The 57671-nt window shown below is 69.2% G+C and carries 52 protein-coding genes and 2 tRNA genes (2 of these 54 running past the window's edge); 23 read left to right on the top strand and 31 right to left on the bottom strand.

The window, feature by feature from the left end; translation table 11 throughout:
* On the top strand, positions 1 to 24 hold the end of the coding sequence (crgA, locus tag ACFVGW_RS13775; RefSeq protein WP_137988265.1) for a cell division protein CrgA. It extends 231 nt beyond the left edge of the window; 24 of the gene's 255 nt are visible here — the last part of the coding sequence; its start codon lies off the left edge, out of view; it ends in the stop codon at positions 22 to 24.
* A 306-nt stretch (positions 25 to 330) separates the two neighbouring features.
* Here the strand turns inward: crgA and ACFVGW_RS13770 are convergent, their stop codons facing one another.
* Positions 331 to 1197, bottom strand: a complete 867-nt coding sequence (locus ACFVGW_RS13770) for a rhomboid family intramembrane serine protease (protein ID WP_385852093.1) — start codon at positions 1195 to 1197, stop codon at positions 331 to 333.
* Between the two features lie 112 nt (positions 1198 to 1309).
* Positions 1310 to 1837 (bottom strand): peptidylprolyl isomerase, encoded by a 528-nt coding sequence (locus ACFVGW_RS13765; protein WP_383294553.1) that lies wholly within the window; start codon positions 1835 to 1837, stop codon positions 1310 to 1312.
* Positions 1838 to 2005: 168 nt separating this feature from the next.
* On the opposite strand from ACFVGW_RS13765, the gene ACFVGW_RS13760 reads away from it, so the two are divergent.
* On the top strand, positions 2006 to 2758 hold the full coding sequence (locus ACFVGW_RS13760; RefSeq protein ID WP_385852092.1) for a DUF5324 family protein: 753 nt from the start codon (positions 2006 to 2008) through the stop codon (positions 2756 to 2758).
* A gap of 56 nt (positions 2759 to 2814) precedes the next feature.
* Here ACFVGW_RS13760 and ACFVGW_RS13755 read toward each other — a convergent pair whose 3' ends face one another.
* The 3 genes from ACFVGW_RS13755 to ACFVGW_RS13745 form a co-directional block, all read right to left on the bottom strand.
* Positions 2815 to 3186, bottom strand: coding sequence for a DUF6344 domain-containing protein (locus ACFVGW_RS13755; protein WP_385852091.1), 372 nt, complete (start codon positions 3184 to 3186; stop codon positions 2815 to 2817).
* A gap of 159 nt (positions 3187 to 3345) precedes the next feature.
* A complete protein-coding gene (locus ACFVGW_RS13750; RefSeq protein ID WP_385852090.1) occupies positions 3346 to 4605 on the bottom strand; it encodes an MFS transporter in 1260 nt (419 codons plus the stop codon).
* Between the two features lie 120 nt (positions 4606 to 4725).
* A tRNA-Ala gene (locus ACFVGW_RS13745) sits at positions 4726 to 4798 on the bottom strand.
* 129 nt (positions 4799 to 4927) lie between these two features.
* Here ACFVGW_RS13745 and ACFVGW_RS13740 point away from each other — a divergent pair.
* Together ACFVGW_RS13740 and ACFVGW_RS13735 are read left to right on the top strand one after the other, a co-directional pair.
* A complete protein-coding gene (locus ACFVGW_RS13740; protein ID WP_352187237.1) occupies positions 4928 to 5476 on the top strand; it encodes a DNA-binding protein in 549 nt (182 codons plus the stop codon).
* A gap of 55 nt (positions 5477 to 5531) precedes the next feature.
* Positions 5532 to 6836, top strand: coding sequence for a protein kinase (locus ACFVGW_RS13735; RefSeq protein WP_385852089.1), 1305 nt, complete (start codon positions 5532 to 5534; stop codon positions 6834 to 6836).
* Between the two features lie 66 nt (positions 6837 to 6902).
* Here the strand turns inward: ACFVGW_RS13735 and ACFVGW_RS13730 are convergent, their stop codons facing one another.
* The 11 genes from ACFVGW_RS13730 to dnaA all read right to left on the bottom strand — a co-directional run bounded on the left by ACFVGW_RS13730 (position 6903) and on the right by dnaA (position 21404).
* Entirely contained in the window at positions 6903 to 8306 is a 1404-nt protein-coding gene (locus ACFVGW_RS13730; RefSeq protein WP_385852088.1) for a hypothetical protein, read from the bottom strand.
* Positions 8307 to 8668: 362 nt separating this feature from the next.
* Positions 8669 to 8803, bottom strand: coding sequence for a DLW-39 family protein (locus ACFVGW_RS13725; protein ID WP_003958712.1), 135 nt, complete (start codon positions 8801 to 8803; stop codon positions 8669 to 8671).
* 144 nt (positions 8804 to 8947) lie between these two features.
* Positions 8948 to 9021, bottom strand: a tRNA-Ile gene (locus tag ACFVGW_RS13720).
* 97 nt (positions 9022 to 9118) lie between these two features.
* Positions 9119 to 9784 carry a DUF3566 domain-containing protein gene (locus tag ACFVGW_RS13715; protein WP_385852087.1) on the bottom strand — a complete coding sequence of 222 codons (666 nt, stop codon included), beginning with the start codon at positions 9782 to 9784 and terminating at the stop codon, positions 9119 to 9121.
* Between the two features lie 3 nt (positions 9785 to 9787).
* A complete protein-coding gene (gyrA, locus tag ACFVGW_RS13710; protein WP_385852086.1) occupies positions 9788 to 12394 on the bottom strand; it encodes a DNA gyrase subunit A in 2607 nt (868 codons plus the stop codon).
* Between the two features lie 41 nt (positions 12395 to 12435).
* Entirely contained in the window at positions 12436 to 14484 is a 2049-nt protein-coding gene (gyrB, locus tag ACFVGW_RS13705) for a DNA topoisomerase (ATP-hydrolyzing) subunit B (protein ID WP_383224312.1), read from the bottom strand.
* 411 nt (positions 14485 to 14895) lie between these two features.
* A complete protein-coding gene (locus ACFVGW_RS13700; RefSeq protein WP_385852085.1) occupies positions 14896 to 15456 on the bottom strand; it encodes a DUF721 domain-containing protein in 561 nt (186 codons plus the stop codon).
* Between the two features lie 4 nt (positions 15457 to 15460).
* A complete protein-coding gene (gene recF, locus ACFVGW_RS13695; RefSeq protein WP_383224315.1) occupies positions 15461 to 16582 on the bottom strand; it encodes a DNA replication/repair protein RecF in 1122 nt (373 codons plus the stop codon).
* Between the two features lie 56 nt (positions 16583 to 16638).
* Positions 16639 to 17517 carry a phosphogluconate dehydrogenase (NAD(+)-dependent, decarboxylating) gene (gene gnd, locus ACFVGW_RS13690; protein WP_352187229.1) on the bottom strand — a complete coding sequence of 293 codons (879 nt, stop codon included), beginning with the start codon at positions 17515 to 17517 and terminating at the stop codon, positions 16639 to 16641.
* A 109-nt stretch (positions 17518 to 17626) separates the two neighbouring features.
* On the bottom strand, positions 17627 to 18757 hold the full coding sequence (gene dnaN, locus ACFVGW_RS13685; RefSeq protein WP_383166701.1) for a DNA polymerase III subunit beta: 1131 nt from the start codon (positions 18755 to 18757) through the stop codon (positions 17627 to 17629).
* A gap of 829 nt (positions 18758 to 19586) precedes the next feature.
* Entirely contained in the window at positions 19587 to 21404 is a 1818-nt protein-coding gene (gene dnaA, locus ACFVGW_RS13680; RefSeq protein WP_385852084.1) for a chromosomal replication initiator protein DnaA, read from the bottom strand.
* 384 nt (positions 21405 to 21788) lie between these two features.
* On the opposite strand from dnaA, the gene rpmH reads away from it, so the two are divergent.
* The 9 genes from rpmH to ACFVGW_RS13635 all read left to right on the top strand — a co-directional run bounded on the left by rpmH (position 21789) and on the right by ACFVGW_RS13635 (position 28554).
* On the top strand, positions 21789 to 21926 hold the full coding sequence (gene rpmH / locus ACFVGW_RS13675; protein ID WP_005482975.1) for a 50S ribosomal protein L34: 138 nt from the start codon (positions 21789 to 21791) through the stop codon (positions 21924 to 21926).
* A gap of 21 nt (positions 21927 to 21947) precedes the next feature.
* Positions 21948 to 22319 carry a ribonuclease P protein component gene (gene rnpA / locus ACFVGW_RS13670; protein ID WP_352187226.1) on the top strand — a complete coding sequence of 124 codons (372 nt, stop codon included), beginning with the start codon at positions 21948 to 21950 and terminating at the stop codon, positions 22317 to 22319.
* Positions 22316 to 22642, top strand: a complete 327-nt coding sequence (yidD, locus tag ACFVGW_RS13665) for a membrane protein insertion efficiency factor YidD (protein ID WP_352187225.1) — start codon at positions 22316 to 22318, stop codon at positions 22640 to 22642. Before rnpA ends, yidD begins: the two co-directional genes overlap by 4 nt.
* 3 nt (positions 22643 to 22645) lie before the next feature.
* Positions 22646 to 23947 carry a membrane protein insertase YidC gene (gene yidC / locus ACFVGW_RS13660; RefSeq protein WP_385852083.1) on the top strand — a complete coding sequence of 434 codons (1302 nt, stop codon included), beginning with the start codon at positions 22646 to 22648 and terminating at the stop codon, positions 23945 to 23947.
* A 13-nt stretch (positions 23948 to 23960) separates the two neighbouring features.
* Entirely contained in the window at positions 23961 to 24473 is a 513-nt protein-coding gene (locus ACFVGW_RS13655; protein ID WP_383166691.1) for a protein jag, read from the top strand.
* 115 nt (positions 24474 to 24588) lie between these two features.
* Positions 24589 to 25305 (top strand): 16S rRNA (guanine(527)-N(7))-methyltransferase RsmG, encoded by a 717-nt coding sequence (gene rsmG / locus ACFVGW_RS13650; protein WP_385852082.1) that lies wholly within the window; start codon positions 24589 to 24591, stop codon positions 25303 to 25305.
* Between the two features lie 289 nt (positions 25306 to 25594).
* Complete coding sequence (locus tag ACFVGW_RS13645; protein ID WP_385852081.1) at positions 25595 to 26671, top strand: ParA family protein; 1077 nt, start codon at positions 25595 to 25597, stop codon at positions 26669 to 26671.
* Positions 26668 to 27774, top strand: coding sequence for a ParB/RepB/Spo0J family partition protein (locus ACFVGW_RS13640; protein WP_385852080.1), 1107 nt, complete (start codon positions 26668 to 26670; stop codon positions 27772 to 27774). The genes ACFVGW_RS13645 and ACFVGW_RS13640 overlap by 4 nt, the downstream gene beginning before the upstream one ends.
* Positions 27775 to 27936: 162 nt before the next feature.
* The gene (locus tag ACFVGW_RS13635) at positions 27937 to 28554 is read left to right on the top strand and encodes a GNAT family N-acetyltransferase (protein ID WP_352187219.1); all 618 of its coding nucleotides are present in this window, start codon (positions 27937 to 27939) and stop codon (positions 28552 to 28554) included.
* Positions 28555 to 28655: 101 nt separating this feature from the next.
* Here ACFVGW_RS13635 and trxA read toward each other — a convergent pair whose 3' ends face one another.
* The 7 genes from trxA to ACFVGW_RS13600 all read right to left on the bottom strand — a co-directional run bounded on the left by trxA (position 28656) and on the right by ACFVGW_RS13600 (position 38190).
* Positions 28656 to 28991, bottom strand: a complete 336-nt coding sequence (gene trxA / locus ACFVGW_RS13630) for a thioredoxin (RefSeq protein ID WP_352187218.1) — start codon at positions 28989 to 28991, stop codon at positions 28656 to 28658.
* 47 nt (positions 28992 to 29038) lie between these two features.
* The gene (gene trxB, locus ACFVGW_RS13625; protein WP_352187217.1) at positions 29039 to 30013 is read right to left on the bottom strand and encodes a thioredoxin-disulfide reductase; all 975 of its coding nucleotides are present in this window, start codon (positions 30011 to 30013) and stop codon (positions 29039 to 29041) included.
* Positions 30014 to 30140: 127 nt separating this feature from the next.
* Positions 30141 to 31067, bottom strand: coding sequence for a hypothetical protein (locus ACFVGW_RS13620; protein WP_385852079.1), 927 nt, complete (start codon positions 31065 to 31067; stop codon positions 30141 to 30143).
* Complete coding sequence (sigM, locus tag ACFVGW_RS13615) at positions 31064 to 31768, bottom strand: RNA polymerase sigma factor SigM (RefSeq protein ID WP_383294574.1); 705 nt, start codon at positions 31766 to 31768, stop codon at positions 31064 to 31066. The genes ACFVGW_RS13620 and sigM overlap by 4 nt, the downstream gene beginning before the upstream one ends.
* Positions 31769 to 31793: 25 nt before the next feature.
* Complete coding sequence (locus tag ACFVGW_RS13610; RefSeq protein ID WP_385852078.1) at positions 31794 to 33503, bottom strand: protein kinase family protein; 1710 nt, start codon at positions 33501 to 33503, stop codon at positions 31794 to 31796.
* 118 nt (positions 33504 to 33621) lie between these two features.
* Positions 33622 to 35826 carry a murein biosynthesis integral membrane protein MurJ gene (gene murJ / locus ACFVGW_RS13605; RefSeq protein WP_385852077.1) on the bottom strand — a complete coding sequence of 735 codons (2205 nt, stop codon included), beginning with the start codon at positions 35824 to 35826 and terminating at the stop codon, positions 33622 to 33624.
* Between the two features lie 45 nt (positions 35827 to 35871).
* On the bottom strand, positions 35872 to 38190 hold the full coding sequence (locus ACFVGW_RS13600; protein WP_385852076.1) for a DUF6049 family protein: 2319 nt from the start codon (positions 38188 to 38190) through the stop codon (positions 35872 to 35874).
* Between the two features lie 183 nt (positions 38191 to 38373).
* Between ACFVGW_RS13600 and ACFVGW_RS13595 the strand changes: the two genes are divergently transcribed.
* Positions 38374 to 39816 (top strand): CCA tRNA nucleotidyltransferase, encoded by a 1443-nt coding sequence (locus ACFVGW_RS13595; RefSeq protein ID WP_385852075.1) that lies wholly within the window; start codon positions 38374 to 38376, stop codon positions 39814 to 39816.
* Between the two features lie 74 nt (positions 39817 to 39890).
* On the opposite strand, the gene ACFVGW_RS13590 is transcribed toward ACFVGW_RS13595, so the two are convergent.
* From ACFVGW_RS13590 to ACFVGW_RS13580, 3 genes are all read right to left on the bottom strand, one after another.
* Complete coding sequence (locus ACFVGW_RS13590; RefSeq protein WP_385852074.1) at positions 39891 to 41150, bottom strand: MFS transporter; 1260 nt, start codon at positions 41148 to 41150, stop codon at positions 39891 to 39893.
* 77 nt (positions 41151 to 41227) lie between these two features.
* Positions 41228 to 42310 (bottom strand): inositol-3-phosphate synthase, encoded by a 1083-nt coding sequence (locus tag ACFVGW_RS13585; RefSeq protein ID WP_352188551.1) that lies wholly within the window; start codon positions 42308 to 42310, stop codon positions 41228 to 41230.
* A gap of 48 nt (positions 42311 to 42358) precedes the next feature.
* Positions 42359 to 43048, bottom strand: a complete 690-nt coding sequence (locus ACFVGW_RS13580; protein WP_352188552.1) for a helix-turn-helix transcriptional regulator — start codon at positions 43046 to 43048, stop codon at positions 42359 to 42361.
* Positions 43049 to 43580: 532 nt separating this feature from the next.
* Here ACFVGW_RS13580 and ACFVGW_RS13575 point away from each other — a divergent pair.
* From ACFVGW_RS13575 to ACFVGW_RS13565, 3 genes are all read left to right on the top strand, one after another.
* A complete protein-coding gene (locus ACFVGW_RS13575; RefSeq protein ID WP_385852251.1) occupies positions 43581 to 43754 on the top strand; it encodes a hypothetical protein in 174 nt (57 codons plus the stop codon).
* Positions 43751 to 46129: a transglycosylase domain-containing protein gene (locus ACFVGW_RS13570; protein ID WP_385852242.1), complete on the top strand. Its 2379-nt coding sequence runs from the start codon at positions 43751 to 43753 to the stop codon at positions 46127 to 46129. Before ACFVGW_RS13575 ends, ACFVGW_RS13570 begins: the two co-directional genes overlap by 4 nt.
* A 126-nt stretch (positions 46130 to 46255) precedes the next feature.
* Positions 46256 to 47776 (top strand): glycosyltransferase family 87 protein, encoded by a 1521-nt coding sequence (locus ACFVGW_RS13565; RefSeq protein WP_385852073.1) that lies wholly within the window; start codon positions 46256 to 46258, stop codon positions 47774 to 47776.
* Between the two features lie 22 nt (positions 47777 to 47798).
* On the opposite strand, the gene ACFVGW_RS13560 is transcribed toward ACFVGW_RS13565, so the two are convergent.
* The 3 genes from ACFVGW_RS13560 to ACFVGW_RS13550 form a co-directional block, all read right to left on the bottom strand.
* A complete protein-coding gene (locus tag ACFVGW_RS13560) occupies positions 47799 to 48830 on the bottom strand; it encodes an alanine racemase (RefSeq protein WP_383227571.1) in 1032 nt (343 codons plus the stop codon).
* 97 nt (positions 48831 to 48927) lie between these two features.
* Entirely contained in the window at positions 48928 to 50046 is a 1119-nt protein-coding gene (locus tag ACFVGW_RS13555; RefSeq protein ID WP_352188555.1) for a peptidoglycan bridge formation glycyltransferase FemA/FemB family protein, read from the bottom strand.
* A 126-nt stretch (positions 50047 to 50172) separates the two neighbouring features.
* Positions 50173 to 50472, bottom strand: a complete 300-nt coding sequence (locus ACFVGW_RS13550) for a hypothetical protein (protein WP_385852072.1) — start codon at positions 50470 to 50472, stop codon at positions 50173 to 50175.
* A 284-nt stretch (positions 50473 to 50756) separates the two neighbouring features.
* Between ACFVGW_RS13550 and rpsF the strand changes: the two genes are divergently transcribed.
* The 4 genes from rpsF (at position 50757) to rplI (ending at position 52466) form a co-directional block, all read left to right on the top strand.
* A complete protein-coding gene (gene rpsF, locus ACFVGW_RS13545; protein ID WP_004950685.1) occupies positions 50757 to 51047 on the top strand; it encodes a 30S ribosomal protein S6 in 291 nt (96 codons plus the stop codon).
* A 74-nt stretch (positions 51048 to 51121) separates the two neighbouring features.
* The gene (locus ACFVGW_RS13540) at positions 51122 to 51706 is read left to right on the top strand and encodes a single-stranded DNA-binding protein (RefSeq protein WP_352188557.1); all 585 of its coding nucleotides are present in this window, start codon (positions 51122 to 51124) and stop codon (positions 51704 to 51706) included.
* A gap of 58 nt (positions 51707 to 51764) precedes the next feature.
* Positions 51765 to 52001, top strand: coding sequence for a 30S ribosomal protein S18 (rpsR, locus tag ACFVGW_RS13535; RefSeq protein WP_005315025.1), 237 nt, complete (start codon positions 51765 to 51767; stop codon positions 51999 to 52001).
* Positions 52002 to 52019: 18 nt separating this feature from the next.
* On the top strand, positions 52020 to 52466 hold the full coding sequence (rplI, locus tag ACFVGW_RS13530; protein WP_315894947.1) for a 50S ribosomal protein L9: 447 nt from the start codon (positions 52020 to 52022) through the stop codon (positions 52464 to 52466).
* 90 nt (positions 52467 to 52556) lie between these two features.
* Here the strand turns inward: rplI and ACFVGW_RS13525 are convergent, their stop codons facing one another.
* Positions 52557 to 53894, bottom strand: coding sequence for an MATE family efflux transporter (locus ACFVGW_RS13525; RefSeq protein ID WP_385852071.1), 1338 nt, complete (start codon positions 53892 to 53894; stop codon positions 52557 to 52559).
* 425 nt (positions 53895 to 54319) lie between these two features.
* Here ACFVGW_RS13525 and dnaB point away from each other — a divergent pair, with 425 nt between their 5' ends.
* The gene (dnaB, locus tag ACFVGW_RS13520) at positions 54320 to 55804 is read left to right on the top strand and encodes a replicative DNA helicase (protein ID WP_352188559.1); all 1485 of its coding nucleotides are present in this window, start codon (positions 54320 to 54322) and stop codon (positions 55802 to 55804) included.
* An 11-nt stretch (positions 55805 to 55815) separates the two neighbouring features.
* Here dnaB and ACFVGW_RS13515 read toward each other — a convergent pair whose 3' ends face one another.
* The gene (locus ACFVGW_RS13515; RefSeq protein ID WP_385852070.1) at positions 55816 to 56520 is read right to left on the bottom strand and encodes a DUF4232 domain-containing protein; all 705 of its coding nucleotides are present in this window, start codon (positions 56518 to 56520) and stop codon (positions 55816 to 55818) included.
* Positions 56521 to 56796: 276 nt separating this feature from the next.
* On the opposite strand from ACFVGW_RS13515, the gene ACFVGW_RS13510 reads away from it, so the two are divergent.
* Positions 56797 to 57671 carry the 5' portion of a serine hydrolase domain-containing protein gene (locus ACFVGW_RS13510; protein WP_385852069.1) on the top strand. The gene runs 508 nt beyond the window's last position, so only the first 875 of its 1383 coding nucleotides appear in the window; the start codon lies at positions 56797 to 56799; the stop codon falls past the right edge of the window.

Genomic DNA, 57671 nt, shown 5'->3' with positions numbered 1-57671 from the left:
GGCGTCTCCACACAGTGGAAGTAGCCGCCCTCGCGGTGGACGCGGCGGGCTCCCGGCGGGCCCGTCAAGCCTTGCCCTGAACTTATCCACAGCGTTGTGCACAGCACTGGATAACTTACGAAGATCTGTGGATAACCATCGCCCCGGTTGACGCCGGTGTGACTGCGGCACCCTGGCACAGATTCACCCGCGCCCCCTGCTCCTGCTGGAAAATCCCAGCTCAGGAGCGGGGGGCGCGGTCGTTCTCCACGACATGCACACAGCCCGCCACGCGCTGTGGATAACTCTGGGGAAAGCTTTGCGGAGAAGCTCGTCCACAGCCCTCTGCGCTCAGGTGAGCGATGCCGAGCGGGCGAGGATCATCCCCAGGTCGATCAGGAGCACCAGTCCACAGGCTCCGTACTGCACGAGGTTCCGCTGCGCGCGCGGCGCGTGCAGCAGGCCGTAGGCCACCAGGGCGCCGCCGACGAGGCCGCCGATGTGGGCCTCCCAGGAGATCCCGGGCCGGGTGAAGGTCAGCAGCAGCGACAGGGCGACGAAGAGGATCACCGGCCGCATGTCGTAGCGCCGGCGCCGGGTGAGCACGGCCCAGGCGCCGATCAGTCCGAAGACGACACCCGAGGCGCCGAGAGAGGGCTGGTTCGGTGCGGCCAGCAGATAGGCGAGTGCGGAACCGGAGAGTCCGGAGAGCAGGCAGAGCGTGGCGTAGCGGATCCTGCCGAGCTCGGGTTCGACGATGCCGCCGATGACCCACAGCCCCAGCATGTTGAAGAGGAAGTGCGGGATCTCCTGGTGGAGGAAGGCCGAGGTCAGCAGCCTGTACCACTCGCCGTCCGCGACACCCACGATCTCGCCGAGCGGGGGGCTGAAGGCGTACCCGATCAGCGACAGCTCGTCCACGAGCCGGTCGCCGGCGACCTGGACGGCGATGAAGAGGGCGAGGTTGATCGCGATGAGGATCTTGGTGACCAGACGGCCGTCCGATGCCACGCGGCCGCCGGCGAGCGTACGGGGCCGGTTGGCGTCGGGTGCGTGGCCCGTGCCGGAGCCGTTGCGCACGCAGTCCGGGCACTGGAAGCCGACGGACGCGGAGACCATGCACTGCGGGCAGATCGGCTTGTCGCACCGGGTGCAGCGGATGCCTGTCTCGACGTCCGGGTGGCGGTAACAGCGCGGCAGGCCGGACTGCGGCTCCATGGAGGTCCCTCCCGAGGAGATGGGGGCGGCGAGGCGGCGCCCCGCCTTTCCTGTACGGACGGGCGGGGCGGAAAGGTTCCCTGCGTGGGCGGGGTCCGCGGGCGACGACCGCTCAGCGGGTCTCGACGACGACCGACTCCAGGACCACGTCGTCGAGCGGCCGCTTGGTGTTCGGGTTGACCGGCGTGGCGGCGATCGCGTCGACGACCTTCTTGCTCGCCGCGCCGACGACCTCACCGAAGATCGTGTGCTTGCGGTTCAGCCACGTCGCGGCGCCGACCGTGATGAAGAACTGCGAGCCGTTCGTACCCGGCCCGGCGTTGGCCATGGCCAGCAGGTAGGGGCGGTCGAAGAAGAGCTCGGGGTGGAACTCGTCGGCGAACTCGTACCCCGGTCCGCCGGTGCCGTTCCCCAGCGGGTCGCCGCCCTGGATCATGAAGCCCTCGATGACCCGGTGGAAGACGGTGCCGTCGTACAGGCGGTCCGCGGCGACGTTGCCGGTGGCCGGATGCGTCCACTCCCGCTCGCCCTGGGCGAGTTCGGTGAAGTTCCTGACCGTCTTCGGGGCGTGGTTCGACAGCAGCCGAATCTCGATGTCGCCCTGGCTGGTCCTGAGAGTGGCGTAGAGCTGCTCGGCCACGGTCCGCCTTCCGTAAGTCTCCACTGACGCGCATCGCATCCTCGCACGGAAGCGTCGTGGCTATGCCCCGGATGCCAGCCCCGCATGCCGTACCGCGTTCCGGCAGGCATGATTTCGAAAAGGGTGGAAAGGCGAAATACCGACACCGCCACCGAGTAGGAGGATGCCGTGACCCGGATGGACAGCGTGCGCGCCGCGACCGATTCGGCCAAGGACAGCGTGCTGCACGCCGCGGAAGTGGTGGCGCCTTATGCCGACACGGCCAAGGAGCAGGCCGCTCAGTACGCCGGCACGGCCAAGGACCAGGCCGCGCGCTATGCGCACGAGGCACGCGTCCGGCTCGCGCCGAAGGTCTCACAGGCCGCTCAGCAGGCCCGCAAGCAAGCTCGTGTGCAGTACGACTGCCATGTCGCACCGCATGTACCGCCTCGGGTCGACGAGGCCGCGCATCGTGCCGCGGTCGTGACCCGCAAGGCCGCCCGTCAGGCGGCGGACTACACGGTTCCGCGTGTGGAACAAGCGGTCGCCGCCACCGGACCCGTTCTGGACGAGGCCGGTTCACGTTCGGTGGCCGCCTGGGCCGCGCTGCGCGGTCAGGTGACGCCGAGGGAGATCGAGAAGCTCGTGCGCAAGCACGAGCGTCGGGCCCGGGCCGGTCGTCTCGCCAAGGGACTCGTCGTCCTCGGCGTGGTGGCCACGGGTCTCTTCGTCGCATGGAGGTGGTGGGACAAGCAGGCCAACCCCGACTGGCTGGTCGAACCGCCCGCTCCTACCGAGGTCGATGAGTCCGTTCCGGAACCGTCGTCCCGTACGTCGCCGCTGTCGTCCGTCGACGGCAGTGGGGCTCTCGATCCCGAGGTGGAGGCCAAGGAGGCAGAAGCCGACATCGAGACGGATACGGATCGCGACGATCGTCGCTGACCGCGGGGTCCGTTCGGCGGGTGTGCGTGGGGAGCAGCGAACCGACTCCTCACGCCCTACGCCGCAGCGGCGAGCGCCCGGTCCGACAGCTCCGTCTGGTCCGCGAGAGCGGTCTCGGCCGGGGCGTCGGCGCGCAGGTGGCGTACCGAGGGCGAGGAGTTGTGGGCCTCTGCCCGGATGCGCTGCTTGATCGTGGGCGGCAGCGAGCGCTCGCGGACCGTGGGCCACTGATACGCCGACCTCTGTGCCGGTACGGCCGCGGTCGTGCGGACCCCGGTGGCGGAACCCGCGGTGCCGGGCTCCTCGGGCTGCTGGACGGCGGGAGCCTGCGCGGCGGCGGCGGTGGACGCCAGGCCGACGGAGGCGAGCAGGGCGAAGAGTACGGAGATGAAGGCGGTCCAGAACTGCTTGACCTTGGCGGTGGCCATGGCCCCTCACTTTCGTGACGCTACGTTCGTGATGTTCTCGGATGGTTCATTTCGGATTGCGCGCTTTTCGTACCTTCCTCATGATGGGGACGCGGATCCGGATTTCCCGGAGCTACGCCGCCACCGCGCAGTTCTTCCGATGAACACCACTCGTCCGGCTCAGTGGGCCGCGACGAGTTCCGTGGCGCCGTGGGTGACGGCTGCCCGGGCACGGGCGCGCTCGGCCCAGCGGACGGCGGGCCCGGTGACCACCCCGGTCAGCAGGAAGATCCCGCCGAGCAGCAGCCAGCCGGGCACGCCCCAGGTGACGAGGAGCGCGGTGACCAGCAGCGGGCCGAGGGTCCGGGCGACGGGGACGCCGGTCCCGTAGAAGCCCTGGTACTGGCCGATCCGGCCGGCGGGCGCGAGGGCGAAGCCGATCTGCCAGGACCCCGCCGAGTGGCGCATCTCGGCGACGACCTGGAGCGCGGCGCCGAGGGCGAGGACGGCGACGGTCGCCCAGAGGCCGAGACCCACGGCCGTCACCGCGAACACGGCGCACGAGGCGAGCATGACGGCGCCCGCGAGGCGCACCGCGCGCGTGGCCTCGGACAGACCGGTGACCTTGCGGGCCACCCGCACCTGGAAGAGCATCACGGCCCCGGTGTTGAGGACGAAGAGCGCCGAGACGATCCAGCCGGGCGCCGAGGTGCGCTGCACGATCCACAGCGGCAGGGCGAGGCTGAGCAGCGGGAGCCGCAGCAGCATGAGCGCGTTGAGGAGGGTGAGCAGCGCGTACGGGCGGTCGCGGAGCACCGCCAGACGCGGCTCGCCGGCGGAGACGACGGGGGCGGGCGCCACGGGCGGCAGCCCGCGCAGCACGAGCGCGCAGACGAGGAACCCGGCCGCGTCCAGCGCGAAGACGGACAGGTAGGCGGTACGGGTGCCGGCGTGGAGGGCGAGTCCGCCGAGCCCGGCGCCGACGGCGAGCCCGGCGTTGAGGGTGGACTGCAGCCTGGCCAGTACCTCCGTACGGGCCGAGGGCTCGACCAGTCCGGCGAGCAGCGCCTGGCGGGCGGCGGCGAGTCCGCTCTGGGCGGTGGCGTACACGGCGGCCGCGATCAGGAACGGCACGAAGGCCCGGATGAAGAGGAACGAGGCGACGGCCCCCGCCGTGGCCAGGGCGAGCAGGACGGCGGTGGAGCGCGGGCCGCGGCGGTCGGCGAGGTGCCCCAGCCAGACCCCGGCGACCGAGCCGACGGCCCAGGCGAGCGTGAGCCCGGTCCCGATGCGCGCGGCGGACAGACCGACGATCTGGCTGAAGTACAGGGCCGAGGTGACGTAGAAGGCGCCGTCGCCGATCGCGTTGCTCAGCTGGGCGAGGAGGAGCGCGCGGGGTGCACGGGAGGCCTGCGGCGCCGGGGAGGGGGCGTTCGTCATGGACACGACGCTATGAGCCGGTGGCCCCGCCTGACAGGTCCATTACCGGCCCCTGGGAGTGGGCCAATCGACGAAAGCCCCTCCGGACCGCGCTGACGCGGTTCGAAGGGGCTTGTCCGGTGGAGCCTAGGGGAGTCGAACCCCTGACATCTGCCATGCAAAGACAGCGCTCTACCAACTGAGCTAAGGCCCCGGAACGAGAACAGAGTACCGGGTCACCCCCTCTTTCCCGCAAAAGGATTGGGACTCCCGGTGGACGACCACGCTCCGTAAGATGCTGACCGGGGTTCGCAGTGGCGAACCCAAGGGATGGGGAGAAGCAATGGACGCAGTACAGCAGGAAGCCACGGCAAGAGCCCGCGAGCTTCAGCGCAGTTGGTACGGAGAGCCGCTGGGGGCGCTCTTCCGTCGGCTGATCGACGATCTCGGCCTCAATCAGGCCCGGCTCGCGGCTGTACTGGGCCTGTCCGCACCCATGCTCTCCCAGCTGATGAGCGGCCAGCGGGCCAAGATCGGCAACCCGGCCGTCGTCCAGCGTGTCCAGGCCCTGCAGGAGCTCGCCGGTCTGGTCGCCGACGGCAGCGTCAGCGCGGCCGAGGCCACCGACCGGATGGACGAGATCAAGAAGTCCCAGGGCGGCTCCGTCCTCACCGGCACCAGCCAGACCACCACCAGCTCCGGCGCGCCGACCGTGCGCCGCGTGGTCCGCGAGATCCAGTCGCTGCTGCGCTCCGTCGCGGCGGCGGGCGACATCATCGATGCCGCCGACTCTCTCGCCCCTGCCCACCCGGAGCTGGCAGAGTTCCTCCGGGTGTACGGCGCCGGGCGCACCGCCGACGCGGTCGCGCACTACGAGTCGCACCAGAACTGAGGCAGAGCAGCCGGTCCGGTTGGACGGACCCGGAACGGGGAGCGGGCGCAGCGCAATGGGTGAGGTCTTCGCTGGTCGGTACGAGCTGATCGACCCGATCGGACGCGGTGGGGTCGGCGCAGTCTGGCGCGCCTGGGACCACCGGCGCCGTCGGTACGTGGCGGCCAAGGTGCTTCAGCAGAGCGATGCCCACACGCTGCTCCGCTTCGTCCGGGAGCAGGCCCTCCGGATCGATCATCCCCATGTCCTCGCGCCGGCCAGCTGGGCCGCCGACGACGACAAGGTGCTGTTCACCATGGATCTGGTGGCCGGCGGGTCTCTGGCGCACGTCATCGGCGACTACGGGCCGCTGCCGCCGCGCTTCGTCTGCACGCTGCTGGACCAGCTGCTCGCCGGACTGGCCGCGGTGCACGCTGAGGGGGTCGTGCACCGCGACATCAAGCCGGCGAACATCCTGCTCGACGTCACCGGAACCGGGCGGCCGCATCTGCGGCTCTCCGATTTCGGCATCTCGATGCGCAAGGGCGAGCCCCGCCTCACGGAGACCAACTACGTGGTGGGGACGCCCGGTTACTTCGCGCCCGAGCAGATGCTGGGCGCGGAGCCGGACTTCCCGGCCGACCTCTTCGCGGTCGGCCTGGTCGCGCTCTATCTGCTCCAGGGCCAGAAGCCGGACTCCCGCGCCCTGATCGAGTACTTCATGACGCACGGGACGCCGGGAGCCCCGGAGGGGATCCCCGAGCCGCTGTGGCAGGTCCTCGCGGGTCTGCTCCAGCCCGATCCGCAGGCCCGCTTCAAGACGGCCACCGGCGTCCGGAAGGCGCTGACCTCGGCGGTCGAGATGCTGCCCGAGCCCCGCCCGGACGAGGAATCGGTCGAGGTCTTCGACCAGATCGGCCCGCTGCCCGCCGGATTCGGACCCAACGGCCCCGTGGCCCCCGAGCCCCCGGCCCCGGCCACCCCCGCACACGTACCCGTACAGCCGCAGGACCAGGCCCGTCAGCAGGCGCCGGAAACACCCCGGCAGCAGCCGAGCCCCTCCGAGACGGGCAGCTTCCATCTGCCCCCTCCGCCCCCGCAGCCGGTCGCCGTCCCCACGCAGCCCCCGGTCCCCGTATCCGCGCACACGGCCTCCCCCCATCCCGCCACCGCGCCGGACTTCGCCCAGGCCTCGACGGCCGCGGTCTTCCACCAGCCTTCTACTCGTCAATACACCGCTCAGGCCGGTCAGGTTCCCGCCCAGGTGACACCGTCCACCCCGGCGAAGCGGCCGGGACCGCCCCCGAAGGTGGCGATCCCGGTGCTGTTCGTCGCGCTGGTCTGCTTCGCCGTCGGCATCTGGGCGCTGACCCAGACCTGAGCCCGGCCCAGGCCCGAGGCCGTCGCACAGAGGCGACGAACCCCCGCCGGCCCCCTGCCGGGCCCGCTACCAGGCCGTCGGCGGGCCGAACTGCGGCGGACCTCCCTGCGAACCGTCCGGACCGCCCGGACCGCCCTGCGCACCGCCCCGTGCGGCGTCCCGGGCGGCCCTGCGCCGCCCGGCGAGCGTCCACACACCGAGCCCGGCGACCAGCACGGTTCCGGCGCCGATCCCGGCCGCTGCGACCAGGGCCATGCTGTCGCTCTTCTCCGCCTGCGGCCCGCTCGCGCCGCTGGCGGCGGCCTCCCGGTCGTCGGCGGTCACCTTGAACGGCCCGGAGTCCCCGTCGTACGCGGGGCCCGCCTTCGCCGTGCCGGTGACGCTCACCCTCAGGGACAGCGGCACCGGCTTGTCCCCGTAGGCCTTGGCGACTTCCGGGCTGAGCGTCGCCGACAGGTAGTACCAGCCCGCGAACCGAAGGGCGTTGGTGTAGCTGTCGGACGAGTACCGGTTCTCGAAGGCGACCGGCCGGTGCGGGTCGAGGGCCAGCGTCGCCGGCTTGCCGTCGTAGCTGACCGTGTCCTGGTCGACGTGGCCGCGCGCCGGGTTGTCGAGCGAGAGCGCCAGCGCGTTGCCGATGTACTCGGTGGCGCCGGTGGCGCTGCTGCCCAGCTCGGCGGTGGCGTAGATCTGCTGCCCCCAGTCGACGGGCACCCGGTAGAACAGCGTCTCCCCGGGCTTGATGTCCGCGCGCCACTCGCCCTGCTTCAGCGAGACGGCGTCGTGGAACCCCGCGCCTCCCTGCCGCTTCTGCGGGCCGCCGGCGGGCGGCGGGGGCGAGGCGGAGGGCCAGTTCTCGGGCAGTTCGGTGGGGCCGGTCCGCTTCACGCCGGGCTCGGTGACGTAGCGGATCTCCAGCTCCCAGTCGTCGGGCGTGGAGACCGCCTTCGAGGTCCGCTCGACCAGCACGTAGTAGGCACCGGCCTGCTGGCAGGTGGAGCTGTCGGCCTCGATGGTGCGGTGGGCGTAGGCGGTGATGGGCCGGGTGAACTCGGCGGATCCGAAGGAGGAGTCCTGGTAGCCGCACTGCGCGGCGGAGCCGTCCTGGAGGCTGACCTTGATGCCGTCGCCGTACTCCGGCTTGCCGCCGGCCTTCGGCACGGCGACCACCGACACGTACGCGTTCTGCTTGTCGTCGAGGTCGACCCGGTAGTAGACCTTGCCGTCCTTCTTGATGCTGTCCCGGTAACTCTGCCCGGCCTTCAGCTGCCGGGCGTCCAGGCTGGTGGCGGCGCCCTTGATCGGTACGGCCCCGCCGTCGAAGCCGTACGAGCCCCCGCCGGCGGCCCACGCCGTCCCCGGCAGCGCCGCCGCCGTGAGCACCGCCGTCGCGACGAGCGCCCCGGCCGTCCGCCTCGCCCCCTGTCGCGCCGTCTCCACGCGCTGCGTCCTCACGCGCTGCGTCCTCACGCGCCTCTCCTCGTGTCCGTCGCTGTCCCGCCCCGTACCCGCCTCACGAGGAACACCGCCCTCGCGATCAGTACGACGGTCCCGCCGCCCGCCAGGGCGGCCCCGGTGACGGTCCATCCTGCCCCGCCCGTCCCTCCGCTGTCTGCGCTCACCGAGACTTCGCCCCGCTTGTCCCGAGTCCGACGCCGTTCCCCCGGCCTGTGCCACGACCTCGCAGCTTGACCGCGATCACTCAACTTTGCCCTCGCAACCTAATGGTTTGCTGGAGTGAACTCAAGAGGCGAGGCGTCACGGTCCTGAAACAGCGCGAAGCCCCGGCCGCGCGAACGCGGCCGGGGCTTCGCCCTCAGACTGTCTGCGACTCAGACACCCGAACCTGCGGGCACGGAGTCGGTCGCCTCCGTCCACAGATCCTGCTCGGCGCGATCCGCCTGGATCTGGCGGTACACGAGGAGCCCGCCGATGGCGGCCAGTGCGACCAGGAGAAGCTTCTTCACCGCGCGACCTCGTCTTTCGTTGACGTAGGAGACTTCTGACGCCCACTCTACACACCGACCGATACCGATCGGTGACCTAGGCCGGGCCCGTCGCGCGAAAAGCAATCGGCCCGAACGGGTGAACCGTCCGGGCCGATCGAAATGTGGGGCTAACAGGATTTGAACCTGTGGCCTCATCCTTATCAGGGATGCGCTCTAACCAACTGAGCTATAGCCCCGCCGCGCTCTGCGGTGTGTGTCCCGCGCGCTGACTCCTGAAGATTAGCGCACGTGGGGGCCAGTCCCAAAATCGGTTCCCCGGCCCCCGTCCCGGCGCTACTCGTCCTCGGCGAGCGTCAGCTCCACACCGCCCACGAAACCGGCCGACAGGTTGTAGATGAACGCGCCCAGCGTCGCCAGAGCGGTCATCAGGACCACGTCGATCACGGCGATCACCGAGGTGAACATCAGCACCCTCGGCAGCGACAGGAACGACTGCAGATCGAAGCCGTTGGACTCGTTCGAGCCCGTCGCCTCGCTGATCGTGCCGCCGACGGTCGAGAAGACGCCCATGGCGTCCATGACCATCCACAGCACCGAGGCCGCCACGACCGTGCAGACGCCCAGCGCGATGGAGAGCAGGAAGCTCACCTTCATCACCGACCACGGGTCGGCCTTGGCCACCCGCAGCCGCGCCTTGCGCGTACGGGGCGTGGTGCGGGCCCCCGTACGCGGGCGGCGCACCGCGCCGGTGTTCTGACCGCCGGCGTCCGGCGCCTGAGCGCCGTACGCCTGCGGCGGGTGGTACGGCCCGCCCTGCTGCTGCGCGCCGGCGCGCTCGCCGGGCAGCGGCCCGTTGTACGTCTCGTACGAGGGCCCCTGCCCTCGGGTGTCCGTCACCGCAACCCCCTGGGAGTCCGTGGCGGAGCCACGGGCACCGTTCGCTCCGGCACCAGCAGAAGCTCCGGCAGCCGCCGAACCTGCGCCCGTGGCTCCACTCACGCTCTACTCCTCGTGCTCCCCGGCCGAGGGCTCGGTGCCCTCGGCTGCCTCGACCGCGGTCGCGGCCTCGACGCCTTCGCCGATCTCGGCGCCGGCCGCGTCGACCTCTTCGGCCTCGCTGCCCGCCTCGGCGTTCCGCGCGATACCCACGACGGCATCCCGCTTCCCCAGGTTGATCAGCTGGACGCCCATGGTGTCACGGCCGGTCTCCCTGACTTCGTTGACTCGCGTGCGAATCACACCGCCGGACAGCGTGATGGCGAGGATCTCATCCGTCTCCTCGACCACCAGCGCGCCCACGAGCGAACCACGGTCCTCCACGATCTTGGCGGCCTTGATACCGAGGCCACCGCGACCCTGGACGCGGTACTCGTCGACGTTGGTCCGCTTCGCGTACCCACCGTCGGTGGCGGTGAAGACGAACGTACCGGGCCGGACGACATTCATCGAGAGCAGTTCGTCGCCCTCGCGGAAACTCATGCCCTTCACACCCGACGTGGCCCGTCCCATCGGACGCAGCGCGTCGTCCGTCGCGGTGAACCGGATCGACTGCGCCTTCTTGCTGATGAGCAGCAGGTCGTCCTCCGCGGAGACCAGCTCGGCGCCGATCAGCTCGTCGTCGCTGCCGTCCTCCGCCTCGCGGAGGTTGATCGCGATGACACCGCCCGAACGCGGCGAGTCGTAGTCCTTCAGCGCGGTCTTCTTCACCAGACCGGCCTTCGTGGCGAGCACCAGGTACGGCGCTGCCTCGTAGTCGCGGATCGCCAGGATCTCGGCGATCTGCTCGTCCGGCTGGAAGGCCAGCAGGTTGGCGACGTGCTGGCCGCGGGCGTCCCGGCCGGCGTCCGGAAGCTCGTACGCCTTCGCGCGGTAGACCCGGCCCTTGTTGGTGAAGAACAGCAGCCAGTGGTGGGTCGTGGAGACGAAGAAGTGGTCGACGATGTCGTCCTGCTTCAGCTTCGTCCCGCGCACGCCCTTGCCACCGCGCTTCTGCGAGCGGTAGTCCTCGGTCTTCGTCCGCTTCACATAGCCGCCACGCGTGATGGTGACGACGATGTCCTCCTCGGCGATCAGGTCCTCGATGGACATGTCACCGTCGAAGGGCACCAGCTTGGAGCGGCGGTCGTCGCCGAACTTCTCGACAAGCAGCGCCAGTTCCTCGCTGACGATCTGCCGCTGACGCTCCTCGGAGGCGAGGATCGCGTTGTACTCGTTGATCTTCGCCTGGAGCTCGTCGTGCTCGGCGACGATCTTCTGGCGCTCCAGGGCGGCAAGCCGGCGCAGCTGCATCTCGAGGATGGCGTTGGCCTGGATCTCGTCGATCTGCAGCAGGCCCATCAGGCCCTCGCGCGCGACCTCGACCGTGTCGCTGCGCCGGATGAGCGCGATGACCTCGTCGATCGCGTCCAGCGCCTTGAGCAGACCGCGCAGGATGTGGGCGCGCTCCTCGGCCTTGCGCAGCCGGAAGCGGGTCCGGCGCACGATGACCTCGATCTGGTGCGTCACCCAGTGGCGGATGAACGCGTCCAGGGAGAGCGTGCGCGGCACGCCGTCGACGAGCGCCAGCATGTTCGCGCCGAAGTTCGTCTGCAGGTCGGTGTGCTTGTACAGGTTGTTGAGGACGACCTTGGCGACGGCGTCGCGCTTGAGCACGATGACGAGGCGCTGGCCGGTGCGGGACGAGGTCTCGTCGCGGACGTCGGCGATGCCGCCGATCTTGCCGTCCTTCACCAGGTCGGCGATCTTCTGCGCGAGGTTGTCCGGGTTGGTCTGGTACGGCAGCTCCGTGACGACCAGGCACTGGCGGTTCTGGATCTCCTCGACCTCGACGACCGCGCGCATCGTGATCGAGCCACGGCCGGTGCGGTACGCCTCCTCGATGCCCTTGCGGCCCACGACCAGCGCGCCGGTCGGGAAGTCCGGGCCCTTGATCCGCTCGATGAGCGCGTCGAGCAGCTCCTCGTGGGTGGCCTCCGGGTGCTCCAGCGCCCACTGGGCACCGGCCGCGACCTCGCGCAGGTTGTGCGGCGGGATGTTGGTCGCCATGCCGACCGCGATTCCGGCCGAGCCGTTGACCAGCAGGTTCGGGAAGCGCGCCGGCAGGACCGTCGGCTCCTGGTTACGGCCGTCGTAGTTGTCCTGGAAGTCGACGGTCTCCTCGTCGATGTCCCGGAGCATCTCCATGGCCAGCGGCATCATCTTGCACTCGGTGTACCGCATGGCGGCGGCCGGGTCGTTGCCCGGGGAACCGAAGTTGCCGTTGGAGTCCACCAGCGGCAGCCGCATCGACCACGGCTGGGCGAGGCGGACGAGCGCGTCGTAGATGGAGGAGTCGCCGTGCGGGTGGTACGTACCCATGACGTCGCCGACGACGCGGGCGCACTTGTAGAAGCCCTTCTCGGGCCGGTAGCCGCCGTCGTACATCGCGTACAGCACGCGCCGGTGGACGGGCTTGAGGCCGTCCCGGACGTCGGGCAGCGCACGCGACACGATGACGGACATCGCGTAGTCGAGGTACGAGCGCTGCATCTCGGTCTCGAGCCCGACGGGCTCGATCCGCAGCACCGGCTCTTCTTCTTCAGTGGTCACAGGGGGGTTCTCGTCGGCCATTGCTGGTCGTCAGTCCTTTCGTACGGTCAGCTGAGACCGACTCAGATGTCGAGGAAGCGAACGTCCTTGGCGTTGCGCTGGATGAACGAACGCCGGGCCTCGACGTCCTCACCCATCAGCACCGAGAACAGGTCGTCCGCCTGGGCCGCGTCGTCCAGCGTCACCTGGCCGAGGACACGGTGGTCCACGTCCATCGTGGTGACACGCAGCTCCTCGGCGTTCATCTCGCCCAGACCCTTGAAGCGCTGGATCGAGTCTTCCCTGATCCGCTTGCCGTTCCGCTTGCCCAGCTCGACCAGCGCGTCGCGCTCACGGTCCGAGTACGCGTACTCGAAGTCGTCCCGGCCCCACTTGATCTTGTAGAGCGGGGGACGGGAGAGGTAGACGTGCCCGGCCTCGACCAGCGGACGCATGAAGCGGAAGAGGAAGGTCAGCAGCAGGGTGTTGATGTGCTGACCGTCGACGTCGGCGTCCGCCATCAGAATGATCTTGTGATAGCGGAGCTTCTCGATGTCGAAGTCCTCGTGGACTCCGGTGCCGAAGGCCGAGATCAGCGCCTGGACCTCGGTGTTCTGCAGGATCTTGTCGATCCGCGCCTTCTCGACGTTCAGGATCTTGCCGCGGATCGGCAGGATGGCCTGGTACATCGGGTTACGGCCGGACTTGGCCGAGCCGCCGGCGGAGTCACCCTCGACGATGAAGATCTCGCACTTGGTGGGGTCGTTCGACTGGCAGTCGCTCAGCTTGCCCGGGAGGGAGGCCGACTCCAGCAGGCCCTTGCGGCGGGTCAGGTCGCGCGCCTTGCGGGCCGCCACGCGCGCGGTGGCCGCCTGGATCGACTTGCGGATGATGTCCGCGGCCTCGACCGGGTTGCGGTCGAACCAGTCGTTGAGGTGCTCGTGGACGATCTTCTGGACGAAGGTCTTGGCCTCCGTGTTGCCCAGCTTCGTCTTCGTCTGGCCCTCGAACTGCGGCTCGCCCAGCTTGACCGAGATGATCGCCGTCAGACCCTCGCGGATGTCCTCACCCGTGAGGTTGTCGTCCTTCTCGCGCAGCAGCTTCTTGTCCCGCGCGTAGCGGTTCACCAGACCCGTCAGCGCGGCCCGGAAGCCCTCCTCGTGCGTACCGCCCTCGTGCGTGTGGATCGTGTTCGCGAAGGAGTACACACCCTCGCTGTACTGCGAGTTCCACTGCATCGCGATCTCGACCGAGAGCGTGCGCTCCTTGTCCTCGGCCTCGACGTCGATGACGGTCGGGTGGATCAGCTCGCCCTTGCGCGAGTTGAGGTATTTCACGAAGTCGACGATGCCGCCCTCGTAGTGGTACTTCACCGTGCGCGCGGTGGGCTCGGCGGCCGCCTCGGCGTCCGGGTCGTCGGCGCCGACGGTCGCCTTCGCGGACTCGCGCTCGTCGGTGAGGGCGATGGTGAGGCCCTTGTTGAGGAAGGCCATCTCCTGGAAGCGGCGCGAGAGCGTCTCGAAGGAGTACTCGACCGTCTCGAAGATGTCCGGGTCGGACCAGAACGTGACCGAGGTGCCGGTCTCGTCGGTCTCCTCGTGCTGCGCGAGGGGCGCGGTCGGGACGCCCATCTTGTAGTCCTGCGTCCAGCGGTGGCCGTCGGTCTTGATCTCCACCGAGACCTTGGTGGAGAGGGCGTTGACGACGGAGACGCCGACGCCGTGCAGACCACCGGAGACCGCGTAGCCGCCGCCGCCGAACTTGCCGCCCGCGTGCAGGACCGTCAGCACGACCTCGACGGCCGGCTTGCCCTCGGAGGGGACGATGCCGACGGGGATACCGCGGCCGTTGTCGACGACGCGGACGCCGCCGTCGGCCAGGATCGTCACGTCGATGGTGTCCGCGTGCCCGGCCAGGGCCTCGTCGACGGAGTTGTCCACGACCTCCTGCACCATGTGGTGCAGGCCGCGCTCACCGGTCGAGCCGATGTACATGCCGGGTCGCTTGCGGACCGCGTCCAGACCCTCGAGGACGGTGATCGCGCTGGCGTCGTACGACGCAGCGTTGGCGGACGGAATGTTCTCGTTGGGGTTGCCGGAATCGGCCACGAAGCGCCCTTTCTGGCACAGCACAGGCCGTTCTCCGGGCATACGGGAGCGGCTGCGTCGTTCGACTTGTTCCGCGGGGTGGCGGGATTGTCTACCAGTCTACCGGTAGCGCTGACACGAATGGGGGTTTGCCGGTACCTGAGTCCGCATGTGCCGCCCTGGGCGGGAGCGAGACGACTCCCCATATCCGGGGAGGGGCTCCAGAAGCCCCTGACGGCCACCCAGCGCTTCGAGTCGTAGCGGGGCGTGGGCATGCGTCCGCCGACGGCGCATCACGCTGTGGGCAATCGTTCCGCCGGGCTGGGGGTCCCCCCGGACGGAGTCCGGGGGGAGGGTGGGCACAACGGGTCGGGACCGGCGCCCGACGCACAGGACCGGCGCCCTCCGGCAGGCCCGCACCCCAGGGACCCCGTGCGCACCCCGCCGCCCGGCGCCCTAGCCGTACGTGTCTCCCGGCCCCACCGACCCCGGCGCCCGCAACGGCCCGTACCCCTTGCGCGGCGCCCCCGGCCCCAGGACCTTGATCACCCGCACCGTCCCGTGCCCCAGGTCCTCGTTCAGCCGCGCCACCAGCCGCGGGGCCAGCAGCCGCAGCTGCGTCGCCCACGCCGTCGAGTCGCACTGCACGGTGAGCACCCGCTCCCCGGGGTCTTCGTCGTACTTCAGCGGAACACAGTGCTTCGCCAGGTCCTCGCCCACGATCTGCGGCCAGCGGCCCATGACCCCGCCCACCGCCGCGGGTGTCTCCCAGCCGCGCTCGGTGATGAGCCGGTTGATCGCGGCGCCCAGGCCGATCGGGTCCCGCCCGTCGGCGTGCGCGCCCGAGCGCAGCCCGCCGCCCCGGCGCGCCTGCTTCTTCTGCTGGGCCGCCGCGCCCCGCGCCTTCGCCTGCTCCTTGGCGGCGCGCAGCGCCACCCGGGCGAGGTCCACGCCGGAGGGCTCGGGCGTCTTGGGGGCGGGACCTCCCTGGCCGGCGGCGGTCTCGTTCTCGCTCACGCCCTCACAGCCTCTCCACCGAACCCCCGGCGACCCCGTACCGGACCCCCGCGAGGACCCCCGGCACGTCGTCGTCCACCGCCGCCGTCACCAGCACCTGCTCGCCCGGCGCCACCAGCTCCGCGAGCCGCTCCCGGCGCCGGGCGTCCAGCTCGGCGAAGACGTCGTCGAGGACGAGCACCGGCTCGTTGCCCTCCGCCCGCAGCAGGTCGTACGAGGCGAGCCGCAGCGCCAGCGCGTACGACCAGGACTCCCCGTGGCTCGCGTACCCCTTGGCCGGCAGGTCGCCCAGCTTGAGCACCAGCTCGTCGCGGTGCGGGCCGACGAGCGTGACCCCCCGCTCGATCTCCTGCTTGCGCACCTCCGCGAGCGCGGCGATCAGCTGCTCGTACAGCTCCTCCCGCGTGTGCCCGGGGCCCGGCGCGGACGGCCGGTACTCCAGCAGGATCGGTCCGCCGCCGGGCGCCAGCTGCTCGTAGGCCTTGTCGGCCAGCGGCTGCAGCACACCGATCAGATCCAGCCGCTGCGCGAGCAGCTCGGCGCCCGCCCTCGCCAGATGCTGGTCCCAGACGTCGAGCGTCGACAGGTCCATGCCCCGGCCGCCGTGCCGCCGTGCCATGGCCGCGGACTTCAGCAGGGTGTTGCGCTGCTTGAGGACCCGCTCGTAGTCGGAGCGCACGCCCGCCATGCGCGGCGCGCGCGCCGTGATCAGGTCGTCGAGGAAGCGCCGGCGCTCGCCGGGGTCGCCCTTGACCAGGGCCAGGTCCTCCGGAGCGAACAGCACGGTCCGTACGATCCCCAGCACGTCACGGGGTCTGACCTGCGAGGACCTGTTGATACGGGCACGGTTCGCCCGGCCCGGGTTCAGTTCGAGCTCGACCAGCTGGGAGCGCTCGCCCTGGGTGACGGCGGCCCGGATGATCGCCCGCTCCGCCCCCATCCGTACGAGCGGGGCGTCCGAGGCGACGCGATGGCTGCCGAGGGTGGCGAGATAGCCGACGGCCTCGACCAGATTGGTCTTGCCCTGGCCGTTGGCGCCCACGAAAGCGGTGACGCCCGGGTCGAGCGGGACCTCGACCCGGGCGTAGGAGCGAAAGTCGGCCAGCGACAGATGCGTGACGTGCATGGTGTGCGCCGACCTTCCCCCGGCTGCTGTGCACCGGGAGGTGCACAGCCTGTGGACTACTTCTTGGACTCGACCGCGTGGCCACCGAACTGGTTGCGCAGCGCGGCGATCATCTTCATCTGCGGGGAGTCGTCCTGACGCGAGGCGAACCGCGCGAACAGCGACGCGGTGATCGCCGGCAGCGGCACCGCGTTGTCGATGGCGGCCTCCACGGTCCAGCGGCCCTCGCCGGAGTCCTGTGCGTAACCGCGGAGCTGGTCCAGGTGCTCGTCCTCGTCCAGCGCGTTGACCGCGAGGTCGAGCAGCCAGGAACGGATGACCGTGCCCTCCTGCCAGGAGCGGAAGACCTCGCGCACGTCGGTGACGGAGTCGACCTTCTCCAGGAGCTCCCAGCCCTCGGCGTACGCCTGCATCATCGCGTACTCGATGCCGTTGTGGACCATCTTCGCGAAGTGGCCCGCGCCGACCTTGCCCGCGTGGACCGAGCCGAACTCGCCCTCGGGCTTGAGCGCGTCGAAGACCGGCTGGACCCGCGCCACGTGCTCGGCGTCGCCGCCGTACATCAGCGCGTAGCCGTTCTCCAGGCCCCACACACCGCCGGAGACACCGCAGTCGACGAACCCGATGCCCTTGGCGGCGAGCTCCTCGGCGTGCTTCTCGTCGTCGGTCCAGCGGGAGTTCCCACCGTCCACCACGATGTCGCCGGGGGAGAGCAGGTTCGCCAGCTCGTCGATGGTGGACTGGGTCGCGGCACCGGCCGGGACCATGACCCACACGACCCGCGGACCCTTCAACTTGCCCACAAGCTCTTCCAGGCTGTGGACATCTGCGAGGTCCGGATTGCGGTCGTATCCGATGACGGTGTGGCCTGCGCGGCGGATGCGCTCACGCATGTTGCCGCCCATCTTGCCGAGACCGACGAGACCGAGCTCCATCAGAGATTCCTTAAGCGTCGTGTGCGGTGTACCCGGGTCCGAGCCTACGCCCGGACCCCTGTGCACACCTGTGGGGTCAGCCGCTCAGTCGACGGCCACCCGAGCACACTCAGCCGCTGAGACGCACCGGCATGATCAGGTACTTGTAGGCCTCGTCGGCCTCCGCGTCGACGGCCGGCTTGCCGCTCAGGAGCGCGGGCTTGGTCGACGTCGTGAAGGAGAGCTGGGCGACCGGGGAGTCGATCGCGCTCAGGCCGTCCAGCAGGAAGGTCGGGTTGAAGGCGATCGAGATGTCGTCGCCGTCCAGCTGCGCGTCCACACGCTCCACAGCCTGTGCGTCGTCGCTGGAGCCGGCCTCCAGGATCAGCACGCCCTGCTCGAAGCTGAGCCGGACCGGGGTGTTGCGCTCGGCCACCAGGGCCACACGCTTGACGGCCTCGACGAACGGCGCGGTCTCGATCACCGCGATCGAGTTGAACTCGGTGGGGAAGAGCGTCCGGTACTTCGGCAGGTCGCCTTCGAGCAGCCGGGTGGTGGTGCGGCGGCCGGCGCCCTCGAAGCCGATCAGGCCCTCGCCCTTGCCGGAGCCCGAGAGCGCGAGGGTGACGGTGTCACCGCTGGTGAGCGCCTTGGCGGTGTCCAGGAGGGTCTTCGCGGGCACCAGGGCGACCGCGGAGGCGTCGGGGGCCTCGGGCTTCCACAGGAACTCGCGGACCGCGAAGCGGTAGCGGTCGGTGGAGGCCAGGGTGACCGTGTCGCCCTCGATCTCGATGCGCACACCGGTGAGCACCGGCAGCGTGTCGTCACGGCCGGCGGCGATGGCGACCTGGGCGGCGGCGGAGGCGAAGACCTCACCGGGCACGGTGCCGGTCGCGGTGGGCATCTCCGGGAGCGCCGGGTACTCCTCCACAGGCAGGGTGTGGAGGGTGAAGCGGGAGGAGCCGCAGACCACGGTCGCCCGTACACCGTCTGTGGAAATCTCCACGGGGCGGTTGGGGAGAGCACGGCAGATGTCGGCGAGCAGTCGGCCGGAGACCAGGACGGTGCCGTCCTCCTCGATCTCCGCCTCGACGGAGACACGGGCCGAGACCTCGTAGTCGAAGCTCGAGAAGCTCAGCGCGCCGTCTTCGGCCTTCAGCAGAAGGCCCGCGAGCACGGGGGCCGGCGGACGGGCCGGGAGGCTGCGGGCCACCCAGGCCACCGCCTCGGCAAGTACGTCGCGCTCCACCCGGATCTTCACCGGAACCGCCTCCTGCTTGTTGCTGGCTCTTCGTCGACTGCGGGAACCAGTCTGACGTACGCCGCCGACACTCGGTGCGGCTCGGGGTCAAGTCGCGACAAGAGGTCGGGGAGGCTCCGGCGTCGAGTTGTGCACAGGTCCCACTTCGAAGCGGATTCCGGGCTAACTCTAGGTGGGAGTAGTAGTAGGGCCTGTGGAAACCGTGGATAACGCCGTATGCGCAGGTCAACCCCGGTTTTTTGTCCACTGCCCCTGTGGGTGGAACCGGTGGACAACAGGGGTTCTCTGTGGACACCCAAAAGTTCTGCACACCCGGTACACAGGCCACGGGGACTTCTCCCCAACGCTGTCCCCAGCTTTACCCGCGTTCCCCACAGCCCAACCGTCCTCCTTGGTGTGACGGCTTTCACTCGACGCGGTGACCCTGGGCGTTTCGTTGCCGAACAGTGGACAGGGGTGTGGAGAACGTGTGGGCAACGGAGCCATCCCTGTGGGTTGCCAGTGGACAACCAACCGGACCCCCTGTGGACGAAAGATTCGTCCACAACCTGTGGATCAAGGTTGCCAACAAATCCACACCCTTCTGACCTGGGATCTTGATCCCCCGTCCACCCAGCCTGTGGAGAGGATCCGGATAACTCCGCAGTCCCCACCCTGTGGACGGAAGATCATCCCGCAATCTGTGGAGAACGCGCCACCACCGCGGAGAAATCGAACAGCCCGGGCCGTGCACAGACGTGTGGACCACGCCGGAGACCCCCTCCGGGCACGCAGAAGGGCGCTCCGGGAGGTGTCCCGGAGCGCCCCTGGAAGGTGCGGAGCGGCTCTCTCAGCCGTTCTTGATGCGGTTGGTGAGCTCGGTGACCTGGTTGTAGATGGAGCGTCGCTCCGCCATCAGCGCCCGGATCTTGCGGTCCGCGTGCATCACGGTCGTATGGTCGCGGCCGCCGAACTGCGCGCCGATCTTCGGCAGCGACAGATCGGTGAGCTCACGGCACAGGTACATGGCGATCTGCCGGGCCGTCACCAGGACGCGGCTGCGGGAGGATCCGCAGAGGTCCTCCACCGTCAGACCGAAGTAGTCCGCCGTGGCCGCCATGATGGCCGGCGCGGTGATCTCCGGCGAGGAGTCCTCGCCGCCGGGGATCAGGTCCTTGAGGACGATCTCCGTCAGCCCCAGGTCCACCGGCTGCCGGTTGAGGCTCGCGAAGGCCGTCACACGGATCAGCGCGCCCTCCAGCTCACGGATGTTCCGCGAGATGCGGGAGGCGATGAACTCCAGTACCTCCGGCGGGGCGTTGAGCTGCTCCTGCACCGCCTTCTTGCGGAGGATCGCGATGCGCGTCTCCAGCTCGGGCGGCTGCACATCGGTGGTCAGGCCCCACTCGAAGCGGTTGCGGAGCCGGTCCTCCAGGGTCATCAGCTGCTTGGGCGGCCGGTCCGAGGAGAGAACGATCTGCTTGTTCGCGTTGTGGAGCGTGTTGAAGGTGTGGAAGAACTCCTCCTGCGTCGACTCCTTGCTCGCGAGGAACTGGATGTCGTCGACCAGCAGGATGTCCACATCGCGGTAGCGCTTGCGGAAGGTGTCGCCCTTGCCGTCGCGGATCGAGTTGATGAACTCGTTGGTGAACTCCTCGGAGCTCACGTACCGCACACGCGTGCCGGGGTACAGGCTGCGCGCGTAGTGCCCGATCGCGTGGAGCAGGTGGGTCTTGCCGAGGCCCGACTCCCCGTAGATGAAGAGCGGGTTGTACGCCTTCGCCGGCGCTTCGGCCACCGCGACGGCGGCGGCGTGCGCGAACCGGTTCGAGGAACCGATGACGAAGGTGTCGAAGAGGTACTTGGGGTTCAGGCGCGCGTGCTGCTCGCCCGGTGCGCCGGATCCGGAACCCTGCCCGGAGGCCGCGCCGGTGTTTCCTCCGCCATGACCCGGCACGGGGCCACCGTGGCCTCCCGGGCCGCCGTGTCCGCCGTGACCTCCCGGGCCGCCGGGGCGCGGACCGGCACCGGGGCGCGGCGGGTCGGGCAGCTCGGCCCGCTCCGGCCGCTGGGGCTGGTCGTAGGCGGACGGCCGCTCGTCGTAGCGGGGCTGCTGGGGCTGCTGGGGGCGCGGACCGGTGTACGGGTCGCGTTCCTGGAAGGACCCGAGGCGCGGCTGCTGCCAGCCGAGGTCCTCCTGGCTGCGCGGCCAGGAGCCCGGCTCGGGGCGCTGCTGCTGGTAGTCCGGGTAGGCGGGGCGCGCGGTGGGCAGGCCGTCGTCCGGCAGGGGCCGGTGACCGTAGCCGTCGTACTTCTCGTACGTGTCCGCCGGCGGCCGCTCGTCGTAGCGGGGCGGCTGCTGCTGGACCGGGGGCGCGAGCGGGGTCGGCTCGCCGACGGAGTCGTCGACGGTGATCGCGATCCGGATCGGGCGGCCGCACTCATGGCTGAGGGTCTCGCTGATGAGCGGGGCGAGGCGTCCCTCGAGGACGCGCTTGCCCCATTCGTTCGGTACGGCGAGGAGTGCGGTGTCGGCCACGAGTGCGAGAGGCTGGCAGCGCTCGATCCACTGCTTGTCCTTGGGCTCGATGCCCTGCTGGCCTTCTCCGAGGAGCTGCTCGAGCACGCGTGGCCACACTGCGGCAAGATCGGCAGGTACGTCAGCCACAGGGCACGCTTCCTCGTTGGTCCCACGAACGTGTGGTTCTCGGGACGGTGGGTCGATGTCCGTCAGGACAGGTAAGGACAGAACGGAAAAAAGATTGAGAAGAGTCCAGCCACGGTAGTCGCGGCGGATGACCTGGTTCAAGTTGTTGTCCACAGCCTGTGCACAATGGACCCTGGTGATCGGTCGGTTTGACCGGATGGCGTAGCCGCGCGTACCGTAACCAGGTCGAGTTGTCGATGGCTGCTGCCGCCTGCCTCCGATGGGCAAAGATCACGGTCTGTGATCGTGAAGCGGTGCACTCGGGCGTATTGCGAGCTACTCGTGGGCGCACGGTGACAGCCAGGCGATGTCCCGCCATCTACGAATCATTTCTGGAGCCCCCGAGTGAGCAAGCGCACCTTCCAGCCGAACAACCGTCGTCGCGCGAAGACCCACGGCTTCCGCCTGCGCATGCGTACGCGTGCCGGCCGCGCCATCCTGGCGAACCGCCGTTCCAAGGGTCGCGCGAGCCTGTCCGCCTGATCCGCTTAAACAGGTCATGACGTGCTGCCTACCGAGAATCGGCTGAGGCGGCGCGAGGACTTCGCAACCGCGGTACGCCGAGGGCGCCGGGCCGGTCGCCCGCTCCTCGTCGTCCACCTACGCAGCGGTGCAACGGACCCGCACGCGCCTGGGGAGAGCGCTCCCCCGACGCGTGCGGGTTTCGTCGTGAGCAAGGCCGTGGGCGGTGCCGTCGTACGCAACCACGTGAAGCGACGCCTGCGCCATCTCGTCCGCGAACGACTGTCCGAGCTGCCCCCCGGTAGCCTGGTGGTCGTACGGGCGTTGCCCGGAGCCGGTGACGCCGATCACGCACAGCTGGCCCGAGACCTCGACGCCGCGCTTCAGCGGCTCCTGGGAGGGGGCGCGCGATGAAGTACCCGCTGCTGGCTCTCATCAAGCTGTACCAGTGGACGATCAGCCCCCTTCTGGGGCCCGTCTGCCGGTACTACCCGTCGTGTTCCCACTATGGATTCACGGCCATCGACCGGCATGGCGCGATCAAGGGCACTGCCCTGACCGCCTGGCGCATTCTGCGGTGCAATCCGTGGTCGCCCGGCGGCGTGGACCACGTACCCCCGCGCAAGCGTCCTCGCTGGCATGAACTGCTGCGGAACGCACTGCGTGGCGACAAGGGCGGGTCCCCCGCCGAGACGAGCCCGGCCGCAGAGACTTCGCCCAATGCTCAAGGAGCCTGATTAGTGGACACGATTGCCAATTTTTTCAGCTTCATCACCACACCTGTCTCATGGGTGATCGTCCAGTTCCACAAGCTGTACGGGGCGATCTTCGGCCCTGACACGGGCTGGGCCTGGGGCCTGTCGATCGTGTCCCTCGTGGTGCTGATCCGTATCTGCCTGATCCCGCTCTTCGTGAAGCAGATCAAGTCGACGCGGAACATGCAGGCGCTCCAGCCGAAGATGAAGGCGATCCAGGAGCGCTACAAGAGCGACAAGCAGCGTCAGTCCGAAGAGATGATGAAGCTGTACAAGGAGACGGGCACCAACCCGCTCTCCTCGTGCCTGCCCATCCTGGCGCAGTCGCCGTTCTTCTTCGCCCTGTACGCCGTGCTCTCGCACATCGCCGAGGGCAAGACGATCGGTGTCATCAACCAGTCGCTGCTGGACAGCGCCCGGCAGGCGCACATCTTCGGCGCTCCGCTGGCGTCCACCTTCACGGACAGCGCCGCCGAGGTCGCCGCTCTCGACGCGTCGCTGACCTCGGTCCGCATCGTCACGGCGGTCATGATCGTCCTGATGTCGGCCTCGCAGTTCTACACGCAGCGCCAGCTGATGATGAAGAACGTCGACCTCTCGGTGAAGACCCCGTACATGCAGCAGCAGAAGATGCTCATGTACATCTTCCCGCTGATCTTCGCCGTCATGGGCATCAACTTCCCCGTCGGTGTCCTCGTCTACTGGCTGACCACCAACGTGTGGACCATGGGCCAGCAGATGTACGTGATCAGCCAGAACCCCACCCCGGGCAGCAAGGCCCAGGACGCCTACCTCCAGCGACTGCTGAAGAGCGTCGGGGCGCATGGTGAGGTCCGCGGCCGTCGCCGGAAGAACGTGGTCAAGGCGATCGTGGCCAAGGGCAGCGACCGCAACGAGAACGAGCGCCGCTTCTTCGCGGGTCTGGCCAAGTCCGGCTTCGCCGCGCAGGCCGACGGCACCGTGATCAAGGGCGACGCCGTCGCCGCCGAGGCCGAGGGCGGTGCCGCGGCCAAGCGTCAGCAGCCCAAGCGCCAGACCAAGGCACAGCGTCAGGCCGCGGCGCAGCACGCCCCGGCCAAGGGTGCCGAGGAGACCGCCGACTCCGGCGATGTCGCCGAGGAGCCCACCACCTCGCTGGAGAAGAAGCCGCAGGGCACGGCCGAGGACTCGGCGCAGGGCGACAAGCCCGCGCGGCCGAGCCGGGCCAACTCCGGTGGCTCTCGCCAGGGCAAGTCCGGTCAGCGCAAGGGCCAGCAGCGCCCGAAGCACCCGTCGTCCAAGAAGTAGAAGGAGACCATCCGTGACGGAAGGCACCACCTCCGCCGCCGCCGAGGGTGGCGACACCCTGACCCGCCTGGAGCAGGAGGGTGAGATCGCGGCCGACTACCTCGAAGGTCTGCTCGACATCGCCGACCTGGACGGCGACATCGACATGGACGTCGAGGCGGACCGGGCCGCGGTCTCGATCATCAGTGACTCGAGCGGCCGTGACCTGCAGAAGCTCGTGGGCCGTGACGGCGAGGTGCTGGAGGCACTCCAGGAGCTGACCCGCCTGGCCGTGCACCGGGAGACCGGTGACCGGAGCCGGCTGATGCTCGACATCGCCGGGTTCCGCGCCAAGAAGCGTGCTGAGCTCGCCGAGATCGGTGCCAAGGCCGCGTCCGAGGTGAAGTCGACCGGTGCGCCGGTCAAGCTGGACCCGATGACCCCGTTCGAGCGCAAGGTCGTGCACGACGCGGTTGCCGCCGCCGGTCTGCGCAGCGAGTCCGAGGGCGAGGAGCCGCAGCGCTTCGTCGTCGTACTCCCTGCCTGACCCCCCTCGCAGTGTCGGCCCCGTCTGCTCGCAGGCGGGGCCGATCTTGTCAGCCTGATAGTCAGCCACCACAGTGCGCTCGCACCCATGGGTGCGGTGCGGAAGGACGGTTCCCGTGACGGAGGCAGCGGAGCTCCCCCCTGCGCCCGAACAGGCGCGGACGGTATTCGGTGAGTACTTCCCGGAGGCCGTCCGGTACGCGGAGCTCCTCGCGGATGCGGGCGTCAAGCGGGGGCTGATCGGCCCGCGTGAGGTTCCCCGTCTCTGGGAGCGGCACCTGCTGAACTGCGCCGTGCTCTCCGAGGTGGTGCCCGAGGGCGTCACCGTGTGCGATGTCGGCTCGGGGGCCGGGTTGCCGGGCATCCCGCTGGCGCTGGTGCGCCCGGACCTGAAGATCACGCTCCTGGAACCGCTGCTCCGTCGGACGAACTTCCTCCAGGAGGTCGTCGAGCTGCTGGGGCTGGACCATGTGACGGTGATGCGGGGCCGCGCCGAGGAGGTGCTCGGCAACTTCTCTCCGGTGCATGTCGTGACAGCGCGTGCCGTGGCGCCGCTGGACCGGCTCGCCGGCTGGGGTGTCCCGCTGCTGCGCCCGTACGGCGAGATGCTGGCCCTCAAGGGCGACACCGCGGAGGAGGAGATCGACGGCGCCCGTGCCGCGCTCTCCCGGCTGGGTGTGGTGGGTACGTCCGTGCTTCAGGTCGGTGAGGGGATCGTGGACCCGCTGTCGACCGTCGTACGGGTGGAGGTCGGTGAGAGCCCGGGCGGTGTGAGATTCGCCGCGAAGCGGGCCAAGGCCGCGCGCCCGAGCAGGACCCGGCGCCGCCGCTGAGCCGTCAACGCGGCACATATGAGCCGTCAACACTGCGCAACTGATCCGTACAAGCTGCCATACGTACGTATTTCGGAGTGTCGAACGGTCCTGGGTCGGCTGCGCGTGCATCGTGTTTCACGTGAAACGTCGCTCACTGCTGCAGGGGATCATCAGCCGCGGCCGCGCGGCTGCCACGCCCCGGGACCGCAAACCCCTCGCGAAACCACTCGCGAGGGGGACGGGATTGTCCACAGAGGTGGATTCACCCACAGAACCACGGGCCTCGCTGGTTCACGACCCCGAAAGCATGGCAGGCTCTGTCCATCGCGAGCCTGAAGCCGAGGAGAGTGAATCCTTGCGGTCCGACGCCAACATCGCGGGACCGATGACCGATCCGGTCCCCGGTCCCCGAACCGAATCGGCGGGGGAGGATGTTTCACGTGAAACACCGCCCCCGATGGACGACACCCCCATCGGTCGTGCTGCCCAGCTGGCAGTAGAGGCACTGGGTCGTGCCGGCGAGGGGCTTCCCCGGCCTGCCCAGACCCGCGTGATGGTGGTGGCCAACCAGAAGGGCGGAGTGGGCAAGACGACCACGACGGTCAATCTTGCTGCTTCCCTGGCGCTGCACGGCGCCCGTGTGCTGGTCATCGACCTCGACCCCCAGGGCAATGCCTCGACGGCCCTCGGTATCGACCACCATGCCGAGGTGCCCTCGATCTACGACGTCCTCGTGGAGAGCAAGCCGCTCTCCGACGTGGTGCAGCCGGTGCGGGATGTCGAGGGCCTCTTCTGTGCCCCCGCCACCATCGATCTCGCCGGTGCGGAGATCGAGCTCGTGTCGCTGGTGGCACGGGAGAGCCGGCTGCAGCGGGCCATCCAGGCATACGAGCAGCCGCTGGACTACATCCTCATCGACTGCCCGCCCTCGCTCGGTCTGCTGACGGTCAACGCCCTGGTGGCCGGCGCCGAAGTGCTGATCCCGATCCAGTGCGAGTACTACGCACTGGAGGGCCTGGGCCAGCTCCTGCGGAACGTGGACCTGGTGCGTGGGCACCTCAACCCCACGCTGCATGTCTCGACGATCCTGCTCACCATGTACGACGGCCGGACGAGGCTCGCCTCACAGGTCGCCGACGAGGTGCGCAGCCACTTCGGCGAGGAGGTGCTGCGGACCAGCATCCCGAGGTCCGTCCGCATCTCGGAGGCGCCGAGCTACGGACAGACCGTCCTCACCTACGACCCGGGCTCCAGCGGCTCGCTGTCGTATCTCGAGGCGGCTCGTGAGATCGCGCTGCGGGGCGTCGGTGTTCACTACGACCCGCAGCACGGCCACATGGGCCACCAGAACAGCCAGCACAGCATGTCGGAGGGGATCCAGTGAGTGATCGACGTAGAGGGCTGGGACGTGGGCTCGGTGCGCTGATCCCTGCTGCTCCCCAGGAGCGGCAGGTGCCAGCAGTCGGTGGGGCGGCGGGTTCTGCTTCTCCTGCGGCCGCTCCGGCGCTCTCCTCGGACCGTGGGGTCGCGGCCGCGAAGGTGGCGACCCTGCCGCAGAGCCCGCAGTCCCCGGACAGCGTGGTCCCGGTCGTCGAGGCGCCCGTGGTGGTGGAGCCCGAGGCACCCGCCGGTGCGCACTTCGCCGAGCTGCCGTTGGACTTCATCACGCCCAACCCGAAGCAGCCGCGTGAGGTGTTCGACGAGGACGCTCTCGCGGAGCTGGTCACCTCCATCAAGGAGGTCGGCCTCCTGCAGCCCGTCGTCGTACGGCAGCTGGGTGCCGAGCGCTACGAACTGATCATGGGTGAGCGCCGTTGGAGGGCGTGCCGTGAGGCAGGCCTGGAGCGCATCCCCGCGATCGTCCGGGCGACGGAGGACGAGAAGCTGCTCCTGGACGCGCTCCTGGAGAACCTTCACCGGGCACAGTTGAACCCGCTGGAAGAGGCCGCTGCCTACGACCAGCTGCTGAAGGACTTCAACTGCACCCATGACCAGCTGGCCGACCGGATCGGGCGTTCGCGTCCGCAGGTCTCCAACACGCTGCGTCTGCTGCGGCTCTCCCCTCCGGTCCAGCGTCGCGTCGCCGCGGGTGTGCTCTCTGCCGGACACGCACGCGCTCTGCTCTCCGTGGAGGACCCCGAGACGCAGGACAAGCTGGCGTACCGGATCGTGGCCGAGGGGCTCTCGGTGCGTGCGGTCGAGGAGATCGTGACGCTGATGGGTTCCGAGCCCACGTCCACGACCAAGCCCAAGGGTCCCCGGGCCGGCGCACGCGTCTCCCCGGCGCTGACGGATCTGGCCTCGCGACTCTCGGATCGTTTCGAGACCCGGGTGAAGGTCGATCTCGGCCAGAAGAAGGGCAAGATCGTCGTCGAGTTCGCCTCGATAGAGGATCTGGATCGGATCCTCTCGACCCTGGCGCCCGGCGAGGGGCGTGTCATGGACCAAGGGGGCTCCGAGCAGAGCGACGAGGACGTCGAGGACTGACCGCAGCGACTGCTCCGCGACCCAGGGCGGGCCGTGATCCGGTGAGAGCCGGAACACGGTCCGCCCTTTGCCTGCGAGCGGTATCGCCCTGATCGCCCCATCGATACGATTCTGGGAGGGCGTATCCGTACTGCGAAGGCCGTGGGAAGCGAGGGAACAGCCGTGGGGCGTCGGCTCGTACCGCTCACTCTGGACAACCTTCCTGATCTCCCCAAGCGATGTCGCTCCTGTGTCTTCTGGGAGCTGGACCCGGTGAGCGGGGAAGCGGCGGTGAAGGCGGGCCGACCGGAGCTGGAGAAGGAAGCCTGGATCTCGGCGGTACTCCTGGAGTGGGGTTCCTGCGGTCGCGTGGTCTACGTCGACGAGGTCCCCGTGGGCTTCGTTCTGTACGCGCCGCCTGCATACGTCCCGCGTTCCATGGCCTTCCCCACGAGCCCGGTCTCCGCGGATTCCGTCCAGTTGATGACTGCCTGGATCATGCCGGGGTATCAGGGGCAGGGGCTCGGCCGGATGATGGTGCAGACCGTCGCCAAGGATCTGTTGCGACGGGGCTTCAAGGCGATCGAGGCTTTCGGCGATGCGCGGTGGAAGGAGCCGGCCTGTGTGCTCCCGACCGACCACCTCACGGCGGTGGGCTTCAAGACCGTACGGCCCCACCCGACGTATCCGCGCCTGCGGTTGGAGCTGAGGACCACGCTGTCGTGGAAGGAAGACGTGGAGCTGGCCCTGGACCGGCTCCTGGGTGCCGTACAGAAGGAACCGGCGCTGCGGCCGCTCTGACCGAGTACGGCCGCTCCGATCGCGCCCCTGCGACCCTCACGACGACGGCCCGCCTCCCTGAGGAGGCGGGCCGTCGGTGTGTTTCACGTGAAACAGGGGTGTCAGGCGGTGGCCTCGACGAAGCCCTCGAGGTCGCGGAGGAGCGCGGCCTTCGGCTTGGCGCCGACGATCGTCTTCACGACCTCGCCGCCCTGGTACACGTTGAGCGTCGGGATGGACATGACGCCGTACTTGGCGGCCGTGGCCGGGTTCTGGTCGATGTTGAGCTTCACGATCTCGATCTCGCCGTGCTCAGCGGCGATGGCCTCCAGCGACGGGGCGATCTGGCGGCACGGGCCGCACCACTCGGCCCAGAAGTCCACCAGGACGGGCTTGTCGCTCTTGAGGACGACCTCGTCGAAGTCGGCGTCGGTCACGTTCTTCAGGGTGCCGGCCACGGCAACCTCCCTTTAACTTTGCGGGGTGTGAGTGGTGAGGATGAGGGTCAGACCGCGGGGGTCTCGGCGAGCTTCTCGCTCTTCTCGCTGTCGGCGAGGGCGGCGAGGAAGCGCTCGGCGTCGAGTGCGGCGGAGCAGCCGGTGCCCGCAGCGGTGATCGCCTGGCGGTAGGTGTGGTCGACGACGTCACCGGCTCCGAAGACACCGGCGAGGTTGGTCCGGGTGGAGGGGGCGTCGACCTTGAGGTAGCCCTCCTCGTCCAGCTCCAGCTGGCCCTTGAAGAGCTCGGTGCGCGGGTCGTGGCCCACGGCGATGAACAGACCGGTCGCCGCCAGCTCGGTGGTCTCGCCCGTCTTGGTGTTGCGGAGCGTCAGGCCGGAGAGCTTCTGGTCTCCGTGGATCTCGGCGACCTCACTGTCCCAGGCGAACTTGATCTTCGGGTCGGCGAAGGCACGCTCCTGCATGGCCTTGGAGGCGCGCAGGGAGTCACGGCGGTGGACGATCGTCACGGACTTGGCGAAGCGCGAGAGGAAGGTGGCCTCCTCCATCGCGGTGTCACCACCGCCGACGACGGCGATGTCCTGGTCCCTGAAGAAGAACCCGTCGCAGGTGGCGCACCAGGAGACTCCGCGGCCGGAGAGCTCGTCCTCCTTGGGGAGACCGAGCTTGCGGTGCTGGGAGCCCGTGGTGACGATGACGGCCTTGGCGCGGTGCACGGTGCCGGCGGTGTCCGTGACGGTCTTGATCTCGCCCGTCAGGTCCACGGCCACGATGTCGTCGGGCACCAGCTCGGCGCCGAAGCGCTCGGCCTGGGCGCGCATGTTGTCCATCAGGTCCGGGCCCATGATGCCGTCACGGAAGCCGGGGAAGTTCTCCACGTCGGTCGTGTTCATCAGCGCGCCACCAGCGGTGACAGCACCCTCGAAGACCAGCGGCTTCAGCGACGCACGCGCCGTGTAGAGCGCAGCGGTGTAACCCGCGGGCCCGGAGCCGATGATGATCACGTTACGGACGTCGCTCACGGGTTTCTTCCTCGTCTCTGCAGACTGCCTACTGCCTACGGGGCGGTCGTGTCGGTGACTCTCACCCCACCCAACGGATCCTACGGGGCAAGCATTCCCGAGAATGCCGCACGGCACGGCTGAGGCGTCAGGAGCGAGGGTAGGTCTGCGTCAGCAGAATCTCGGCCTTGGTCTGTCCCGCGTTCTCGGCGCAGGAGGCATCCAGGACGTACGCCTGCACATGAGTGCCCTCGGCGCCCTCGGGCAGGACGAGGAGATAGGCGGGCGTGCCCTGGTAGTCGCCCCTCTGGAAGGCGAGCACGGTGTCGTTACGTCCGGTGCCGGCCTTGACGCACTCGGGCAGGGTCTCGTCCGTCCCCCGCTTGGGGGTGTTCCCGCCCTCGGCGCTGAGTGATTCCGGGCTGGTCTTGGGGACCCTGAGGCTCTCGTCCTGCAGCAGCTCCTGGACCTGGGCCTCCACCGGCCGGTCGTTGAACCGGTCGTCTCCGACACCGCTCGCGGCGGAGGAAGTCTTCGTGTCGGCCGATTCACCGCCGGTCAGTGACTGCATGCCTCCCTGGGTGAGGAAGAGCGTCATGCCGAGCGCCGCTGCGCCGAAGACCGCGCCCAGGGCGGCGACGCGGCGGCGACGGGTCTTGGAGCGGCCCGGGCCTGTGGTGGCGCGGCCTGTGGTGGCGCGAGGGTGGCCGGCCGGCCGATCCGGGGCGGGGGCAGGCGCCGTGGAGGGCCGCGCGTCGGCGTGATCGCTCGCTGTTTCACGTGAAACATGCGCGCCGATGTCGGACGTGGTGGCGTCGAGCAGTGCTTCGGCGGCCAGGGCGGCGTCGATACGGCCGGCGATGTCGGCGGGCATCCGGGGCGGGCCGGGCAGGGTGCCGAGCAGACCGCGGATCTCCTCCAGGGAGGTCTGTACGTCCGCACAGAGGGAGCAGCCCTCGATATGCCGACGGACATCTGCCGTACGGGACGGCGAGAGCAGCCCCTCGGTCAGGTCGGAGATCTCCGATACGTCCGGGTGCTGTGCCGTGTCGGCCCTGCCGGTCGTGGAAGTCACGCGCGCCCACCTCCGCCCTTCACAGCAGCCGGCCCGCTCGGTCCGGTATCCGATGGCCCCGACACCGGTGGGACGGATGTCCCCGGCGTCCGGTTCCTTCCCCGGTCAGGACCTTCGTTACCCACGGTGTCGGCGCGCAGATGGCTGAGCATGGGAAGCAGTCGGGCCCGCCCGCGCGAACAGCGGCTCTTCACCGTTCCGGTGGGGACGTCCAGGATGCGGGCGGCTTCCGCCACCGGGTAGCCCTGCATGTCCACGAGGACGAGAGCGGCCCGTTGGTCCGCGGGGAGCGTGGCGAGCGCCGCGACCAGTTCACGGTGGAGGTCCTGGCGTTCGGCGGGGGCCTCGGCCGACTCCGCGGGTTCGAGGAGCTGCTCGAACCGTGCGGTGTCGTCCATGGGTGAGGTCCTGCGGGATGCGGCCTTGCGGACACGGTCGAGGCAGGCGTTCACCGTGATGCGGTGGAGCCAGGTCGTGACGGCCGACTGGCCGCGGAAGGTGTGGGCGGCCCGGAAGGCCGACACCAGGGCGTCCTGGAGGGCGTCAGCGGCCTCCTCGCGGTCCCCCAGCGTCCGCAGCGCCACAGCCCACAGTCGATCGCGGTGGCGCCGCACGAGCTCACCGAAGGCGTCGGGGTCGCCGGCGACATGGCGCGCCAGGAGTTCCTGGTCGCTGGTGTCGCCGCCTATGGCCTGTTCCAACGGTGAGCCCCCTCCCCCGATGCCGTCAGCTGCTGATCTTGATGTCCGTGATCTTGCCGCGGTAACCGCCGCCACTGCTGGGCAGGTCGGTCAGCCAGACGAGAACGTAGCGCGTCATCACGGGCTTGTCGGCCGTCAGTGCGACCTGCGTACCCGAGCCCGAGGCGACGGTTGTGAATGCTTCGGGTGCCGCCGGCTGGGACGTGGCGTTCTCGGGAGCTGTCCGCAACTGGACGGCGGTGGTGCCCTGGAAGGTGACGTCCACCTTGGAGACCTGCTGGACCGTGCCGAGGTCCAGTACGAGGCCCACGCCTTCCTTGAGCCTGCCGAAGTTCGAGTACCCGTAGTAGATGGACGTCTGCCACGACGTGGAGGGGTTGCCGTCGAAGGCGTTCTTTATCTCCGACGGGGTCTCGGCGCCGTCACCCTGCGGGTCGAAGTCCTGGGCTCCGGCGATCGTGACCGGCTTGCCCGTCTCGGGCTCCTTCTCGTCGTCGTTGTTGTCCTGCGGCTGGGTGGTCTGCGGGGTCTCCTTGTTCCTGTCCTGGTCGAGGAGCCGGTCCGCGATCTGCCAGCTGCCGAGCCCGAGTGCGGCGATCAGCAGCGCCGACACGGCCCACTTCAGGACCCTGCCGGTGCGGCTCTCCAGCGGGGCGGGAGGCGCGACCACGGGCTGGCCGGCCGCGACGCCCGGGCGGGGCTGCGGGCGGCCGTAGGTGCCCTGCTGGTAGGTCGTGCGCTGGTAGTCGGGCGGGGTGGGGAACTCGGGCTCCGGCGGGCGGATGCGGGGCATCGCCGCGACGGCCTTGGCGAGCTCGTCCGGAGTGGTGCAGGGCGGCTCCTGGCGCGAGGCGGTGGCCCCGTCGTTGGCCAGGGCGCGCATCGCGATCTCGGAGAGACCGCGGTGGACCCCGGCCCGCACCTGGTCGGGGGGGAGCAGGCCGACACCCTTGGGCAGCCCGGAGAGGCCGTAGGCGTCGCTGTCGTACGGCCAGCGCTGGGTCAGCGCCGCGTAGAGCAGGGCGCCGATGGCCTCGGTGTCGGTGCGCTGGGGGCGATCGGCGCTGATGCCCCGCAGCGCGGCGTTCACTGCCAGGCCGCGGATCCGGTACTGGCCCGTGGAGCTGCGCAGGACGGCGCTGGGGGTGAGACGAAGGTGTGCCAGGCCTTCGCGGTGCGCGGCGGCCATGGCCTGGGAGACCTGGCTGACGAGCTGATAGGCGTCGTGCGGCTCCAGCGGGCCGGCGGCGAGCAGCGCCGTCAGCTCGGTGGAGTCGGGAAGCCACTCGTGCACGACGTACACGAGGTCGTTCTCCTCGACGGCGTCGAGGACCTGGACGAAGCGGGGGTCTCCGAGGAGCGCCGAGGAACGGGCCGCCGCGAGGACGGAACGGGCCCGTGGGTGGTCGGCCGGCAGCAGATGGACTCCGACGGCACGCCGAAGTTTCTCGTCGACGGCACGCCAACTGCTGAAACCGTCCAGACGAGTGACGCACTCCTCCAGTCGGTAGCGCCTGGCCAACTTGTGGCCGCTGTGCAGCTCGGGAGTCTCGATGGAGGGCTGTTCGCCGTTCTGCCGCTGAGCGGCGTCGTCCTCTACGACCTCGGCGGACTTCTCCACCGTGTCCTGCGCTTCCGCCACCCCGTCGGTCGCGGCCTTCTCCGCCTTGGCGGTCAGCGGGTCGTCACCGCTGTTGTCGGCCACGTCGACGGCAGCCGTGCTACGTTCCGCCACCGTCGTTCCTGCCTCCCCATCCGTTGCGCCACATCCAACAGCCATGCCAATTGTGCCCACAGTCGGCTCCTATGCACGACACGCGGCAGCCGGCGATGGTTGTGCGGCAGCTGTCTTCCTATCGTCCCAGGCGTCCACGGACCATACCGACCATGGAGTTCAGCTCCGCGATCCGCATGCGCTTGGCGGCCACGAAGAAGACGCCGAGCAGGACCACGCCGCCGACGACCAGAGCCACCAGCGAGCCGAGAGCGCCCTCGCCGAGAAGTTTCAACAGGCCGAAGCCGACGGCGCCGGCCACGATCGCAGCGGGCAGCGAGGCCAGGCAGAGGCGGGCGTAGGTCCGCATGATGTGGGCGCCGTCCAGGTCGCCGCCCAGCCGGTTGCGCAGGCGCCGCCAGGCGACGCCGACACCGACGGCGTAGGCGAGCCCGTAGGAGGCGGCCATGCCGACGACGGCCCACTGGGCGGGGAGCACGAAGTAACAGGCGGCCGAGGCGGCCGCGTTGACGGCGGCGACGATGACCGTGTTGTAGAACGGCGTCCGGGTGTCCTCGTAGGCGTAGAAGCCGCGCAGGACGACGTACTGGACCGAGTACGGGATGAGGCCGAGGCCGAAGGCCATCAGGATGAAGCCCATGCCCTGGGCGGCCTGGACGCCGCTGGAGGCGTAGAGCAGGGTGCACATCGGGACGCCGAGCGCGAGGAAGGCGAAGGCGACCGGCACGATCGCGACGGCGGAGTTCCGCAGGCCCTGCGAGATGTCGTCACGGACGGCGCCGGGGTCGTCGTCGTGTGCGGCGCGGGAGATGCGGGGCAGCAGGGCGGCCATGACCGAGACGGTGATGATGGCCTGCGGCATGCCCCAGATCAGCTGGGCGTTGGAGTACGCGAGGAAGCCCGCGCCGTTCTTGCCGGACTCCTCGCCCGCCGCGGTGGCGAGCTGGGTCACGACGAGCACGCCGGCCTGGTTGGCGAGGACGAACAGCACGGTCCACTTGGCGAGTTTGACCGTCTTGCCGAGGCCGTGGCCCTTCCAGTCGAAGCGGGGGCGGAAGCGGAAGCCCGTCTCGCGCAGGTACGGGATCATCGCCAGCGCCTGGACGACCAGGCCGAGGAGCGTGCCGATGCCGAGCAGGCGGATGCCGTCGTCGGGGATGGTCTGCACGCCCATCTGGGATTCGGCGGAGGTGCCGTAGACCCAGATGAAGAGACCGAACGTGACGATCATGACGATGTTGTTGAGGACCGGAGTCCACATCATCGCGCCGAACTTGCCCCGGGCGTTGAGGATCTGACCCATCACCACATGCACACCCATGAAGAAGATCGTGGGCAGGCAGTAGCGGGCGAAGGTCACGGCGACGCTGTTGGCCGCGGCGTCGTCGGCGATGGTGTTCGACATCAGCCGGATCAGCAGCGGGGCGGCGAAGACGGCGATGACCACGATGGCGCCGAGCGCCACCATGACCAGGGTCAGCAGCCGGTTGGCGTAGGCCTCGCCGCCGTCCTCGTCGTTCTTCATCGAGCGGACGAGCTGCGGCACGAAGACCGAGTTGAGGCCGCCGCCGACGGTGAGGATGTAGATCATCGTCGGCAGGGTGTAGGCGATGGTGAAGGTGTCGCCGAGCAGGGCGGCGCCGAGCGCTCCGGTGATCACCAGGCTGCGGACGAAGCCGGTGAGCCGGGAGACCAGGGTGCCGGCCGCCATCACCGCGCTGGACTTCAGGAGCCCGGAGGCGCGGCCGGACTTCTTCGGTGCGGGAGCGGGCATCGGATTCGGCTCCGGAGCGGGCGGGGGCACCTGACCGGGCGTCTGCTGGTCCCGGTAGAGGTGGGCGAAGGCGTCCGGCTCGGGCTGCTCGTCCCCGGCCCGGGTCACGAGATCGTCCACCCCGGTGAACTGGACGGTGCGGGCGTCGTCCCCGTACGGCAGGTGCCGCGAGGGGCCGTCCGGCTCGGGCGCCGGGGTCTGCGCCCACACACGGGGGTCGGGAGCGTGCTGAGGCGTCGCGGGCTGCTGGTAGAGCGGCTGAGGCTCCTGGTACGTGCCCGGCGGGGGTGGCGGGTGCGCGGCGCGGTCGTAGAGCGCCTCGGTCACCGGGTCCTGCGCGGACAGGTCCCGTGCCTGGTAGGGGTCGTGGGTGTAGGCGTCCTGGACGTAGGGGTCCTGGGCGTACTGGTTCTGGGCGTACGGGTCCGGGGCGGACTGCTGCTGCGACGGGGGGACCGGCGGCCGGCCGGGTCCCGGGGTCGCCGCGGGCCCGGACGGCTCGGTGCCGCCCGCGCCCTGGCCGCGGTCACCGTCGTACGGCGCGTTCATGGTTACCCCACCTCATCGTCCCCGGCCGACCGGCCACGACATCGCTCAACGGTCCACTTTCTCACCCGTGTCGGACGGGTCGCCGCTTTCGGGACCGGTGTCCGGCACAGGGTCACTCGGCTGCTCCGGATCGTCGCCCTCCGCAGTCTCCGCTTCGGCGTTCCGGGCCGCCGCGAGCTTGCGCTGGGTGTACATCCGGGCTCCGGCGAGGACGAGGAGCAGCACACCGCCGGCGATGACGAGCATCACGGTCGGAGTGATCTCGGAGACCTTCACGGTGAAGGTCATTTCCTGGCCGTACGGTGTGCCGTCCTTGGTGAACAGCTGGGCCGTCATCGGTACCGGACCGTTGGCGTTGGCCGAGGCGGTGAACTTCACCGACTGGCTGTGTCCGGCGGCGATCTTCACCGGGAGTTCGGCGACTGCATCGCCGCCGTTGAGCTTCAGTCGGGTCTTGTTGCCGGAGGTCAGCCTCAGGACGAGGTCGTCCACGCCCTGCAGCAGCTTGTTCTGGACGGTCACCGGGATGGTGGCACTGCGGCCGGAGAGCGTGAGGTCCGACTTGTCGACGAGCTGCACCTCGCGCGTGAGGCTCTCGAGGTACTGGTGCACCGTGATCCGGTACAGCGAGGCAGAGGCGGCCTGGCCACGCCAGGACGTGGACATCTCGCGGCTGATGGCGTTGCCGAACGGTGTCACCACGCGGTCGGGCAGGGTGAGGATGACCTTGAAGTCGTCCAGGTCCGCGCGGGTGCTCTTCATGTCGCGGAAGGCCTCGACCGGAAGCTCCTGCTTGCGCAGCGCGCGGGGGTAGCGGGAGGCGCCCGGCACCTTGGTGGCGGCGTCGGGGTCCGGCTTCACGGCGGAGGCCGCGATGAGGTCGAGGGGCTGCGTCCAGCGCTGGGCCGTCAGGCCGCGCAGTGCGGTCGCCATGGTCTGTGCCTGCGACGTGGTCGGAATCCGCTGAGGGGCGACCACGATGCTGCGCTGCTGCTCGGGCTGCTCCAGCGTGACCGCGAGCGTCTGGGCGAGGAATTCCTGGACGGCGAGGGTCGAGTTCCCGGCGGGGAGCATGTCGCCCTCGAAGGCCGTCGAGAGTGAGGCGTCGCTGACGACGGCGGTGGTACCGCCTCCGATGGGGCGGGCCGCCGTCGGCGTGTACGAGAGGTCGTCCCGGAAGCTGTCGCTGCGGGCGATCACCTTGTGGGCGCCCGCCGAGGTGGCCACGTCCATGATCGAGGGGTCGACGGCCCCGTTCACGGGCCAGGAGAAGTCGGTGGACGGCTTCACATGGAGGATGGTCTCCACGGTCGTCCCGGCCAGCTCCGTCGCCGGCTGGAGGTGACTCAGCGAGCCGGGGACGTCCTTGCCGCGGTGGGCGAGGGAGGCGATGTCGGGGTCCGCGAACGGCAGGGCGACGACCTTGCGGCCCACCACGGCCTTCTGCAGCGCGTCGAGCCACCGCTCGGCGACGGCCTGCTTCGTGCCCGGCACCGTGCCCGTGCCGTCCTTGACCTGGTAGCTCCGCGTCATGGCGTCGACGGTGGCCAGCAGGTCCGGGTCGATGACCCAGGTGATGGGAAGCTCCTTGCCCAGCGTGACCATCTGGTCCAGGCGCCCGCCGGGGGCGAGCTCGGCGGCCAGGTCGTCGTTCTCGAAGACCGGCGTCTGCTGGTCGTCGGTGCCGGTCTCGGCGGAGACGTGCGCCGAGGAGATCAGCGGCCAGAGGTAGGTGAGCTGGGTCTTCTTCTCCGTCGCCTCGGGCTGGTACGGCAGGAAGGTCCGCTCGATGCCGAGGACGCGCTTCCCGGGCTGGGTGGCGGTCTGGCCCGAGAGGGAGACACCCAGCTGGTAGACGCCCTCGTCATCGAGTCCGAGCTTGTCCACCGGGACGGAGAGCGTGAAGTCCTTGCTGAGTCCGGCCGCGAGGCTGGGAATTTTGACCGTGTACCGGCCGCCGAGCGGGGAGGGGTCGCTGCCGGCCCGGAAACCGGTACGGCCCGAGATCTGCTCGATCTGGCTCCGGCTCGTCATCCGGGGGCCGACCCTGACGTCCACCGTGGCGTCGGTCACGGTCTGCTTGCCCTTGTTGGTCACCGTCCCGGAGACCGTGACCGTGTCGCCCTCCACCGGCGCGCTCGGCTTGAGCGTGTCGAGAGACACATCGACGGTGCGCGATCCCGTGGCGTCCTCAGCGGTCACGGCCGACGGTTCCATGGAGGCCGCGGCGACGGCCGGCGGGGCCACCGCGCCCTGCAGAAGCCCGACGAGGAGGGGCGCGGTGGCAAGGAGGGACGCCGTCCGCCGCAGCCACCGACGGGCAGGTGAGGGATGGGTCCCCTGGATGTCTGCCGCCTCGGCCACGCGTTCGCCCGTCCTCGTCGTAATCAGTGGTGCAGGTGGTTCCCCATTGCTGTGTCCACGCATGGTAACGAGGCACGCTGGGAGCAAGTGCCGGGGACTGCTCCAGCCGATCTCGAGCGGATCACCGGACCCCCGGGAAAACGGGGACGTCGGCGGGGGCCGGGGCACGTACCCTTTTCTGTTGTGCCGAACGCCAACGAAGACACCCCGACTGCACTGAGCCAGGTGCAACGCCGCGCGGTCAGCGAACTACTGCGCGTGTCCCCTGTCGCCGACGACCTCGCCGTCCGTTTCCAGGAAGCAGGGTTCAGCCTCGCGCTGGTCGGCGGTTCGGTGCGGGACGCGTTGCTCGGGCGGCTCGGCAATGATCTCGACTTCACCACCGACGCCCGGCCCGAGGATGTCCTGAAGATCGTCCGCCCGTGGGCCGACGCGGTCTGGGAGGTCGGGATCGCCTTCGGCACGGTCGGCTGCCAGAAGAGCGGCTACCAGATCGAGGTGACGACATACCGCTCCGAGGCGTACGACCGCACCTCGCGCAAGCCCGAGGTCTCCTACGGCGACTCCATCGAGGAGGACCTCGTCCGGCGTGACTTCACCGTCAACGCCATGGCCGTGGCTCTGCCGGCGAAGGAGTTCGTCGACCCGTACGGCGGCCTCGACGACCTTGCCGAGCGGGTGCTGCGCACTCCGGGCACCCCGGAGGAGTCGTTCTCCGACGATCCGCTGCGGATGATGCGCGCGGCGCGCTTCGCCGCCCAGCTCGACTTCGAGGTCGCCCCCGAGGTCGTCACGGCGATGACCGACATGGCCGGCCGTCTGGAGATCGTCTCCGCGGAGCGGGTCCGTGAGGAGCTCAACAAGCTGCTGCTCGCCGCTCACCCCCGCAAGGGGCTCGGTCTGCTCGTCGACACGGGTCTGGCCGGCCATGTGCTGCCGGAGCTGCCGGCGCTGCGGCTCGAGAGTGACGAGCACCACCGGCACAAGGACGTCTACGAGCACTCCCTGACCGTTCTCGACCAGGCGATCGATCTGGAGGAGGACGGGCCGGATCTCGTGCTGCGTCTTGCCGCGCTGCTGCACGACATCGGCAAGCCCCGCACCCGTCGCTTCGAGAGCGACGGTCGTGTCTCGTTCCACCACCATGAGGTGGTCGGCGCGAAGATGACCAAGAAGCGCATGACGGCGCTGAAGTACTCGAACGAGATGATCAAGGACGTTTCGCGTCTGGTGGAGCTGCATCTGCGCTTCCACGGATACGGAACCGGCGAGTGGACCGACTCCGCCGTCCGCCGCTATGTGCGCGACGCGGGCCCTCTGCTCTCGCGGCTGCACAAGCTGACGCGCTCGGACTGCACGACGCGGAACAAGCGCAAGGCCGGCGCCCTCTCGCGGGCCTACGACGGGCTGGAGGAGCGGATCGCCCAGCTCCAGGAGCAGGAGGAGCTGGACGCGATCCGGCCCAACCTGGACGGCAACCAGATCCAGGAGATCCTCGGCATCCGCCCCGGCCCGGCCGTCGGGCAGGCGTACAAGTTCCTGCTGGAGCTGCGTCTGGAGAACGGGCCGATGGAGCACGAGGCGGCTGTCGCGGCACTCAAGGAGTGGTGGGCGACTCAGAGCTGAGTCCGCGCGGTCGATGTTTCACGTGAAACATCGACCGCGCGCATCGACGGAGGGGTGATGTTTCACGTGAAACATCACCCCTCCTTCCGTCGTCTCCACAGCATCAGGGCGATCGACGCATAGACGGCGGCGACCATCACCACGACAGGGACGGACCGGCCGTCGGGTGGCAGCATCAGTGCCGCGACCGCGGCCGCGCCGACGAAGGCGACGTTGAAGAGCGTGTCGTAGAGCGAGAAGACCCGTCCGCGGTAGGCGTCGTCCACAGATGTCTGGACGACCGTGTCCGTCGCGATCTTGGTGCCCTGGGTGACGAGCCCCAAGAGGAAGGCCGCGATCATCAGCGGGGTCTGCGCGAAGGGCAGCCCCAGCACAGGCTCCAGAACGGCCGCTGAGCCCGAGCACACGATCATCCAGCCGAAGGGGCCGAACCGCCCGATCGCCCAGGGCGAGATGACGGCGGCTGCGAAGAAGCCGGCTCCGGAGAACGCCACGGCGATCCCGAGCAGCGCGAGCCCTTCCGACTCCGTGGAGCTCCAGGCATAGCGGCAGAGCATCAGCACGGTCACGGTGAGGGCGCCGTAGCAGAAGCGCATCAGGGTCACCGCGGCCAGTGCGCGGGCCGCGGGACGCCGCTCGGCCAGATGGCGCAGTCCTGCCACGAGTCCACGGGCCGTCGAGGCCAGCGCGGCGCGAAGCCGGGGCTGGACGAGGTCCGGGTCGGGGCCGAGGAGTTCCCGGGGCATCCGCAGGGAGGCGAGGGCGGAGCAGAGATAGAGGAGGGCGCCGAGCATCACGACGGCGGCGTCGGAGTCCTCGGACAGGATGCGTACTCCGAAGGCCAGACCGCCGCCCGCGGTCGCGGCCACGGTACCGGCGGTCGGGGATAGGGAGTTGGCGACGACCAGCCGCTCGTCGTCGACGACCCGTGGCAGCGCGGCCGAGAGTCCGGCGAGGACGAAGCGGTTGACGGCCGTCACCGACAAGGCGGAGGCGTAGAAGAGCCAGTCGGGTACGGAGGCCAGCATCAGCACGGCGGTACCGCAGGCGAGGAGGGTTCGCAGGAGGTTTCCGTAGAGGAAGACCTGGCGTCGCGGCCAGCGATCCAGGAGCACGCCCGCGAACGGTCCGACGAGGGAGTACGGGAGGAGCAGCACGGCCATGGCGGAGGCGATGGCCGCGGGGGAGGTCTCCTTCTCGGGGGAGAACACGACGTACGTGGCCAGCGCCACCTGGTAGACCCCGTCGGCGCACTGGGAGAGCAGACGGACAGCGAGGAGGCGGCGGAAGTTCGTCAGGCGCAGGAGTACGCGCAGATCACGTACGACGGGCATGGCAGCAAGACTCACATACGAAGAGGGCCCCCGGGTGAAAGACCGGGGACCCTCGATCGACGAAGTGGATCAGCGCCTCAGCGCTCGACCTCGCCCTTGATGAACTTCTCGACGTTGGCGAACGCCTCGTCGTCGAAGTACTGCACCGGCGGGGACTTCATGAAGTACGAAGAGGCGGAGAGGATCGGGCCACCGATGCCCCGGTCCTTGGCGATCTTCGCGGCGCGCAGCGCGTCGATGATGACACCGGCCGAGTTCGGGGAGTCCCACACCTCGAGCTTGTACTCCAGGTTCAGCGGAACGTCACCGAAGGCGCGGCCCTCGAGGCGGACGTACGCCCACTTGCGGTCGTCCAGCCAGGCCACGTAGTCCGACGGGCCGATGTGGACGTTCTTCTCGCCCAGCTCGCGGTCGGGGATCTGCGAGGTGACGGCCTGGGTCTTCGAGATCTTCTTCGACTCGAGGCGGTCGCGCTCGAGCATGTTCTTGAAGTCCATGTTGCCGCCGACGTTGAGCTGCATGGTGCGCTCAAGACGGACACCGCGGTCCTCGAACAGCTTCGCCATCACGCGGTGCGTGATGGTGGCGCCGACCTGGGACTTGATGTCGTCACCGACGATCGGGACACCGGCCTCGGTGAACTTGTCGGCCCACTCCTTGGTGCCGGCGATGAAGACCGGGAGGGCGTTGACGAAGGCGACCTTCGCGTCGATGGCGCACTGCGCGTAGAACTTCGCGGCTTCCTCGGAACCCACGGGCAGGTAGCAGACGAGCACGTCGACCTGCTTGTCCTTGAGGACCTGGACGACGTCCACGGGAGCCTCGGCGGACTCCTCGATGGTCATGCGGTAGTACTTGCCCAGGCCGTCGAAGGTGTGGCCGCGCTGGACCGTGACGCCCGAGTTCGGGACGTCGCAGATCTTGATGGTGTTGTTCTCGCTGGCACCGATGGCGTCGGAGAGGTCGAGGCCGACCTTCTTCGCGTCGACGTCGAAGGCGGCGACGAACTCCACGTCACCGACGTGGTACTCGCCGAACTGGACGTGCATCAGGCCGGGCACCTTGGACGCCGGGTCGGCGTCCTTGTAGTACTCGACGCCCTGCACCAGCGAGGCGGCGCAGTTGCCCACGCCGACGATGGCTACGCGAACCGAACCCATTCCGGTTGCTCCCTGTGTGATCGTGGAAGCCCTGCGGGATGCAGGGATTCACTTGGCGGTGTCGTCGGACGGATCCGGCCGGGTACTGCCCCCGTGCCGGGGCAGGCCGCCCGTTTCTCCAGAATCGTTGTCGTGCTGAGCGGCGCCCTCGGGGGCGTCGGGACCGGATCGCTGATCCCGTCCCGCCCGCTCGCTCTCGATGAGCTCGTTCAGCCAGCGCACTTCGCGCTCCACGGACTCCATTCCGTGGCGCTGCAGCTCAAGTGTGTAGTCGTCGAGGCGCTCGCGTGTGCGGGCCAGAGAGGCGCGCATCTTCTCCAGACGCTCCTCCAGCCGGCTGCGGCGGCCTTCCAGTACGCGCATCCGCACCTCGCGCTCGGTCTGACCGAAGAAGGCGAAGCGGGCCGCGAAGTGCTCGTCCTCCCAGGTGTCCGGGCCGGTGTGGGAGAGGAGCTCTTCGAAGTGCTCCTTCCCTTCGGCCGTCAACCGGTAGACGATCTTGGCGCGGCGTCCTGCGAGTGACGCGGCCAGGGCATCCTCGGGGGCGCTGCCCGGCTCCTCGATCAACCAGCCGTTGGCGACCAGCGTCTTGAGGCAGGGATAGAGGGTCCCGTAACTGAAGGCCCGGAAGATGCCCAGCGAGGTGTTGAGCCGCTTGCGCAGCTCGTACCCGTGCATGGGCGCCTCGCGGAGCAGGCCGAGAACGGCGAATTCGAGGATTCCCGAGCGCCTGCTCATCCGTCCCCTCCTCCGCTGTCGGGTGCCCTTATGCCGTACTGATGTATCGACTCGATACATCACGACGATAGAACGGCCATCCTGCTGCGACAAGTGGGGCCACGGTGACCGGCGTCACATCGTCAATTCACAGCAATTGACTTGCCTGATTTGGGGTGAACTTCGGCTCTAGGTGGGTTTTGGCCGTGCGTAGTCTGTGCGGCATGCAGACCACCGGGAACCGAGCGACGCCGCAGTGCGTCAGTGATCGGGGTGACCGGCTGCGGTACGGGAGGGCTTCTGGTGAAGCTCGGCCGTGCGCATTTCGGGGGGACCGGAACTCAACTGCCGCTTCCAGGCGTACGCGCCTGCCCGAGGAGTAGTCGTTCGATGAGCGAGCATCGTCGCAAAATGCCGCAGTCGCAGCCGCCGAGTGGCGGCCGCGCGGCGGCCCGGCGCGCCGCCCAGCAGCCCCAGGGCCGCCGGTCGGCCCAGGGACGGGATGTCAGCACCGGCTCCCCTTCGTCTGGGTACGGAGAGGAGACCACCTACGGTGGACGGGCCGAGGCCCGTCGTGCCGCGCAGCGCGGAAGCCGTCGGCGTGCGCCCGACGGCGGCGCGGGCGGCGGCCACGGCGGTGGCCGGCGTGGTGGTGGAGGCGGCGGACAGGGCGGTGGCCCGGGTCGCGGCCGTGGGGGCGGTCGTCCTCCGGGCAGGAAGCGCCTGATCGACTACCCGCGGTACGACAAGTACGGCTGGCGCCGCTGGGTGCCTTCCTGGAAGCTCGTCTCAGGCCTCTGCCTGGCGTTCCTCGGCCTGGTGATGGGTGCGGCGACGATCGCGTACTCCCAGGTCGGGATCCCGAAGGAGGCTCTGGCCGCCAAGGCGCAGAACAATGTCTACTACTGGTCCGACGGCTCGCAGATGGCCGCGACCGGTGGTGAGGTCAACCGGCAGATCATCGGGATCGACCAGATCCCGAAGGACATGCAGAACGCGGTGATCTCGGCCGAGAACAAGACGTTCCGTGACGACTCCGGCATCGACCCGATGGGCATCGGCCGTGCCGTCTGGAACATGGCCAAGGGCGGCGAGACGCAGGGTGGCTCCACCATCACCCAGCAGTACGTGAAGAACAACCTGCTCAACGACCAGTCGCAGACCCTGTCTCGCAAGGTCAAGGAGCTCTTCATCTCCATCAAGGTCGGCGCCGAGATGGAGAAGCCCGAGATCATGGCGGGCTACCTGAACACCGCCTACTACGGGCGCGGTGCCTACGGCATCCAGGCGGCGGCCCGGACGTACTTCGGGAAGGACGCCAAGCACCTCAACGCGAGTGAGTGCGCGTTCCTCGCTTCGCTCCTCAAGGGTGCGACCTACTACGACCCCGCCGGCTCCACCGAGATCGACCCCCAGGCGACGCCGCAGGCGAACCTGAAGCGGGCCACGGAGCGCTGGTCGTGGATCCTCGACGAGATGGTCAAGGACCAGCACCTCACCGCGGCGGACCGGGCGAAGTACCCGGCCTTCCCGAAGGTGCAGCCGCCGAAGAAGAACGCCCAGCTGACCGGTCAGGTCGGCTACCTGGTGAGCACGGCCAAGGCCAACTTCATCAACAACCACCCGGGGATGGACGAGAAGAAGCTCGCCGGGGGCGGTTACGAGATCTACACGACCTTCGACAAGAAGAAGGTCAAGGCTCTCGAGGACTCCATCAAGAAGGTCTACGACGAGCACATCGACCCGAAGAAGCGGCCGAAGGAGGACACTCACGTCCAGTTCGGCGGTGCCTCGGTCGACCCGAAGACCGGTGAGATCGTCGCCCTCTACGGCGGCACCGACGCCACCAAGCACTTCACCAACAACGCCGACCAGACCGGTGCGCAGGTCGGATCGACGTTCAAGCCGTTCGTGCTGGCCGCGGCCATGGAGTACGGCGTCCGCGACCCCGACGAGGGCAAGGTCCAGGACGCCACGACCCGCACCATCGTCGACCCGAACAAGAGCCGCTACAACGGCAAGAACAAGCTTCGGATCAAGAACTACGACGGCACGGTCTGGCACAACGAGAACGGCGAGGAGTGGCTCCAGGTCAACGACGATGACGCGAGCTACGGCCCGATGAGCCTGCGCGAGGCGATGATCCGCTCCGCCAACTCGCCCTACGTGCAGCTCGGCATGGACGTCGGCATCGACGAGGTCCGCAAGACGGCCGTCAAGGCCGGTCTGCGGGAGGGCTCGCTGGTCAAGGCCAACGTGCCGTCGTTCTCCCTCGGTATCTCCGACCCGAGCGCCATCCGCATGGCCGGCGCGTACGCGACCTTCGCGAACAACGGCGAGCGCAACGACCCGTTCTCCGTGAAGGAGGTGAAGGAGAAGGGTCAGGTCATCTACAAGCACGAGTCGAAGACCGAGCGGGCCTTCTCCTCGGCGGTCGCCGGCAACGTGACCGACGTCCTGCGCGATGTCGTCGAGAACCCCAAGGGCACCGGCCGCAAGGCCGCGATCCCGGGCCGGGACGTGGCCGGCAAGACCGGTACCACCGACGGCAACAACTCGGCCTGGTTCGTCGGCTACACGCCGAACCTGTCGACGGCGATCGACATGTACCGCTTCGACGACGACGAGAGCAAGGAAGGCCGTAAGTTCCTGTCGATGTTCGGTACGGGCGCCCAGCCCAAGATCCACGGTTCGTCCTTCCCCTCGCAGATCTGGAAGGACTACATGACCGACGCGCTGAAGGGCATGAAGGTCGAGTCGTTCCCGGAGCCGGAGGACCTGGACGCGGAGGCCGTCTTCGGCGGTGGCGCCGCCAGCCCCACCCCGACGCCGACCGAGACCCCGTCGCAGTCGCCGTCCGCGACCATCACTCCCTCGCAGACGCCGTCGCAGACGCCCAGCAAGTCGCCGGGCCCGGACAAGTCCTGTGACGTCTGGGACTGGCCGTGCGACGACACCGGCCAGAACGGCGGTCAGAACGGCGGCCAGGACGGCGGACCGACGGGGACGCCGACGACGCCGACGACTCCGACGTCACCGACGCCGACGGACACCGGCAAACCCGGCAGGGCGAGCGGCGGGAGCGGCTGGCTGGGCGGCTGACGAACCGCCCACCGGTCCCTGTCCGGTAGCGCCCCGAGGGCCGCGGTACCCGGCACGTACGTACACGTACGTCGCCCGGTACGGCGGCCCTCACCGTTTCCCGGGGACGTACGGCAGGATGTCCCCATGCCGAGCCTCCACAAGACGAGTCCGCAGCGGGACCGGTCGCAGAACCCGGCGACGGTGTGCCCCACCCGTCGCGACGAGGTCGCCGCGGCGGGCAGCGAGCTGATCGGCGGGCCGGTCGGCCGCCGGGCCCTGCTCGGCAGCGGGCAGTTCACCCCTGTGCGGGTGATCGCGCTCGTGGTCATCGGGATGTTTGCGCTCGGCATGGTGCAGAAGATCCCGTGCTACGACTGGGCCTGGTTCCGGGGCACCACCTCGCAGTACACCCACGCCTGTTACTCCGACATTCCCCATCTCTTCGTCGGACGCGGGTTCGCCGAGGGTCTGGTTCCGTACTTCGACCGGCTGAGCGGCGACATAGAGTTCCTGGAGTACCCGGTCCTCACCGGTCTGTTCATGCAGGTCGCGGCCTGGCTCACGCCCGGTGGCAGCGACCTCGTGCACCGCGAGCAGATGTACTGGATGGTCAACGCGGGCATGCTGATGGTCTGCGCCGTCATCATGGCCGTCTGCGTGGCCCGTACGCACCGCCGCCGCCCCTGGGACGCCCTCCTGGTCGCCCTGGCCCCCGCGTTCGCGCTCACGGCGACGATCAACTGGGACCTGCTGGCCGTGGCGCTGACCTCGGCCGCCGTCCTGATGTGGTCGCGCGGCCGCCCGCTGGCGTTCGGCGCCCTGCTCGGCCTGGCGATCGCGGCGAAGTTCTACCCGTTCCTGATCCTGGGGCCGCTGTTCCTGCTGTGCTGGCGGGCCGGCCGCTGGCGCGAGTTCGGCGCGGCGCTGATCGGGGCGGCCGGTGTGTGGCTCGCCGTGAACCTGCCGGTCATGCTGCTCGCGCCCGAGGGGTGGAAGCAGTTCTACGCCTTCAACGAGGAGCGGAACGTCGACTTCGGGTCCGTCTGGCTGCTGATCAGCCAGCGCACCGGCGAGCAGATCTCCCCCGGCAGCGCCAACACGTACACCATGGTGCTGATGGCGATCGTCGCAGCGGCCCTCGCCGTCCTGGCGCTGACGGCGCCCCGTCGGCCCCGGTTCGTCCAGCTGGCCTTCCTGATCGTGGCCGCGTTCGTGCTGACCAACAAGGTGTACTCGCCGCAGTACGTGCTCTGGCTCATCCCCCTCGCCGCCCTCGCCCGGCCGCGCTGGCGGGACTTCCTGATCTGGCAGGCGTGCGAGGTCATGTACTTCCTGGGCATCTGGATGTACCTGGCCTTCACCACCAGCGGCAACAAGCAGGGACTGCCGACCGACGGCTACCACTTCGCGATCGTGCTGCACCTGGTCGGCACGCTGTACCTGTGCGCGGTGGTCGTGCGCGACATCCTGGCGCCCGAACGGGACGTGGTGCGGCAGGACGGCTCGGACGACCCCTCCGGGGGCGTCCTGGACGGCGCTGAGGACGTTTTCGTACGGGGCAGGGCGGCCCACCCCGCCCGGCACGCGGCCCCGTCCGTGGAGGGGCCTCGCGTGGAGTGGGGAGTCCCCGCCGACGGGACTCCCCGGGACCCGCGGGCGGGTTAGGGCCCGTCTTTCGGATCAGGCCCTAGCGCTCGACGAGCCGGTCGAACTGCGTCGTGGTGTGCCGCAGATGGGCCACGAGCTCGTCGCCCACCTTCGGCTCCTGCGCGTCGGACGGCACGAACAGGATCGACACCTGCATGTGCGGCGGCTCGGCGAACCAGCGCTGCTTGCCCGCCCAGACGAACGGAGAAAGGTTCCGGTTGACGGTCGCGAGACCGGCGCGGGCCACGCCCTTGGCGCGCGGCATCACACCGTGCATCGCCTTGGGCGCCTCCAGACCCACTCCGTGGGACGTACCGCCGGCGACGACCACCAGCCAGCCGTCGGAGGCGGCCTTCTGCTGGCGGTAGCCGAAGCGGTCGCCCTTGGCGACGCGCGTGACGTCCAGGACCGCACCGCGGTACTCGGTGGCCTCGTGGTCGCCCAGCCAGAGCCGGGTGCCGATCCGGGCGCGGAACCGGGTCTGCGGGAACTGCTGCCGGAGCCGGGCCTGCTCCTCGGCCCGCAGGTGGCTGACGAACATGGTGTGCAGCGGCAGCCGTGCGGCCCGCAGCCGGTCCATCCAGCCGATGACCTCCTCGACGGCGTCCGTGCCGTCCGTGCGGTCCAGGGGCAGGTGGAGGGCGAAGCCCTCGAGCCGCACGTCCTCGATGGCCGCGTGAAGCCGTCCCAGGTCCTCCTCGAGGATGCCGTGGCGCTTCATCGAGCTCATGCACTCGATGACCACACGTGCGCCCACGAGGGCGTGCACGCCGTCCACGGACGACACGGAGCGGACCACGCGGTCCGGCAGCGGCACCGGCTCCTCGCCCCGCCGGAACGGGGTGAGGACCAGCAGGTCGCCGCCGAACCAGTCCTTGATCTTCGCGGCCTCGTACGTGGTGCCCACGGCGAGCATGTCCGAGCCGAACCGGGAGGCCTCGTCGGCCAGCCGCTCGTGGCCGAAGCCGTAGCCGTTGCCCTTGCAGACCGGGATCAGGCCGGGGAACTGGTCGATCACGGACTTCTGGTGCGCCCGCCAGCGAGCGGTGTCGACGTAGAGGGAGAGCGCCATGGCCGGCCCGGAACCTTTCTGGTGGCTGCGGTGTATCAAAGGTGTGTACGAGACTTACGAGATTACGTACGAGGTTACGGGCGCGACGGCCCGCCCGTCAGCGACGCGACATGTAGATGTCCAGCGCCTTGTGCAGGAGCTTGTTGAGCGGGAAGTCCCACTCGCCGACGTACTCCACCGCCTCGCCGCCCGTTCCCACCTTGAACTGGATGAGACCGAAGAGGTGGTCGGTCTCGTCGAGCGAGTCCGAGATGCCCCGCAGGTCGTAGACGGTCGCGCCCATCGCATAGGCGTCGCGCAGCATCCGCCACTGCATCGCGTTCGAGGGCCGGACCTCGCGGCCGATGTTGTCGGAGGCGCCGTAGGAGTACCAGACGTGCCCGCCGACCACGAGCATCGTGGCCGCCGAGAGGTTCACGCCGTCGTGCCGGGCGAAGTACAGCCGCATGCGGTTGGGGTCCTCGTTGTTGAGGACGGTCCACATGCGCTGGAAGTACGAGAGCGGGCGCGGGCGGAAGTGGTCGCGGACGGCCGTGATCTCGTACAGGCGCTGCCACTCGGCGAGGTCCTCGTAGCCGCCCTGGACGACCTCGACACCGGCCTTGTCGGCCTTCTTGATGTTGCGGCGCCACAGCTGGTTGAAGCCCTTGAGGACGTCGTCGAGCGAGCGGTTGGCGAGCGGTACCTGGAAGACGTAGCGCGGCTGGACGTCACCGAAGCCGGCGCCGCCGTCCTCGCCCTGCTGCCAGCCCATCTTCCGCAGCCGGTCGGCGACTTCGAAGGCACGCGGCTCGATGTGCGAGGCCTCGACGTCCTTCAGCCGCTTCACGTCCGGGTCCTGGATGCCGGACTTGATCGCGGCGGAGTCCCAGCGGCGGATGACGACCGGCGGGCCCATCTTCACGGAGAAGGCGCCCTGCTGCTTGAGATGCGCGAGCATCGGCTGCAGCCAGTCGTCGAGGTTCGGGGCGTACCAGTTGATGACCGGGCCCTCGGGCAGATAGGCCAGGTAGCGCTTGATCTTCGGCAGCTGACGGTAGAGCACGAGGCCCGCGCCGACGAGCTCGCCGGACTTGTCGAACCAACCCAGGTTCTCCGACCGCCACTCGGTCTTCACATCAGCCCACGCCGGGACCTGGCAGTGGCTCGCCGAGGGCTGGCTCTGGATGAATGCCAGATGCTGCTCACGGCTGATGGTCCTCAGGGTCAGGCTCACGGGGCGCTCCTCGGCAGGTGTGTCCCCATCGGTTCAGGGGCTCCGGCTCTCGCGCCGAAGCCTACTGTGACCGGGGAGCGCCCCGATGGGACGTGTGTCCCTTGGCCGGTGGCCGACCCGGATGCCTCAGATGAGGCCCCCGTAGAACATGCCGAGATAGAAGCCCACCGCCGAGGCTCCGAGCCCGACGATCAGGGCGAAGCGCTCCCTCGTCGTCACGGAGATGAACTGGCCGAACGCGCCGGTCACGATGCCGATCAGTCCGGACCAGGAAGCCAGCACGTGCAGGCTGTGGAACTGCGCGGTGATGAAGGAGAGGACTCCGAGGAAGAGCGTCACCGCCATCAGGGTGTCCTGGAGCGGGTGGGACCTGCCGTCGGTGGCGAGGAGGGAATGTCCGGGGTCGGGTCGCATTGCCTGTGCCATGGGGCACCTCCTGGCGTGGCTGCGGGAAGGCGGCGCATCGTAGCGCCGCCGACATCCGTTGTGTACAGATTGCGTCCCCCCACCACCGGATTTCAACCGGAAGCGGATGTGCGGGTACTCTGTACGGTCTGCACCGGTGTCTGCCCTGGTCCGTCTCGGACCTCGACGGTCTCCTCGCTCGCCGAGGGGCATTGTCAGTGGCGGCCGATACCGTTGCTTACGCATCACGACCCTCCTGCCACGGAACGACCGTGGCCGCTGAGTCCAAAGGAGGTGGGTTCCACATGCGTCACTACGAGGTGATGGTCATCCTCGACCCCGATCTCGAGGAGCGCGCTGTCTCCCCGCTGATCGAGAACTTCCTCTCCGTCGTCCGTGAGGGCAACGGAAAGGTTGAGAAGGTCGACACCTGGGGCCGTCGTCGTCTCGCCTACGAGATCAAGAAGAAGCCCGAGGGCATCTACTCGGTCATCGACCTGCAGGCCGAGCCTGCGGTCGTCAAGGAGCTCGACCGCCAGATGAACCTGAACGAGTCGGTCCTCCGGACCAAGGTCCTCCGCCCCGAGACCCACTGAGCATCTAGCTCAGAGGTCATCGGGTTCGAGTAGCAGCAAGCAGCCAGAAGCAATCCCGCCGAGAGGTTCATCCAATGGCAGGCGAGACCGTCATCACGGTCGTCGGCAATCTTGTCGACGACCCCGAGCTGCGCTTCACCCCGTCCGGTGCGGCGGTCGCGAAGTTCCGTATCGCGTCCACCCCCCGCACCTTCGACCGTCAGACCAATGAGTGGAAGGACGGCGAGAGCCTGTTCCTGACCTGCTCGGTCTGGCGTCAGGCGGCGGAGAACGTCGCCGAGTCGCTCCAGCGAGGCATGCGCGTCGTCGTGCAGGGCCGGCTGAAGCAGCGGTCGTACGAGGACCGCGAGGGCGTCAAGCGCACGGTCTACGAGCTGGACGTCGAGGAAGTCGGCCCCAGCCTCAAGAACGCCACGGCCAAGGTCACCAAGACCACCGGTCGAGGCGGCCAGGGTGGCTACGGCGGCGGTGGCGGCCAGCAGGGCGGCGGCAGCTGGGGTGGAAACTCCGGTGGTGGCCAGCAGGGTGGTGGCGGTGCTCCCGCCGACGACCCGTGGGCGACCAGCGCGCCGGCCGGTGGCGGCCAGCAGCAGGGCGGCGGAGGCAGCTGGGGTGGAAACTCCAGCGGCGGCGGCTACTCGGACGAGCCCCCCTTCTAGGGCACTCCCCTCGAAGGCAGCTCGTACCCAAACTTCTTGATCACACAGGAGAAACACCATGGCGAAGCCGCCTGTGCGCAAGCCTAAGAAGAAGGTCTGCGCGTTCTGCAAGGACAAGACCGCGTACGTGGACTACAAGGACACGAACATGCTGCGGAAGTTCATTTCCGACCGCGGCAAGATCCGTGCCCGCCGCGTGACCGGCAACTGCACGCAGCACCAGCGTGACGTCGCCACGGCCGTGAAGAACAGCCGTGAGATGGCGCTGCTGCCCTACACGTCCACCGCGCGATAAGGGAAGGGTGACCGAAAAATGAAGATCATCCTGACCCACGAGGTCTCTGGCCTCGGTGCCGCCGGCGATGTCGTCGACGTCAAGGACGGTTACGCTCGCAACTACCTGGTCCCGCGTGGTTTCGCGATCCGCTGGACCAAGGGTGGCGAGAAGGACGTGGCGCAGATCCGCCGCGCCCGCAAGATCCACGAGATCGCGACCATCGAGCAGGCCAACGAGATCAAGGCCCAGCTCGAGGGCGTGAAGGTGCGTCTGGCCGTTCGCTCCGGCGACGCCGGCCGCCTCTTCGGCTCCGTGACCCCGGCCGACATCGCCACGGCGATCAAGTCCGCGGGTGGCCCCGACGTCGACAAGCGTCGCGTCGAGCTCGGTTCGCCGATCAAGACCCTGGGCTCGCACCAGGTGTCCGTGCGTCTGCACCCCGAGGTTGCCGCGAAGCTCGGCGTCGAGGTCGTCGCCGCGTAACGCTGCTCTCAGCAGTAAGGAAGGGCCGCACCCCTCGGGGTGCGGCCCTTCCGCCGTTTCACGTGAAACAGGGCGTTTCACGTGAAACATTCACCGCGTGGCGCCGGTGACGATCCAGCGTCCGGAGCGCGAGCGCAGCCAGAGCGTCAGCATCCGGACCGTCATCATCAACGTCATCGCCCACCACAGCGCGGTGAGCCCACCGCCGAGCGCGGGGACCAGGAGCGCGACCGGGGCGAAGACGGCCAGTGTGAGCAGCATGGCCCAGGCCAGATAGGGGCCGTCGCCCGCGCCCATCAGGACGCCGTCGAGGACGAAGACCACACCGGCGATCGGCTGGGAGACCGCGACGACCAGAAGAGCCGGGAGCAGGGTGTCCTGGACCGTGGTGTCGCCGGTGAAGAGTGGGATGAAGAGCGGGCGGGCGAGGATGAGGAGGGCGCCCAGGACGACTCCGGAGACCACACCCCACTGGACCATGCGGCGGCAGACCTGCCGGGCGCCGTCGGCGTCGTCGGCACCGAGGTACCGGCCGATGATGGCCTGGCCGGCGATGGCGATCGCGTCGAGTGCGAAGGCCATCAGGCTCCACAGGGACAGGATGATCTGGTGGGCGGCGACCTCGGCGTCACCCATGCGGGCCGCGACAGCGGTGGCGATCAGCAGGACCGCGCGCAGGGAGAGCGTACGGACGAGGAGCGGGGCACCTGCTTGGGCGCTGGCGCGTATGCCGGCCGCGTCCGGTCGGAGGGAGGCGCCGTGGCGCCGCGCTCCACGGACCACCACGACGAGATAGACGGCGGCCATGGCGCACTGGGCGATGACCGTGCCCCAGGCGGAGCCGGCGATGCCCAGGCCGGCGCCGTAGACGAGGGCCACGTTGAGAACCCCGTTGGCCGCGAAGCCTCCGATGGCCACGTACAGCGGTGTACGGGTGTCCTGGAGGCCGCGCAGGACCCCGGTGGCGGCCAGGACCACGAGCATGGCGGGGATGCCCAGGCTGGAGATGCGCAGATAGGTGATGGCGTACGGGGTGGCCGTGTCCGAGGCGCCGAAGAGGTCGACCAGCCATGGGGCGGCGGGCAGGGTGACGGCGACGACCGCGGCTCCCAGCAGGAGCGCCAGCCAGATTCCGTCCATGCCCTGGCGGATGGCTGCCGTGAGGTCGCCGGCTCCCAACCGGCGGGCGACAGCGGCCGTGGTCGCGTAGGCGAGAAAGACGAAGACGCTGACGGCTGTCGAGAGCAGGGCGGCCGCGATGGCGAGACCGGCGAGCTGCGGAGTGCCGAGGTGTCCGACAATGGCGCTGTCGACCATGAGGAAGAGCGGCTCGGCGACGAGCGCGCCGAAGGCCGGAACGGCGAGCGAGATGATCTCTCGGTCGTGCTGCCGACGGGCGGCCTTGGGGGTCGGGGGAGCCTGGGTCATGGGTCTCAATCTAATCTTCCACAGGTAAGCGATGCAATGGGTCAGGAGTCCTTACATTCGCTTGGTGTGGAGCTTCGGGTGTGCGCCGTTTGTTCTGATCTTGGTCCGGAGTGAAAAGTTTTTCTCCCCCACAGCCCGTGGATCGAAAAGCCGCAGGTCAGGGCGGTGTCGCGGCTGGGGTTATGAGTTTGTCCACATGGCTGTCCCCCGGTCCGTGCACAGGTTCGGCGGGGTTCTCCACAGCATCTGGTCGTTCACCCACAGGCCCTGTGGATAACCAGATTGGCTGACGGTGCCGACGGGCCTACCGTGGTCCGGCGCACGACGCGCCAGAAGCGGAGTCAAAGCCTCTTGTTTGTCCGAGCCGTGGCGTAAGAAAGAGTGGCACGGCGAGGTCCGCGGAGCGGACGGGAGGAGGTGGCTTGGTGAGCATTCCCGAGCCCTTGGACGACCCCTGGGCCGACAGCGGACCGAGTGACCGGCTTCCCGTCGCACGACCCCGTGGCGAGAGCCGTGGACGCGGCAGGGGCCGTGAGGACCAGCACGACCGCGGCAGCGACAGCGGCCCGTGGGACAGTGGTCTGTCCGGCTTCGAGCGGGTGCCCCCGCAGGATCTCGACGCCGAGCAGTCCGTCCTCGGCGGCATGCTGCTCTCCAAGGACGCCATTGCGGACGTCGTGGAGATCATCAAAGGCCATGACTTCTACAAGCCCGCCCACGAGACGGTCTACGCGGCCATCCTCGACCTGTACGCGAAGGGCGAGCCGGCCGACCCGATCACGGTCGGTGCGGAGCTCACCAAGCGGGGCGAGATCACCCGTGTCGGCGGGGCCTCCTATCTGCACACGCTCGTCCAGTCGGTGCCGACCGCGGCCAACGCGGCGTACTACGCGGAGATCGTTCACGAGCGCGCCGTGCTGCGCCGGCTCGTGGAGGCCGGCACCAAGATCACGCAGATGGGTTACGCGGCCGACGGCGACGTCGACGAGATCGTGAACTCGGCCCAGGCCGAGATCTACGCGGTCACCGAGCAGCGCACCACCGAGGACTATCTGCCCCTCGGCGACATCATGGAGGGTGCCCTCGACGAGATCGAGGCGATCGGCTCGCGCAGCGGCGAGATGACCGGTGTTCCGACCGGTTTCACGGATCTCGACCAGCTCACCAACGGTCTGCACCCGGGCCAGATGATCATCATCGCGGCCCGACCCGCCATGGGTAAGTCGACGCTCGCCCTGGACTTCGCACGAGCGTGCTCCATCAAGCACAACCTGCCCAGCGTCATCTTCTCCCTCGAAATGGGCCGCAACGAGATCGCGATGCGTCTGCTCTCGGCGGAGGCCCGGGTGGCGCTGCACCACATGCGCTCCGGCACGATGACCGATGAGGACTGGACCCGGCTGGCCCGCCGGATGCCCGACGTCTCCCAGGCCCCGCTCTACATCGACGACTCCCCGAACCTGTCGATGATGGAGATCCGCGCCAAGTGCCGTCGGCTGAAGCAGCGTGCCGGGCTCAAGCTCGTGGTGATCGACTACCTCCAGCTGATGCAGTCCGGCGCCAAGCGGTCCGAGAGCCGTCAGCAGGAAGTCTCGGACATGTCGCGAAACCTCAAGCTCCTGGCGAAGGAGCTCGAACTGCCGGTGATCGCGCTCTCGCAGCTGAACCGTGGCCCCGAACAGCGCACCGACAAGAAGCCGATGGTCTCCGACCTGCGTGAATCGGGATCGATCGAGCAGGACGCGGACATGGTCATCCTGCTCCACCGCGAGGACGCCTACGAGAAGGAGTCCCCGCGCGCGGGCGAGGCGGACATCATCGTGGGCAAGCACCGAAACGGTCCGACGGCGACGATCACGGTGGCCTTCCAGGGCCACTACTCGCGCTTCGTCGACATGGCACAGACCTGACCGAGGCTCGCTCAGCCGGCGGGGGAGCCGCTGACCTTGCCGACCGGGGTGATCTGGAGCGGGCGGCTCGGGGAGTCCGGGTTGTCGACCGGGAGCGAGCCCGCAGGCCACTTCAGGCTGATCGTCTTCGTCTCGTTCGGCGGGGTCACGAGGATCGTGGAGATGCGGACACCCGAGCCGCCGCTCGTGTTGAGCGGGAACGAGATATTGAAGGCGGCGGACTCGCCGTGCTTGAGAACACCTGCCGGAGGCTTGTCGCCGTTGCGTGCGACGGACAGGATGTCGCCCGCCGCGGTCTTCAGATCGACGCCGGCGAAGCCGCGGATCGTGCAGTCACGGCCACCGCCGTTCTTGAGCTGAACCGTGACGATGCCCTCCACCTTGTCGGTGGTGTTGTCGACAGCACTGACCTCCAGCTCGTCGCTGCGGCAGATGCCGGCAGACGTTCCGCCGGAACTCGAGCCCGACGTGGATCCGCCGGCACCGCTGCTGCTCTTGCCGTCGCCCGTGCCGCTTCCGCCGGTGGCCGTGGCCGCGTCGGTGGGGGCGGCACCGGTGCCGCTGCCCGAAGGAGCGGAGGACGCGGAACCGGCGGGCTTGGTGTCCGCGGGCTTGGCTTCCGTGGCTCCGGAGTCGCCGTTGCAGGCGGTCAGGGCGAGAGCGCTGACCAGCGTGAGGCCGGCGAGGAGCGTCTTGGTGGCGTGCGTCAGCTTCATGTGTTCCCCGTGGAGTGTGGTGGTGACAGCGGCCGGTCGGTGCGTCCGTCCGGCTCGGCAACAGAGAATCCGTTCCAGCCGAGTACGGGCAAGCGGACCTGCGGTATCAGGGACGCTGGAATGCCAGGACGGTTCTGACCTGCTGAAACGCCATGCCCTGGAACGCTGCCGTGGGACGCGTATGACGCTTCGTCGGAGTCGAACTCGCTCCCGCCACACGGGTATCCGACGCGAAATGTGGTCGACGCCCGCGCGGCCGCAGCGTTGGATCAGTGCATGACCTCACCTCTCGAAGCTCTGCTTCCCAGTACCGAACGGGCGCTGCTGCACCGTGTAGCGGTCGCCCAGTCCGAGGGCCGTACGCCCTCCTTCGTCGGGGCTGTGGCCCGCGACGGGAGGATGGTGTGGAGCGGTGCGCGCAGCTGCGTCGACGGGCACGATCCGGACGCCGACACGCAGTACCGGATCGGCTCGCTCACCAAGGTCTTCACCGCCGTGCTGGTCATGCGGCTGCGTGACGAGGGCCTCCTGGATCTGAACGACCCTCTGGAGAAGCATCTTCCGGGTACGGGCGTCGGCGAGACGACCATCGCCCAGCTCCTCGCCCACACGGGGGGTCTCGCGGCGGAGAGCCCCGCTCCGTGGTGGGAGCGGACGCCTGCGGCGGTCAGGCCGAAACTGGCCGATGTGCTCGGGGAGGAGCCCATGCTCCACCCGGTGGGGCGTCACTTCCACTACTCCAACCCCGGCTACACGCTGCTCGGTTCGCTGGTCGAAGCGGTACGTGGGGTCTCCTGGGAGGAGGCGCTCCGGGGCGAGATCCTGGAGCCGCTGGGGCTGACGCGCACGAGCGTGCAGCCGGTCGCTCCGCACGCCGGTGGCTGGGCTGTTCACCCGTGGGCCGATGTGATGCTGCCCGAACCCTCCGAGGATCTGGGGCTGATGGCGCCGGCCGGACAGCTCTGGTCGACGGCCGAGGACCTCTGTCGCTTCGCGGTGTTCCTCGCACGGGGCGACGACCGGGTGCTCGGCGCGGCCTCGGTCGAGGAGATGCGCACCCCGGCGTCGGCGCCGGGTGCCGGAGACTGGGAGGGCGGCTACGGACTCGGTGTCCAGCTGCTGCGCAAGGACGGGCGGACCCTGATCGGTCA

This window comes from Streptomyces sp. NPDC127129 (genome assembly GCF_042671585.1).
Taxonomy (GTDB): domain Bacteria; phylum Actinomycetota; class Actinomycetes; order Streptomycetales; family Streptomycetaceae; genus Streptomyces.
This window is presented reverse-complemented; position numbering and strand designations above follow the sequence as displayed.

Excerpts from the sequence above, each read along its gene's own strand:
- ACFVGW_RS13755 (WP_385852091.1), bottom strand. The coding sequence starts at position 3,186 with ATGGCCACCGCCAAGGTCAAGCAGTTCTGGACCGCCTTCATCTCCGTA.
- ACFVGW_RS13540 (WP_352188557.1), top strand. The coding sequence starts at position 51,122 with ATGGCAGGCGAGACCGTCATCACGGTCGTCGGCAATCTTGTCGACGAC.
- rplI (WP_315894947.1), top strand. The coding sequence starts at position 52,020 with ATGAAGATCATCCTGACCCACGAGGTCTCTGGCCTCGGTGCCGCCGGC.
- ACFVGW_RS13740 (WP_352187237.1), top strand. The coding sequence starts at position 4,928 with ATGGACGCAGTACAGCAGGAAGCCACGGCAAGAGCCCGCGAGCTTCAG.
- ACFVGW_RS13560 (WP_383227571.1), bottom strand. The coding sequence starts at position 48,830 with ATGGCGCTCTCCCTCTACGTCGACACCGCTCGCTGGCGGGCGCACCAG.
- ACFVGW_RS13735 (WP_385852089.1), top strand. The coding sequence starts at position 5,532 with ATGGGTGAGGTCTTCGCTGGTCGGTACGAGCTGATCGACCCGATCGGA.
- ACFVGW_RS13515 (WP_385852070.1), bottom strand. The coding sequence starts at position 56,520 with ATGAAGCTGACGCACGCCACCAAGACGCTCCTCGCCGGCCTCACGCTG.
- ACFVGW_RS13580 (WP_352188552.1), bottom strand. The coding sequence starts at position 43,048 with ATGAGCAGGCGCTCGGGAATCCTCGAATTCGCCGTTCTCGGCCTGCTC.
- ACFVGW_RS13770 (WP_385852093.1), bottom strand. The coding sequence starts at position 1,197 with ATGGAGCCGCAGTCCGGCCTGCCGCGCTGTTACCGCCACCCGGACGTC.
- ACFVGW_RS13645 (WP_385852081.1), top strand. The coding sequence starts at position 25,595 with ATGGCAGGCTCTGTCCATCGCGAGCCTGAAGCCGAGGAGAGTGAATCC.
- yidD (WP_352187225.1), top strand. The coding sequence starts at position 22,316 with ATGAAGTACCCGCTGCTGGCTCTCATCAAGCTGTACCAGTGGACGATC.
- ACFVGW_RS13590 (WP_385852074.1), bottom strand. The coding sequence starts at position 41,150 with ATGCCCGTCGTACGTGATCTGCGCGTACTCCTGCGCCTGACGAACTTC.
- rpsR (WP_005315025.1), top strand. The coding sequence starts at position 51,765 with ATGGCGAAGCCGCCTGTGCGCAAGCCTAAGAAGAAGGTCTGCGCGTTC.
- ACFVGW_RS13525 (WP_385852071.1), bottom strand. The coding sequence starts at position 53,894 with ATGACCCAGGCTCCCCCGACCCCCAAGGCCGCCCGTCGGCAGCACGAC.
- rpsF (WP_004950685.1), top strand. The coding sequence starts at position 50,757 with ATGCGTCACTACGAGGTGATGGTCATCCTCGACCCCGATCTCGAGGAG.
- gnd (WP_352187229.1), bottom strand. The coding sequence starts at position 17,517 with ATGGAGCTCGGTCTCGTCGGTCTCGGCAAGATGGGCGGCAACATGCGT.
- ACFVGW_RS13550 (WP_385852072.1), bottom strand. The coding sequence starts at position 50,472 with ATGGCACAGGCAATGCGACCCGACCCCGGACATTCCCTCCTCGCCACC.
- gyrA (WP_385852086.1), bottom strand. The coding sequence starts at position 12,394 with ATGGCCGACGAGAACCCCCCTGTGACCACTGAAGAAGAAGAGCCGGTG.
- ACFVGW_RS13750 (WP_385852090.1), bottom strand. The coding sequence starts at position 4,605 with ATGACGAACGCCCCCTCCCCGGCGCCGCAGGCCTCCCGTGCACCCCGC.
- ACFVGW_RS13585 (WP_352188551.1), bottom strand. The coding sequence starts at position 42,310 with ATGGGTTCGGTTCGCGTAGCCATCGTCGGCGTGGGCAACTGCGCCGCC.
- murJ (WP_385852077.1), bottom strand. The coding sequence starts at position 35,826 with ATGAACGCGCCGTACGACGGTGACCGCGGCCAGGGCGCGGGCGGCACC.
- recF (WP_383224315.1), bottom strand. The coding sequence starts at position 16,582 with ATGCACGTCACGCATCTGTCGCTGGCCGACTTTCGCTCCTACGCCCGG.
- ACFVGW_RS13565 (WP_385852073.1), top strand. The coding sequence starts at position 46,256 with ATGCCGAGCCTCCACAAGACGAGTCCGCAGCGGGACCGGTCGCAGAAC.